This window comes from Metabacillus herbersteinensis (genome assembly GCF_042433335.1).
Taxonomy (GTDB): Bacteria; Bacillota; Bacilli; order Bacillales; family Bacillaceae; genus Metabacillus; species Metabacillus herbersteinensis.
Map to the genome: position 1 here is coordinate 345849 of NZ_JBHLVO010000002.1, position 57671 is coordinate 403519.

General features: G+C 37.9%; 47 protein-coding genes (1 of these 47 only partly in view). 29 read left to right on the plus strand and 18 right to left on the minus strand.

Going from position 1 to position 57671, the window contains the following annotated elements; genetic code table 11:
* Window positions 1-520 precede the first annotated feature (520 nt).
* From ACFFIX_RS04745 to ACFFIX_RS04785, 9 genes are all read left to right on the plus strand, one after another.
* Entirely contained in the window at window positions 521-1996 is a 1476-nt protein-coding gene (locus tag ACFFIX_RS04745; protein ID WP_378931194.1) for a protein adenylyltransferase SelO, read from the plus strand.
* Window positions 1997-2444: 448 nt separating this feature from the next.
* Complete coding sequence (locus tag ACFFIX_RS04750; RefSeq protein WP_378931037.1) at window positions 2445-3029, plus strand: GrpB family protein; 585 nt, start codon at window positions 2445-2447, stop codon at window positions 3027-3029.
* 435 nt (window positions 3030-3464) lie between these two features.
* A complete protein-coding gene (locus tag ACFFIX_RS04755; protein WP_378931039.1) occupies window positions 3465-5219 on the plus strand; it encodes an ABC transporter ATP-binding protein in 1755 nt (584 codons plus the stop codon).
* Window positions 5220-5228: 9 nt separating this feature from the next.
* Window positions 5229-7049 (plus strand): ABC transporter ATP-binding protein, encoded by a 1821-nt coding sequence (locus ACFFIX_RS04760; protein WP_378931041.1) that lies wholly within the window; start codon window positions 5229-5231, stop codon window positions 7047-7049.
* Window positions 7050-7499: 450 nt separating this feature from the next.
* Entirely contained in the window at window positions 7500-8810 is a 1311-nt protein-coding gene (locus tag ACFFIX_RS04765; protein ID WP_378931043.1) for a cytochrome P450, read from the plus strand.
* Between the two features lie 240 nt (window positions 8811-9050).
* On the plus strand, window positions 9051-9728 hold the full coding sequence (gene yknW / locus ACFFIX_RS04770; RefSeq protein ID WP_378931045.1) for a YknW family membrane protein: 678 nt from the start codon (window positions 9051-9053) through the stop codon (window positions 9726-9728).
* Complete coding sequence (locus ACFFIX_RS04775) at window positions 9728-10852, plus strand: efflux RND transporter periplasmic adaptor subunit (RefSeq protein ID WP_378931047.1); 1125 nt, start codon at window positions 9728-9730, stop codon at window positions 10850-10852. The genes yknW and ACFFIX_RS04775 overlap by 1 nt, the downstream gene beginning before the upstream one ends.
* Window positions 10849-11550, plus strand: coding sequence for an ABC transporter ATP-binding protein (locus ACFFIX_RS04780; RefSeq protein WP_378931049.1), 702 nt, complete (start codon window positions 10849-10851; stop codon window positions 11548-11550). Before ACFFIX_RS04775 ends, ACFFIX_RS04780 begins: the two co-directional genes overlap by 4 nt.
* Window positions 11537-12730 carry an ABC transporter permease gene (locus ACFFIX_RS04785; protein WP_378931051.1) on the plus strand — a complete coding sequence of 398 codons (1194 nt, stop codon included), beginning with the start codon at window positions 11537-11539 and terminating at the stop codon, window positions 12728-12730. Before ACFFIX_RS04780 ends, ACFFIX_RS04785 begins: the two co-directional genes overlap by 14 nt.
* A 41-nt stretch (window positions 12731-12771) precedes the next feature.
* Here the strand turns inward: ACFFIX_RS04785 and ACFFIX_RS04790 are convergent, their stop codons facing one another.
* Window positions 12772-13545 carry an alpha/beta fold hydrolase gene (locus tag ACFFIX_RS04790; RefSeq protein WP_378931053.1) on the minus strand — a complete coding sequence of 258 codons (774 nt, stop codon included), beginning with the start codon at window positions 13543-13545 and terminating at the stop codon, window positions 12772-12774.
* Between the two features lie 195 nt (window positions 13546-13740).
* On the opposite strand from ACFFIX_RS04790, the gene ACFFIX_RS04795 reads away from it, so the two are divergent.
* Genes ACFFIX_RS04795 through ACFFIX_RS04805 form a run of 3 tightly spaced genes read left to right on the plus strand, consistent with a single transcriptional unit; the run spans window position 13741 to window position 17298 of the window.
* Window positions 13741-14499 carry a DeoR/GlpR family DNA-binding transcription regulator gene (locus tag ACFFIX_RS04795; RefSeq protein ID WP_378931055.1) on the plus strand — a complete coding sequence of 253 codons (759 nt, stop codon included), beginning with the start codon at window positions 13741-13743 and terminating at the stop codon, window positions 14497-14499.
* Window positions 14496-15407: a 1-phosphofructokinase gene (gene pfkB / locus ACFFIX_RS04800; RefSeq protein ID WP_378931057.1), complete on the plus strand. Its 912-nt coding sequence runs from the start codon at window positions 14496-14498 to the stop codon at window positions 15405-15407. The genes ACFFIX_RS04795 and pfkB overlap by 4 nt, the downstream gene beginning before the upstream one ends.
* 25 nt (window positions 15408-15432) lie before the next feature.
* Window positions 15433-17298 (plus strand): PTS fructose transporter subunit IIABC, encoded by a 1866-nt coding sequence (locus ACFFIX_RS04805; protein WP_378931059.1) that lies wholly within the window; start codon window positions 15433-15435, stop codon window positions 17296-17298.
* A 21-nt stretch (window positions 17299-17319) separates the two neighbouring features.
* Here the strand turns inward: ACFFIX_RS04805 and ACFFIX_RS04810 are convergent, their stop codons facing one another.
* Entirely contained in the window at window positions 17320-17772 is a 453-nt protein-coding gene (locus tag ACFFIX_RS04810; RefSeq protein WP_378931061.1) for a GNAT family N-acetyltransferase, read from the minus strand.
* A 147-nt stretch (window positions 17773-17919) separates the two neighbouring features.
* On the opposite strand from ACFFIX_RS04810, the gene lepB reads away from it, so the two are divergent.
* On the plus strand, window positions 17920-18474 hold the full coding sequence (gene lepB, locus ACFFIX_RS04815; protein WP_378931064.1) for a signal peptidase I: 555 nt from the start codon (window positions 17920-17922) through the stop codon (window positions 18472-18474).
* A 168-nt stretch (window positions 18475-18642) separates the two neighbouring features.
* Here lepB and ACFFIX_RS04820 read toward each other — a convergent pair whose 3' ends face one another.
* Complete coding sequence (locus ACFFIX_RS04820) at window positions 18643-18903, minus strand: HPr family phosphocarrier protein (protein ID WP_378931067.1); 261 nt, start codon at window positions 18901-18903, stop codon at window positions 18643-18645.
* Between the two features lie 211 nt (window positions 18904-19114).
* On the opposite strand from ACFFIX_RS04820, the gene ACFFIX_RS04825 reads away from it, so the two are divergent.
* Window positions 19115-20074 (plus strand): DUF4349 domain-containing protein, encoded by a 960-nt coding sequence (locus tag ACFFIX_RS04825; RefSeq protein WP_378931069.1) that lies wholly within the window; start codon window positions 19115-19117, stop codon window positions 20072-20074.
* Window positions 20075-20090: 16 nt separating this feature from the next.
* On the opposite strand, the gene ACFFIX_RS04830 is transcribed toward ACFFIX_RS04825, so the two are convergent.
* Both ACFFIX_RS04830 and ACFFIX_RS04835 read right to left on the minus strand, forming a co-directional pair.
* Window positions 20091-20351, minus strand: a complete 261-nt coding sequence (locus ACFFIX_RS04830; RefSeq protein WP_378931071.1) for a hypothetical protein — start codon at window positions 20349-20351, stop codon at window positions 20091-20093.
* A 116-nt stretch (window positions 20352-20467) separates the two neighbouring features.
* Window positions 20468-21910 (minus strand): carbon starvation CstA family protein, encoded by a 1443-nt coding sequence (locus ACFFIX_RS04835; RefSeq protein ID WP_378931073.1) that lies wholly within the window; start codon window positions 21908-21910, stop codon window positions 20468-20470.
* Between the two features lie 266 nt (window positions 21911-22176).
* Between ACFFIX_RS04835 and ACFFIX_RS04840 the strand changes: the two genes are divergently transcribed.
* The 3 genes from ACFFIX_RS04840 to ACFFIX_RS04850 all read left to right on the plus strand — a co-directional run bounded on the left by ACFFIX_RS04840 (window position 22177) and on the right by ACFFIX_RS04850 (window position 24873).
* The gene (locus ACFFIX_RS04840; protein WP_378931075.1) at window positions 22177-22488 is read left to right on the plus strand and encodes a hypothetical protein; all 312 of its coding nucleotides are present in this window, start codon (window positions 22177-22179) and stop codon (window positions 22486-22488) included.
* Window positions 22489-22581: 93 nt separating this feature from the next.
* Complete coding sequence (locus tag ACFFIX_RS04845; RefSeq protein WP_378931077.1) at window positions 22582-24201, plus strand: ABC-F family ATP-binding cassette domain-containing protein; 1620 nt, start codon at window positions 22582-22584, stop codon at window positions 24199-24201.
* 108 nt (window positions 24202-24309) lie between these two features.
* Window positions 24310-24873 carry an OmpA family protein gene (locus tag ACFFIX_RS04850; protein WP_378931079.1) on the plus strand — a complete coding sequence of 188 codons (564 nt, stop codon included), beginning with the start codon at window positions 24310-24312 and terminating at the stop codon, window positions 24871-24873.
* A gap of 70 nt (window positions 24874-24943) precedes the next feature.
* Here ACFFIX_RS04850 and ACFFIX_RS04855 read toward each other — a convergent pair whose 3' ends face one another.
* From ACFFIX_RS04855 to ACFFIX_RS04865, 3 genes are all read right to left on the minus strand, one after another.
* A complete protein-coding gene (locus tag ACFFIX_RS04855) occupies window positions 24944-25681 on the minus strand; it encodes a LytR/AlgR family response regulator transcription factor (protein ID WP_378931081.1) in 738 nt (245 codons plus the stop codon).
* On the minus strand, window positions 25674-27416 hold the full coding sequence (locus ACFFIX_RS04860; protein WP_378931084.1) for a LytS/YhcK type 5TM receptor domain-containing protein: 1743 nt from the start codon (window positions 27414-27416) through the stop codon (window positions 25674-25676). Before ACFFIX_RS04860 ends, ACFFIX_RS04855 begins: the two co-directional genes overlap by 8 nt.
* A gap of 173 nt (window positions 27417-27589) precedes the next feature.
* Window positions 27590-29968 (minus strand): penicillin acylase family protein, encoded by a 2379-nt coding sequence (locus ACFFIX_RS04865; RefSeq protein WP_378931197.1) that lies wholly within the window; start codon window positions 29966-29968, stop codon window positions 27590-27592.
* Between the two features lie 330 nt (window positions 29969-30298).
* Here ACFFIX_RS04865 and ACFFIX_RS04870 point away from each other — a divergent pair, with 330 nt between their 5' ends.
* A complete protein-coding gene (locus ACFFIX_RS04870) occupies window positions 30299-31861 on the plus strand; it encodes an acyl-CoA carboxylase subunit beta (RefSeq protein WP_378931086.1) in 1563 nt (520 codons plus the stop codon).
* 44 nt (window positions 31862-31905) lie between these two features.
* On the opposite strand, the gene ACFFIX_RS04875 is transcribed toward ACFFIX_RS04870, so the two are convergent.
* The 3 genes from ACFFIX_RS04875 to ACFFIX_RS04885 form a co-directional block, all read right to left on the minus strand.
* Window positions 31906-32412 carry an LURP-one-related family protein gene (locus tag ACFFIX_RS04875; RefSeq protein ID WP_378931088.1) on the minus strand — a complete coding sequence of 169 codons (507 nt, stop codon included), beginning with the start codon at window positions 32410-32412 and terminating at the stop codon, window positions 31906-31908.
* A gap of 119 nt (window positions 32413-32531) precedes the next feature.
* Window positions 32532-33401, minus strand: a complete 870-nt coding sequence (locus ACFFIX_RS04880; RefSeq protein ID WP_378931091.1) for a glycine betaine ABC transporter substrate-binding protein — start codon at window positions 33399-33401, stop codon at window positions 32532-32534.
* Between the two features lie 179 nt (window positions 33402-33580).
* Complete coding sequence (locus ACFFIX_RS04885; RefSeq protein WP_378931093.1) at window positions 33581-34444, minus strand: glycine betaine ABC transporter substrate-binding protein; 864 nt, start codon at window positions 34442-34444, stop codon at window positions 33581-33583.
* Between the two features lie 331 nt (window positions 34445-34775).
* Here ACFFIX_RS04885 and proV point away from each other — a divergent pair, with 331 nt between their 5' ends.
* The 3 genes from proV to ACFFIX_RS04900 all read left to right on the plus strand — a co-directional run bounded on the left by proV (window position 34776) and on the right by ACFFIX_RS04900 (window position 38400).
* Entirely contained in the window at window positions 34776-35981 is a 1206-nt protein-coding gene (gene proV, locus ACFFIX_RS04890; RefSeq protein ID WP_378931096.1) for a glycine betaine/L-proline ABC transporter ATP-binding protein ProV, read from the plus strand.
* Entirely contained in the window at window positions 35974-36816 is an 843-nt protein-coding gene (locus ACFFIX_RS04895) for an ABC transporter permease (protein WP_378931098.1), read from the plus strand. Before proV ends, ACFFIX_RS04895 begins: the two co-directional genes overlap by 8 nt.
* Before the next feature lie 666 nt (window positions 36817-37482).
* Complete coding sequence (locus ACFFIX_RS04900) at window positions 37483-38400, plus strand: ketopantoate reductase family protein (protein WP_378931100.1); 918 nt, start codon at window positions 37483-37485, stop codon at window positions 38398-38400.
* Window positions 38401-38550: 150 nt separating this feature from the next.
* Here ACFFIX_RS04900 and ACFFIX_RS04905 read toward each other — a convergent pair whose 3' ends face one another.
* Window positions 38551-39468 carry a CobW family GTP-binding protein gene (locus tag ACFFIX_RS04905; protein ID WP_378931102.1) on the minus strand — a complete coding sequence of 306 codons (918 nt, stop codon included), beginning with the start codon at window positions 39466-39468 and terminating at the stop codon, window positions 38551-38553.
* 207 nt (window positions 39469-39675) lie between these two features.
* Complete coding sequence (locus tag ACFFIX_RS04910) at window positions 39676-40908, minus strand: aminopeptidase (protein WP_378931104.1); 1233 nt, start codon at window positions 40906-40908, stop codon at window positions 39676-39678.
* Window positions 40909-41068: 160 nt separating this feature from the next.
* Between ACFFIX_RS04910 and ACFFIX_RS04915 the strand changes: the two genes are divergently transcribed.
* Entirely contained in the window at window positions 41069-42235 is a 1167-nt protein-coding gene (locus tag ACFFIX_RS04915; RefSeq protein WP_378931107.1) for an acyl-CoA dehydrogenase family protein, read from the plus strand.
* A 328-nt stretch (window positions 42236-42563) separates the two neighbouring features.
* On the plus strand, window positions 42564-44291 hold the full coding sequence (gene abc-f, locus ACFFIX_RS04920) for a ribosomal protection-like ABC-F family protein (RefSeq protein ID WP_378931109.1): 1728 nt from the start codon (window positions 42564-42566) through the stop codon (window positions 44289-44291).
* Between the two features lie 75 nt (window positions 44292-44366).
* Here abc-f and ACFFIX_RS04925 read toward each other — a convergent pair whose 3' ends face one another.
* Complete coding sequence (locus ACFFIX_RS04925; protein ID WP_378931111.1) at window positions 44367-44498, minus strand: protein YkpC; 132 nt, start codon at window positions 44496-44498, stop codon at window positions 44367-44369.
* Between the two features lie 233 nt (window positions 44499-44731).
* Window positions 44732-45739, minus strand: coding sequence for a rod-share determining protein MreBH (gene mreBH / locus ACFFIX_RS04930; protein ID WP_378931113.1), 1008 nt, complete (start codon window positions 45737-45739; stop codon window positions 44732-44734).
* A 467-nt stretch (window positions 45740-46206) separates the two neighbouring features.
* Here mreBH and recQ point away from each other — a divergent pair, with 467 nt between their 5' ends.
* Entirely contained in the window at window positions 46207-48345 is a 2139-nt protein-coding gene (gene recQ, locus ACFFIX_RS04935) for a DNA helicase RecQ (RefSeq protein WP_378931115.1), read from the plus strand.
* A gap of 213 nt (window positions 48346-48558) precedes the next feature.
* Here the strand turns inward: recQ and ACFFIX_RS04940 are convergent, their stop codons facing one another.
* Entirely contained in the window at window positions 48559-49644 is a 1086-nt protein-coding gene (locus ACFFIX_RS04940) for an AbrB family protein (RefSeq protein WP_378931117.1), read from the minus strand.
* Between the two features lie 156 nt (window positions 49645-49800).
* Here ACFFIX_RS04940 and ACFFIX_RS04945 point away from each other — a divergent pair, with 156 nt between their 5' ends.
* The 5 genes from ACFFIX_RS04945 to ACFFIX_RS04965 all read left to right on the plus strand — a co-directional run bounded on the left by ACFFIX_RS04945 (window position 49801) and on the right by ACFFIX_RS04965 (window position 55658).
* On the plus strand, window positions 49801-50652 hold the full coding sequence (locus tag ACFFIX_RS04945; protein ID WP_378931199.1) for a gamma-glutamylcyclotransferase family protein: 852 nt from the start codon (window positions 49801-49803) through the stop codon (window positions 50650-50652).
* Window positions 50653-50784: 132 nt separating this feature from the next.
* Window positions 50785-52032 (plus strand): hemolysin family protein, encoded by a 1248-nt coding sequence (locus ACFFIX_RS04950; protein WP_378931201.1) that lies wholly within the window; start codon window positions 50785-50787, stop codon window positions 52030-52032.
* A gap of 436 nt (window positions 52033-52468) precedes the next feature.
* Window positions 52469-53800 carry a cytochrome ubiquinol oxidase subunit I gene (locus ACFFIX_RS04955; RefSeq protein WP_378931119.1) on the plus strand — a complete coding sequence of 444 codons (1332 nt, stop codon included), beginning with the start codon at window positions 52469-52471 and terminating at the stop codon, window positions 53798-53800.
* An 18-nt stretch (window positions 53801-53818) separates the two neighbouring features.
* Window positions 53819-54832: a cytochrome d ubiquinol oxidase subunit II gene (locus ACFFIX_RS04960; protein WP_378931122.1), complete on the plus strand. Its 1014-nt coding sequence runs from the start codon at window positions 53819-53821 to the stop codon at window positions 54830-54832.
* Between the two features lie 163 nt (window positions 54833-54995).
* Entirely contained in the window at window positions 54996-55658 is a 663-nt protein-coding gene (locus ACFFIX_RS04965; RefSeq protein WP_378931124.1) for a potassium channel family protein, read from the plus strand.
* A 212-nt stretch (window positions 55659-55870) separates the two neighbouring features.
* On the opposite strand, the gene rnjA is transcribed toward ACFFIX_RS04965, so the two are convergent.
* Both rnjA and ACFFIX_RS04975 read right to left on the minus strand, forming a co-directional pair.
* The gene (rnjA, locus tag ACFFIX_RS04970; RefSeq protein WP_378931203.1) at window positions 55871-57538 is read right to left on the minus strand and encodes a ribonuclease J1; all 1668 of its coding nucleotides are present in this window, start codon (window positions 57536-57538) and stop codon (window positions 55871-55873) included.
* A gap of 6 nt (window positions 57539-57544) precedes the next feature.
* A protein-coding gene (locus ACFFIX_RS04975) for a DNA-dependent RNA polymerase subunit epsilon (RefSeq protein ID WP_378931126.1) crosses the window boundary here: on the minus strand, window positions 57545-57671 show its 3' portion. The gene runs 83 nt beyond the window's last position; the window shows 127 of its 210 coding nt (coding positions 84-210); its start codon lies off the right edge, out of view; its stop codon occupies window positions 57545-57547.

Sequence of the window (57671 nt, forward strand, 5' to 3'; positions counted from 1 at the left end):
TATGATTACAATAATAGAATGATAGAATAGCATTAATGAACGGTAATCAACTTTAATTGGATCATTAAAAAGACATTTTAATAGTAGGAAATAAGAGGACCTGTAAACTAGTGTTCTTTCTTCATGCCATCAGAATTTATATGAATTTTAAACTCAGTATGCGTTTCTGAATCCAGCTCCGACGCACTTATTCATACAAAGACACAACGTACATCAGACATAAAACTGATATACTGCGATTTAAGAATAATTTAGAAAGGTCGACTATAATAGATAGATGGGTAAAAGAGGGGAATGAAAAATAAGAAAAGCGCAAAACAAAAACTAAGTACAAAAAACTTATACTTTCTTATCTTTTTAAAATGAAATGTGTAAGAATTATCTAAAAGGAAAAGATAAACTAAGTAAGTAAGTAAGTAAGTAAGTACTCGTATTATTAGTCATAGAATGCCTATGATTTTTGTTTTATGTAAAAGAAAAAACTAGGATACAAAAAGACAAAAGAAGAAAAGGAGATATGATGACAAAGAGAGAAGAAATAATAGAAACAGGATGGAACTTAGACAACAGTTATGCCCGTCTGCCGAAATCATTTTTTACTAGCCTCAACCCAACCCCTGTACGTTCACCGAAGTTGATCATTCTCAATTTTCCGTTGGCAAAATCCCTGGGGTTGAACGTCCAGTCGCTGCAAAGCGAAGATGGTGTAGCGGTGCTTGCTGGCAACCGGATTCCTGAAGGCGCTTTGCCGCTTGCTCAAGCTTACGCAGGGCATCAATTCGGACATTTCAACATGTTAGGGGACGGCCGAGCGGTGCTGCTAGGCGAACAGATAACGCCCCTAGGTGAGCGGGGTGATATTCAGCTCAAGGGTCCAGGTAGAACGCCATACTCCCGTGGGGGCGACGGTCGAGCATCACTTGGGCCGATGCTGCGCGAATACATCATCAGCGAAGCAATGCATGCGCTTGGAATTCCCACCACACGTAGTCTAGCAGTGGTGACAACAGGTGAATCGGTAATCCGCGAGACTGACCTACCTGGTGCAATTCTGACCCGTGTGGCTGCTAGTCATCTGCGGGTCGGAACCTTTCAATACGTTTCTCAATGGGGCACAGTTGAGAATCTCCAGGTCCTTGCTGACTATACAATAGAGCGTCATTACCCAGACGTTGACGCTGATGAGAGCCGATATCTTTCGCTACTTCAGGAAGTGATCAAGCGTCAGGCTGCGTTGATTGCCAAATGGCAACTGGTTGGCTTTATTCACGGGGTGATGAACACCGACAACATGACTATTAGTGGAGAAACCATTGACTATGGTCCTTGTGCCTTCATGGATACCTATGACCCGGCAACGGTATTCAGTTCCATTGACACCCAAGGCCGCTATGCCTATGGCAATCAGCCGCCTATTGCCGGGTGGAATCTTGCGCGATTTGCTGAAACCCTATTGCCACTGCTGCATGACGATCAGGAGCAGGCTGTTAAACTCGCCCAGAATGCGATTTCAGATTTTACTGAGTTGTATCACAGTAATTGGCTCGCAGGAATGAGAGCAAAACTAGGAATATTTAACGAAGAGGTACAGGATGAATCTCTTATTGAAAACCTTCTCAGTATGATGCAGAAGTATCGTGTGGACTATACCAATACCTTCCGCGCATTAACTTTTGAAAGACATGAGGATACGGTCCTGTTTGGGACCCCAGAATTTAGTCAGTGGCATGAGCTGTGGCAAGCGAGACTAGGCAGGCAGCAGGAATCGAAAGACTCTTCGCATCAGTTAATGCAAAGCAGTAATCCTGCGCTAATCCCTCGGAACCACCAGGTAGAAGCCGCACTAGAAGCAGCAGTGAAACAGGGAGACTACAGCGTGATGGAGCGGCTTCTTAATGTTCTATCAAGCCCCTACGCGCACTCCCCCGAACAGGCTGATTACTCTACGCTGCCTGCGCAATCAACCCGTCCTTACCGAACTTTTTGCGGTACATGATTTAGAAGTAGTAGGGAGGGCACTTTCTACGTATCCACCTTTTAGACTAACTTTAATAAAAAGCCGTTTTTGGATAGTAGAATGAATTAAGTTGATGAATTTGGAGGGATTTCTCTAATACACATGTCAAATTAGTACTAATACAGAAAATTAACGGACTACCTTACTTTTTAATCATACTTTTTAAAAATAACGTGTCTTGAAAAGGCTAATTGTTAAGAAGTTTTTACTTAATGTGAAAAGCGGATTCCTCGGTATAGTAGGAATTCGCTTTTTTTACTTCCTATGCTCCAGAAGTACATTCAAAATACTTTACCAGCAGATCTAGAGTGGACAAAGAAAATATGAGGGGAATATAATCAGGTTAAAAGAGATAAAGAAATTTCAATTTAAATGGCTTGAATTTGCTAGAGACGATTCTTTGAAACTGTAGAAGGGAAGAGATCAGATGGAAATTTTATTAACTGCACATAACCCTGACTGGAAAATACAATTTCAACAAGAAAAATTATCCTTATTAGATGCCTTAAAGAATTTGAGCCCCGAAATAGAGCATGTTGGAAGCACGTCTGTTGAAAACTTAGCAGCTAAACCAATTATCGACATTATGATCGGTGTACACACTGAACATGAGTTAGAATCAGTTGTAGAATTATTAAAACCTCAGCCATATGTTTATAAAGAAATTTACAATGAAGAACTGCCGTTTCGGCGTTTTTTTGTTGGTCTAAAAGAGGAGTACATTCATCAATTTCCGAAAGAAATGACCAAACTGAACAACGTTGAAATACCTCACGAATACAGAACATCACACCTCCATGTTGTACCGATTCAAAGTCAATGGTGGGAGGATCATCTTCTGTTTCGAGATCATCTCCGTGAAAATCCAGAAGATCGTCTTGAATATGAAAAAGTAAAAAAACAACTTTCCACAGAAACTTGGGAAAACGGAAATGAATATGCTGAAGCGAAAACAGGATGCATACAAACAATATTAAAAAAAGCCAAAGAAAATAAGCGAACTCATACCTAAAGAAAGTGTAGTAGATGAAAAGTGAATTATAGATATTGGCATACAGAGAACCACCTAAAGAACTTCACGCCATTTTTGAAGCACAATGATTAAATAAAAAACTGAAAATATGGTTACATGAAAAGCTTAGTGACTGCTAAGCTTTTTCTGATGGAATTTTTGCTTTACTAGCAATTTTCAGGATAAATAAAACACTTATAAAGAATATTTTTTCTATCTCACAAATAGGATAATCATTGGTGAAACATATCCGTCTCAGCCTGTAGTCTCATAAACCTCATCCTATGGAAGTAGGTGAAATTAATTAATTAGTAGTAAATTTTTAAAAATTGCGATAAATGACTAGAATTTTATTTCGAAACTCGATATATTAGTAACTACCTTGTAAATATTTTCATGTCACATCAAGGTAAAGGGGTAAAAGGAGGGGAAAATGTGGAGACATTTAAAAAACTGAAAGATTTTTATTGGCCATATAAAAATGAGTTTTTATGGTCATTGTTATTCATGCTCGTTGTAACGGCCATTACGGTTACGTATCCAGTCGTTTTACAGATTACAATTGATGATATTATCTTGGATGAGCAATTCGAATATGTACCCTGGGTGGCGTTAGGGTTTATCGCGATTATGACCATTAAAGGGTTTACCACTTATTTTCAACAGTACTTAGGTGATATGTTTGGGATTAAGTCTGTTTATCGCCTCAGAAACGAATTATATGAAAAATTACAGCGCCTCCCATTCCGCTATTATGATAATGCGAAAACAGGAGATTTAATGTCAAGATTAACGGCAGATGTAGAAGGATTTCGTTTTTTCTTATCGTTTGGAATCGCAGAACTTATTCGCTTCTTTTTACTAATTGCGATCAGTCTTTGCGTTATGTTCTACTACTCTGTGCCCTTAACATTTGTCACGATTGCTGCACTGCCTTTCCTAGCGATTGTTGTGTACCGCTTCGACAAACGAGTCCATCCAGCTTTCCGTGGAATTCGCAAGTCCTTTGGAAAACTAAACACAAATGTTCAAGAAAACATAAGCGGAATTCATACAGTGAAATCACTATCACGTGAAGGGTTTGAAATTTCTAAATTTAATGCTTCGAATGATGACTATAAGCAAAGATATTTAGAAACTTCGGATGTATGGGCAAAGTTCTTTCCGCTCATGGAATTCATCGGAAATATATGTGTGGTTGCACTGCTTTCCTATGGTGGCTTTCTGGTTATGAATGGAGATGTACAGCCAGGGGAACTTGTCGCATTCTTCAGCTTAGTTTGGTACATTATGTGGCCAATCATGAACTTAGGATTTGTGATTAACTTATTTTCTCAAGCTAAAGCTTCAGGGGAACGATTACTTGAAATACTAGAGGCTGATGAAGAAATTACAGATGCAAATCAAACAGTTTCGATAAGTAAGCTGAACGGACATGTCACGTTTAAAGACGTTTCGCTGAAGTACAATGAAGAAGACTCAACGGCGCTAGAGGATATTTCTTTTGATGCACCAACTGGAAAAACAATCGGGTTAATTGGTGCAACTGGCTCAGGTAAAACAAGTCTAACACAGTTAATGACAAGGTTTTATGAGCCAACAAAGGGTGAGGTTTTAATTGATGGTCGCAAAATTGAGGACTATTCACTGAAAACGTTACGATTAAGTATCGGAGTTGTTTTACAGGAGTCCTTTTTATTTTCAACGACGATTAAGTCTAATATATCATATGGGCGACCTGAGGCAACGATGGAAGAAATCATTGATGCAGCAAAAAGAGCACAAGCACATGAATTTATTATCGAGCTACCAGATGGGTACGACACGATGCTTGGTGAGCGTGGAATGGGGCTATCTGGTGGGCAAAAGCAGCGAATTGCAATTGCACGTGCGATTTGTGTAAACCCTAGCATTTTAATTCTCGATGACTCAACGAGTGCTGTGGATATGGATACGGAGTTCCATATTCAAAAAGATCTAAAAGAAGTGATGAAGGGTCGAACGACGTTTATTATTGCACACCGCATTTCTTCTTTAAAGCACGCCGATGAAATCATCGTTCTTGAGAACGGAAAAGTAGTTGAACGAGGAACACATGATGAATTAGTACTAAAAGAGGGACCTTATAAACGAATTTATGACATACAATACAAAGATCATCAAGCAGTATTGCAGTCAAGTGCGGGGTAGGTGAAAAGGATGAAAGAAAGTCAAAAGAAAAATCTGATTCGAAGTAGGTTTTACTATTCAGCGGATCAAGTCATCGAAAAGCCTTTTAACTGGCGACAAATGGGCCGATTATTTAGTTACTTAAAGCCATATTCAAAAACGCTGTTGCCACTTTCTTTTTTAACGGTGATTATTGGAACGATCGTTAGACTCGTCGTGCCAATCTTAATTGGTGTATACACATTGGATTATGCCATTGCAAACAAAGATATGGATCTATTAACGATCTTAGTCTTGTCAATTGCAGGGTTATATTTTTTATCCTACCTGGCAAACACCTTTCGAATTCGCTGGATGAATATGTTAGGACAGAATGTTATTTATGACTTAAGACAGCATTTGTTCACACATGTACAATCATTGTCACATCGTTTTTTTGATCAACGTTCGGCAGGATCAATCCTTGTGAGGATAATGAACGATATTAACTCGCTACAAGAGCTCTTTACGAGCGGTGTTATTAATCTATTAATGGATTTTTTACTGTTAATCGGAGTTTTCATTATTCTATTCACTCTAAGTCCAGAATTAACGATTGCGATCATGGTTATCTTGCCAGTGATGTTTTTTATTTCAACAAGTCTACGGAAAAAAATTCGCCGTTCTTGGCAAATGGTTCGCTTAAAGCAATCAAAACTCAATTCTCACTTAAACGAGTCGATTCAAGGAATTCGCGTGACACAATCGTTTACGCAGGAGAAGGAAAACATTGACTTTTTTGATGGAGTGAACACGGAGACCTTTGAAAGCTGGCGCGATGCTACCCAAAAGAATGCAATGTTTAGACCTTTCGTTGAAATGACAAATGCGGTTGGAACAGCAATTCTGATTTGGTATGGAGCAAGTTTAATTGCAAACGATACGATAACAATCGGTGTATTCGTTTCATTTGCCTTTTATTTAGGAATGTTCTGGGAGCCGATTTCCAGGCTAGGTCAAGTGTACAACCAATTGTTGATGGGAATGGCTTCATCAGAACGAATTTTTGAATTCTTAGATGAAAAGCCGATCGTATCGCAAGCAGAAAATGCCGTTATACTTGATGATATGAAAGGGAAGATTGATTTTGAGAATGTAGAGTTTTCATATGATACAACTCGCATTGCTTTAAACGGTGTATCATTTGGAATTGAAGCAGGTCAAACTGTGGCTCTTGTTGGTCATACGGGTTCTGGGAAAACAACTATTGCGAACTTGATCAGTCGATTTTACGATGCGACAGGCGGAGTCGTGAAAATCGATCATCATCCGATTAAGGACCTTTCAATCGAAAGCTTGCGTGCACAAATTAGTGTAGTACTGCAAGATACGTTTATTTTTTCAGGAACAATTATGGAAAATATCCGTTTCGGACGACCGGATGCAACGAACGATGAAATCATCTCTGCTGCCAAAGCAGTTGGTGCTCATGAGTTTATTTTAGAGCTTTCAAATGGGTATGAAACAGAAGTAGAAGAACGTGGAAACATTTTATCAGTTGGAGAACGTCAATTATTGTCTTTCGCAAGGGCGTTGCTAGCCAATCCAAGAATTCTCATTTTAGATGAAGCAACCGCAAGTATTGATACAGAGTCTGAAATGAAAATTCAACAGGCCTTAAAAGAGCTGTTGAAAGGTCGAACAGCAATCATGATTGCTCACCGTCTTTCAACGATTCGAGAGGCCGATAAAATTATCGTTCTCGACCACGGTAATATTATGGAACAGGGAAATCACGCCGAGCTTATGGAGAGCAAAGGGATTTATTATGAGCTGGTAAAAGCACAGTTTAGAATGCTGGATGTAGGTTAAATAGTAGATGCCGGTCTCTCAATGGGATCGGTTATTTTTGATTAGAGATCATTCTAATGATTAGAATTTTGCTGATTTTTGTCGACTGGCTTATAGAACGCTCGAATTGGCTTATAGAATAGTAAATTCAGCTTATAGAAGTGAAAATTTGGCACATAGAAATGTAAAGATCGCTTATAGAAGTGGCGGAGTCGCTCATATGATTTGCGAATTTGCTACTAGAAAGTGAGTATCGGTAAATTAGATTGGAGATGATCAGCTAAACGAGCACTTTTTCATAAAAAATAAACGATTCGTCTATAATACCCCAGACTTTTACCTATATTTTGTGAAAAACGTCGAGATTAATAAGATTATAAACTGTTTAATCGCTGTTAGCCGATTAATACTCGAGGAAAGAGGAAACGATGGTATAAGATAAGAGGTAACTGAGAAATACGGGGGAGTTTTATGACACGAATAACCGCAATCGATGGCTCGAGAATTTCAAATTTTTTATGGTTTCAGCGAGATCCTTTAAGTTTTCTTCTGCATGCCTCTAAACTCGGAGACATGGTTTCAATTGAAGCAAGTAAAAAATATCCAACCTATGTCGTAAGTGCACCAGATTTAATTAAAGAAATTCTAGTGACAAAAGATAAGTATTTTGAAAAGGGCAGGGCAGCTTCAATTCTTTCTCGAACTGTAGGGAATGGACTGCTAACGTCTGAAGGTGAAACACACCGCAGGCAGCAGAAAATGATACGACCTGCATTTTATAAAGAGCATCTCCTACACTATGCAAATAAAATTGTCCAAAAAGCGAATGCAACTGATTTTCAGGTTGAAAAAGAATTTAATATGAGTCAACGGATGATGGAGCTTACACTAGAAATCATCACGGTTACGATGTTTGGAAAAGAAGTTGGGGAGAAAAAAGCTGAAATTGCCGAGTCAGTTGATACCATCATTTATCAAGCAGCAAAAACTCTCTTTTCACCTTTGCCAATTCCATTCAAGTTTCCCACACCTGGAAATCGCAAACATCATCAATCCAATGAAAAGATAAATGAGTTTATCTATCAACTTATATCCGATCAAAAGAAAACAGGTGCAACAAAGGATACGTTACTTCATATGCTTCTTGCTACTACATATGAAAACGGGGAATCGCTCCCAGAGGAGGAAATTCGTGATCAATTAGTAACAATGCTACTAGCTGGGCATGAAACAACAGCCACTGCTTTAACATGGGCGTGGTATTTGTTAGCAAAGCATCCTGAGATTGAAGAGAAATTTCATGAAGAGTTAACGAATAAGCTCGGAGGTAGACAGCCAACATTTGAGGATGTTCGGGACCTTCCATACACTGAAACAATTTTTCAAGAAACGATTCGCCTCTATCCACCTGCATGGATCATTTTAAGAGAAAGTTTGTCAGAGGTTGAGGTTGGAGGGGATACGTATCCGCGGAAAACGACGTTTATGATTAGCCCTTTTGCGATCCACCGAAAGCCGCCTTATTTTGACGAAGCCGAAAAGTTCTTGCCAGAACGTTTTATGGATCATCCCTCCCCACCTACTTTTTCCTATTTTCCATTTAGTGGAGGACCCCGTGCTTGTATTGGGAGTAACTTCGCAATGATGGAAGCTATTCTGATCCTTGCTACAATTGGACAGAAATACCGATTTAGATTGGTTGAACCTCAAGATATCGAGCTTGTCCCCCTTGTTTCATTGAGAGTGAAGGGGGGATTGAATATGGTTGCAAACAGCAGATAACGATGTGGTTATCTGTTTTTTTCATTGTTTAGCGTACTATGTCAAATACTATTTCTTGGATTTTGTGCATGCCGAACACTTTTTTTATCTCATAGCTTTCTAATTAAATTTATAGATAGATCTAGTCGATAAACATTATGAGGGGAAATTATTTCTAATTAAAAATTAGCATTTTATGAAACTATTTTAAATACAATTCGTAATACTGGTATTACATATAAAAATTGGAGGTATTTGGTTATGAAAAATACAAACCATACAACAGAAACAACAGCAAAACCATCTTTAATCGGGATGTTTTTAAGCCCAACCTTACAGTTTGACAGAATGAGAGAAAGGCCGACCATTTGGTTGCCATTGATTATTGTTACCGTAATAGGAGTAATCACTGGTTTATTAGTTGCAACAGGTATGGGTGATGCGGCATTAGAGGACCTAGGATTATCTGGGGCAGAGGCACAGACGGCACAAATGTTTACTATGCTACTTGCAGGAATCGGTAGTTTGATCTTCATACCCGTCGGCTTTCTCATCTATTCGTTAATACTGCTTGCAATTATAAAAATTGCAGGATCTGAAGCGACGTTTAAGCAACTGTTTTCTCTTACGATTTTCACAACATTTATCACAACAATTGGCCAACTTTTAAATGCAATTATTAATTTGTCTTTGGGAAGTGATTCTGTTTACTTCGTTACTGGCCTTAATAGCTTAGTAGGAGCAGAAGGTGCACTTGGTGGCTTTTTAAACACGATTGAGGTTTTCAGTATTTGGGGCTATGTCTTAATCGGCATGGGGCTTCACAAAGTTGCACAACTATCAAAACCAGCCTCAATTATAATTGCTATTATCTTCTTTGTTTTGGCATGTATTATGGCAGCAGCAGGTGGAGCACTTGAAGGGATGTCACAATTCTAATGAAAAAAAAGATTTGGATTTCAATAACAGTCGTTAGTATCCTCACGATTTTCATCGGAGCTAACGTCTTCAAAGCAATGAGCAAAGAAGAACTAACAGTCAAAACAGTAAGTATTGAAGAGCGAGAGATCACCGGAAATGTCATGGTGCCTGGAACTCTTGAATTAGCTAATCAGGAATTTGTCTACCATGAACCTGAAAAAGGGACAATTGCGGAACTGCTTGTCGAAAAAGGGGACTCTATTAAAGAGGGCACTCCGCTGATCCGTTATGAAAACGAGCAAATGGTACTCGAAAAAGAACAAAATGCCTTATCAATAGAATCTAGTTATCTGAGAATCAACCAAGTTAAAAATCAACTAGCAGACATGGAAGATAAAGAAGATGATTTAGAAGAGCAGGTCGGGAAAAAAGAAGCGGCTAAAACAATTGATGCAGAAAGAGATCAGCTAAAGGTTGAACAAAAAATGGCCGATATCGAACTGAGACAACTACTACTTCAAAAGGAAACAATTGAAAAGCAATTAGCAAATCTTGAAGTGAAAAGTGAAACAGCTGGAACGGTTTTAGCCGTTAACGAGGAAGCTGCTACAAATATAAACCAGGCGGGAAGTCCACTTCTACATATCGGAAATGTGGATCAGCTATTAGTCGAAGCTGTCATATCTGAATACGATTCTTTAAAGGTAAAAGAAGCACAAACTGTTGTTCTTCGTTCCGACGTTGTACCTGATAAAGAGTGGAAAGGGAAGATAACGATGGTTGGACTTCTTCCACAACAGGATCAGGCAGCAATGGGCGTGGAAGATACAGCCATAGAATATCCAATTGAGGTAGCAATTGACGGAAAAGGTATTGAAGCTAAACCTGGATTTAAGTTAATTATGGAGATTGAAAGAGATAAAAGAACTGTTCCAACAATACCTGTTGGCGCCGTAAAACAAGATGGTGAAGAATACTTTGTCTTTACTGTAGAAGATGGAAAAGCGTCTCGAAAGGTCGTTAAAGTTGGCGTAACAAGTGATGAATTAATGGAAGTGAATGAGGGGCTTAAAAAGGAAGATACGGTGATTACAAATCCAACAAACGACCTTCAGGATGGGACGGAAGTGACCGTGAAATGATTCAGCTTACCGGGATTACCAAAAGCTACAAAATCGGTCAAGAAACACTCGACGTCTTGAAGGACATTACACTAGAAATTCAGCAAGGTGAGTTTGTTGCCATTATGGGCCCATCAGGTTCCGGGAAGTCAACATTAATGAATTTAATTGGCTGTTTAGATAGTCCGACAATAGGGTCATATTTGCTTGGATCCGAAGATGTATCAATGTACAAAGATGATGAGCTTGCAAAGGTGCGGAATCTTTCGATAGGTTTTGTTTTTCAACAGTTTCAACTCCTTCCAAGACTGAGTGCATTGAGAAATGTCGAGCTCCCAATGGTTTATGCAGGAGTCGGAAAAAAAGAGCGAGAAGAACGAGCAAAACAAGCCCTGGAGAAAGTAGGGCTTGGTGATCGGATGAATCATCTTCCTAATGAACTTTCTGGAGGACAAAAGCAGCGTGTAGCGATAGCACGATCTATTGTAAATAATCCAAAATTGATTCTTGCAGATGAACCAACTGGTGCGTTAGACACAAAAACGAGTGTTTCGATTATGGAACAATTCACGTCTTTAAATAAAGAAGGAACAACCGTTATTTTAGTTACACACGAACCCGAAGTTGCTGAGTACGCAAAACGTATCATCATGGTTCGAGATGGACTAATCATGTCGGGTCAAGATGGGCGGAGGGAAGAGCAACATGAGCACCTTTGAAAATTTGCGCATGGCACTTACATCTGTTCTGGCCCATAAAATGCGCTCCATCTTAACGATGCTTGGGATTATCATTGGTGTTGCTTCGGTCATAGTCGTTGTAGCTATCGGTCAAGGTGGCGAACAGTTGCTAAAAACATCCATTACAGGACCAGGGAACACGATTGAAGTATATTACGAACCAAGTGAAGAAGAATTAAGCTCGAATCCTAATGCCTATATGAACGCCACCTTCACCGGGGATGATATTCGTGCATTAAGTGAAATTCCCGAGGTGGAAAAGGTTGTAGCAACAAGCTCTGAGTATATGGCAACACGCTATAAAGAAGAATCATTGGATACAAGTATCACTGGAATTAATCAAGCGTATGTTGAGGTGAATAAGTTAGCAATTGATTCCGGAAGAAGTTTTATGGAAGCGGATTTCATAAGTGGTAATCGTGTTGGATTAATAAGTTTTGAAATGAAAGAAGAAATGTTTAAAGAACAAAGCCCTATAGGTGAGGTCGTTTGGGTTGGAGGACAGCCAATAGAAATTATCGGAGTTCTCGAAAAACCATCAGGCTTGTTTGCATTCGGTACGATGGAAGTATATCTACCCTGGAACACGTACCGAGCAACCTTTGGGAAAAACGACTACAACCAAGTTACACTTCAAGCAACTAGTGCTGACGAAATGAAGGAAGCTGGGGATAAAGCGACAGCATCATTAAACACGTTACATAATACAGATGATTCCTATCAAGTTTTTAATTTTGAAGAAATGGCAGAAGGAATTGGACAAATCACAACAATTATGACGCTGATTATCAGTTCAATTGCAGGTATTTCTCTTATCGTTGGCGGAATTGGTGTTATGAATATTATGCTTGTATCTGTAACAGAGCGAACAAGAGAAATCGGAATTCGTAAAGCACTAGGGGCAACAAAACGTCAAATTTTAACACAGTTTCTCATTGAATCAGTGACACTGACATTAATTGGAGGAATTATTGGGATCATCCTAGGAGCTGTGGCAGCGACAGTTGTATCGTTCTTTGCAGGCTGGCCATCGCTAGTTTCATGGCAAGTTGTCATAGGTGGATTGCTATTCTCGATGATCATTGGCATCGTTTTTGGTATGCTTCCTGCTAATAAAGCTGCACGATTAAATCCGATTGACTCATTACGTTACGAGTAAATTTGAATATTAGGGACTAAACCATAGAAACGGTTTGGTCCCTATTTTAAGCTCTTTACAAATTTATCGATTGCTGCATTTAATTGAATCGCTTTTTTTGTAGGCACCCGATGACCAATTTTTGGTATATACATCACATTCGTTTGCTTGATTTTGTCTTTGAACAAGTTTTGATAATCGTGTATGAAGAAGTCCCGTTTTCCATAAACAAGTAACAATGGAAGGTGAGAGATGGTAGATAATCGATCTGAAGAACGGTAAGCTAGCCCCTCCTTATACATCTGGAAAACACTATAGGGATCCGACTTGTTCACATAGTTCTGAATTTCCAATTGAAATTCCTTCGTATTTCCATGTGCTTTCCCTAAGACCTTTGCTAAAAGTGGCAACCCTCCAAGTCCTACTACATAAATTCCGGTTAAATACTCATAACGCAGATAAGGTGTACACACTTCTGAAAAACCGCCAATTAAAATGAGTCCATAAACCCGTTCAGGATAACAAATGGCAAACTCCTGTGCGATTGAACCTCCGTTCGAGTAACCGCATATGACTGCTTTTTCAATTGAAAGGGCATCCATCAATTGCTTCAAATCTTCTGCAAGAAGTGAAATCGTTATTTTTTCATCTTGAGGCGGAGTTCTACCGTTCCCTCTCATATCATAGGTGATCACTTGATAATCACTTTTTAGCGTTTGTTGATATCTAAACGTCACACTGCCCATCCCTGGAGGATGAATAAATACAATAGGTTGGCCAGTTCCTTCTTGTTCAAAAAAAGTAATTAAACCGTTTTCCACCATTAATAAAGGCAAATTGTTCACTCCCGACAAAAGTTATTGCCTTTAGTCTTCCTAATAATGAACAAAAATACACACACAATATGCTTCACTTTGAAAGGTTTTGAAATAGATTGATAGTTTTTGATTGATTTTGAATGAAAGTTGTATTACAATAAACTTATTCGCACAAATTGTATGCGTTTTCACCAAGTAGGAGGTGGTTAGCACATGTTAACTCCTGAACGACATTCACTTATTCTTCAACTATTGAAAGAAAAAAATACCGTTAAAATTCAGGAGCTTGTTGAGCAGACGAATACTTCTGAGTCAACGATTCGTCGTGATTTAACACAGCTGGAAGAAGATAAATTTTTAAAAAGAGTTCATGGCGGTGCTGCACGACTACAAGGAAAGTTGCAAGAACCAGACTTAGTTGAAAAGTCAGCCAAAAACCTCCATGAAAAAGCAGATATCGCTAAATATGCTGCATCTTTGATTGAAGAGGGTGACTGCATTTTTTTAGATGCTGGAACGACAACAGTACAGATGATTGATTACCTTAGCGAAGATCAAAATATCGTCGTTGTAACAAATGGTCTCACCAATATTGATCCACTGATGAAAAAAGGCATTAAAACATATTTGATTGGGGGCTATCTAAAGCCTGGAACAGGTGCAATGATTGGACGCGGAGCATTAAATGGTCTTGAAAATTATCGATTTGACAAATGCTTTCTAGGCGTAAATGGCATCCATTCAGAGCTAGGATATACAACTCCAGATCCTGACGAGGCATTTATTAAGCAATCTGCCCTTCAATTAGCAAGGGAATGTTTCGTATTAGCCGATGATTCAAAGCTAGGCGAAATCTCTTTTGCTAAAATAGCCAATTTGTCAGCTGCAACGATTATTACAAATAATGTCGAAGAAGAAACACTTTTAATCTATCAAGAAAATACAGCAATAAAGGTTGTGAAGGAACAATGATTTACACGGTTACATTAAATCCATCGGTTGATTACATCGTAGAAGTTGAACAGTTTGAGCTAGGAAGTCTTAATCGGACGAAAGCCGATACCAAATATCCTGGCGGAAAAGGAATTAATGTTTCACGTGTATTAAAGCGGCTTGGAATTGAATCTCAAGTACTTGGATTTATCGGTGGTTTTACAGGTGATTTCGTTGAAAAATTTTTATTAAACGAAAAGATTGCTGTTGATTTCGTAGAAGTAGACGCTGACACACGAATAAATATTAAATTAAAAACAGGTGCCGAAACAGAAATTAACGGAATTGGACCGAGTATCTCAGAGGCCCAGCTTGCTCATTTTTATAAAAAAATTGAAAGATTAAGGCAGGGTGACTTTATCGTATTAGCTGGAAGCATCCCTGGCACACTTCCATCCTCTATTTATGTGGACCTTGCAAAGAACTGCATGGAAAAAGGTATTCGAGTAATCGCAGATGTTTCGGGCGACGCGTTAACAAAAGTGTTATCAACTAATCCATTCCTTGTAAAGCCTAATCATCATGAGCTTGGAGAGGTGTTTGGAGTTGAGATCGATTCAGTGGAAGATGCTCACTATTATGGGAAAAAACTAATAGATTGCGGCGTTCAAAACGTAATTGTCTCTCTAGCAGAAAAAGGTGCCCTTTTTATTAATAAAGAGGCCTCTTACCTTGCTAGTGTTCCAAAAGGTACAGTGAAAAACTCTGTCGGCGCTGGGGATTCAGTTGTTGCTGGTTTTATAAGTGCCTACAGTACAGGAAAGTCTTTAATGGACTCATTTCAAATAGGTGTTGCATCGGGAAGTGCAACTGCATTTTCGATGGAATTATGCAAAAAAGAAGAAGTTACAAAATTACTGCCTCAAGTAGAGATTAAAGAAATTTAGAGGATGTTTAAAGGGGGAGAAGAAGTTGAAGATTACTGAACTATTAACAAAGGATACAATTAAGCTTGATGTACACTCAACCACTAAGAATGATGTTATTACTGAGCTTGTTACCGTATTAGATCGAAGCGGTAAGCTAACAGATAAAGTGGCTTTTGAAAAGGCAGTATTAGCTCGTGAAGAACAAAGCACAACAGGGATTGGAGAAGGAATTGCAATACCACATGCGAAAACTTCAGCAGTAAAAACACCTGCAATTGCCTTTGGACGATCAAAAAGTGGCATTGATTATCAGTCACTTGATGGAGCGGTAAGTCATTTATTTTTCATGATTGCTGCAAGTGAGGGTGCAAACAATACCCATTTAGAAGCGTTAGCAAGACTCTCTTCTCTATTAATGAAGGAAGAAGTTCGCAAAAAATTGCTAGAAGCAAATTCTGAAGATGCAATTTTAGCCATTATTGATCAATATGACCAAGCGGATGAAGATGAAGAAGTGGTTGTTGCAACTAAAGGAAAGATTCTAGCAGTAACTGCTTGTCCAACTGGAATCGCCCATACGTATATGGCGGCTGATGCGCTAAAAGAAAAGGCAAAAGACTTGCAAATTTCCATAAAGGTAGAAACAAATGGATCTGGAGGAGTCAAAAACCTTCTTACTCAAGCCGAAATCGATGAGGCAACAGCTATCATTGTTGCTGCTGATAAGCAAGTAGATATGGAACGTTTTAAAGGCAAGCATGTGATTGAAGTTCCTGTTGCAGATGGAATTCGTCGTCCACAGGAGTTGTTGGAGCGTGCCGTAAAACAAGACGCTCCTGTTTACAAAGGATCGGGTGAAAAAAGAAATGACGACAAGGAACAAAGTGGTGGTCGCCGTGGTTTTTATAAACATCTAATGAATGGTGTTTCGAACATGCTGCCATTTGTTGTTGGTGGAGGTATCTTAATTGCCATCTCGTTCATGTTCGGCATTAACGCAGCAAATCCAGATCATGAGAGCTATAATCGCTTTGCAGAAGCATTAAACACAATTGGCGGAGGAAACGCGTTCGGTTTAATGATTCCTGTGCTTGCAGGGTTTATCGCAATGAGTATTGCCGATCGTCCAGGTTTAGCACCAGGGATGGTCGGAGGATTTATGGCAGCCCAAGGTGGCGCTGGCTTCCTTGGAGGGTTAATTGCTGGATTTTTAGCAGGTTATATCGTTGTTTTCTTGAAAAAAATGCTAGCTGGTATGCCAGAGTCACTTGAAGGAATCAAGCCAGTCCTGTTGTATCCATTGCTTGGAATCTTCTCTGTAGGAATGATTATGTTCTTCGTTGTAAATCAACCAGCAAGTGCCTTAAATACTGCGATTAGTAATTTATTAAGTGGATTAGGAACTGGAAACTTAGTATTACTTGGAATTATATTAGGTGGAATGATGGCCATTGATATGGGGGGCCCAATCAACAAAGCAGCCTTCACGTTTGGAATTGCGATGATTGATGCTGGAAACTTTGCACCACACGCAGCAGTTATGGCTGGAGGGATGGTTCCTCCACTAGGAATTGCCCTTGCAACATCAATTTTCAGAAGTAAATTTACGAAGCGTGAGCGTGATGCAGGTATTACTTGTTATATCATGGGTGCATCCTTTATTACAGAAGGTGCAATCCCGTTTGCGGCATCGGATCCAGTTCGTGTTATCCCATCGGTTATTACAGGTTCTGTAATCGCGGGGGGACTGGCTATGTTCTTTGGAAATGGGTTACGTGCCCCACATGGTGGAGCATTTGTTATCCCATTCGTTGAAGGAAATCCAGTTCTTTACTTAGTAGCGATTTTGATTGGAGCGATCGTAACAGCGTTAATGTTAGGATTCTGGAAGAAAACAATAAGTGAATAGAAGAAAAAGGGCTGACAGCTGTTAGCCCTTTTTCCGTTTTAAGTTTGTGATTGAAATGTCCTCTGCAATAGCTAGGGTTCCTGTCTGAACAAAACCAGCTTTATTATAGAGGGATAATGCGGGTTTATTTAGCGATCCAGTAGAAACTGTAATGGTGGTTATTTTTTCAGTCGATAAAATAAACGCTAACAAACTTTGAGCAACTCCTTTTCGAAAATGGCGAGGATGGACGATTAACCGACAGATATCTATCGTATCGTCTACCTGTTGAAAAGCGATTGCTCCAACTAGTTCATGTTCAAGATAGTATCCAAAAAAAGTTTCTCTACAACTTTGAAGTGAGATTAACGTGTCCTTTAACGGTGGTATATCATAAAAGTCAATAATAGCTGCTTCTACTAAATAGGAAAGCTTTTGCATCTTCAATAAATTTTCAGCTTCGACTGTGTCTAAAAGATTAATTTGCTGTATCATAATACATATCCCCTTTGTTAAAATGTACTACGTTTAACGGGAATGTTAAAGGGTTTTTGTAATTTATAGCCAATTAATAAAGAGAGATTTATTTTTGTGTACATAAGGTGGAGAGTATCTGTTAGATGAACTATAGGAGGCGCATCAATGGCAAAAACCGAAACAACAAAGTCGAAGGTATTTGATTGGACAAAGTCAATTTTACTAGCAGTTGGATTGGCTATTATTATCCGAGTCTTTTTATTTGAACCTTACTTGGTAGAAGGTTCTTCAATGGATCCCACTCTAAAGGATGGGGACCGTTTATTTGTAAATAAAACATTAAAACTGTTTGGTGACGTTGAAAGAGGAGACATTGTTATCGTTGATGGTGATGAAGAAGACATTCGTTATGTGAAAAGAGTTATAGGGGAACCTGGCGATCTAGTAGAAGCGAAGCAAGGTCAAGTATTCGTTAATGGTGAAAAAATAGATGAGCCTTACCTTAATTCTAATTTCGATAAAGCAGAGAACATGGGAACGCCGCTTACAAATGATTTTGAACCCGTTGAAGTTCCAATAGGAGAGCTATTTGTCATGGGGGATAACCGATTAAATAGCATGGATAGCAGAAATGGTTTAGGATTAATTGACCAAGAGAGAATTCTAGGGAAAACGGAGTTTGTGTTTTTTCCATTCGGAGATATTAGGAAAACAGATTAACACCTTTTAAGCAGTTAAGTGGGTGACTCCTAAGTTATGGAGTCACCCACTTTTCATTTACTTCTTTTAGTGGACAGCTGCAGTTAGATGGCTTCTTTTTACCTAAACTCTTTTTACAGAAATTGCTTTTAATAGGGGGCGGTGTGTGAAATGATCACCGCTACATCTTTAGTTGTTAAATGATGCTAAAGTTTTAGTTATTTGTCTGAGAGCTTCTTCTTCATCCTGCCCGGAAGCTTCTAACGTAATTTTTGCCTGGCTCGGAATTCCAAGAGACAAAACTCCCAATATGGACTTTACATTTACCTTGCGTCCATTGTGAGTAAGGAAAATGTCAGAATTGAAACGAGAAGCTACCTGAACCAATTGAGTAACAGGAATAGCGAGTAAACCCGCTTTACTGTTAAGTTCCAATGTTTGTTGAATCATGTAGGGACCTCCTTATTAACCATTTGTTTAGTTAAGGAATTTAAAATAAGATTCCTTCTGTCTTATGTATGAATCTATGTGAAGAAAAATGATCCTTTTATCTTTAAACAATCTATCCATTGCGTAGGGGCTGTTAAAATCCCTTCTTTTTTTGTAACATTTCTGTAACATCTTCGACTACCTTTATAAAGAATAAAAGGGTGTGTCTAAAATGAAGAGGTTACTACAGATTTTTGGGGTATTGCTGGTATGTTCAATCGTAACTGCTTGCAGTGGAGGTCAGTCAGAATCAGAGAGTTCTTCAATAGAAAGTGCTGACATGGCAGTAGATAGCGGTGGAGGCGAAGAGGCTAAAACAGAAATGAGTTCAGAAAATTCAGCTGTCGATACAAGTAAAGTGGTTGAAAAATCAGCTGAAAGTCAGCAAATATCAACACAGTCCCAATCTGCCGATACTCGCAAAGTTATTTACAATGCTAATTTAAGTGTAGAAGTGGAGAATTATCAAGAAACATCGAACGAGATCACGCAGCAGATTCAATCAAAAGGTGGATATATCGTCCAATCAAATACGTTTAGAAGTTCTGAAGAGGGTCCGTTAGAGGGAACATTGGTTGTACGCATCCCTCAAGCAGAATTCAATGCATTTCTAGAATCCGTTGAAAAAGGAAGCATGAAGGTTCATGAACGTTCGATTTCCGGCCAGGATGTAACAGAGGAATTCGTTGATTTAGAATCACGGCTAAAATCAAAAGAAGTAGTTGAAAAACGACTGATTACATTTATGGAGAAAGCAGAAAAAACGGAGGATTTACTAAAGATTTCAGAAGATCTTTCAAAGGTCCAAGAAGAAATTGAACAAATTAGAGGAAGAATGAACTTTTTACAAAATCAATCTAATTTAGCTACGGTAACCATTCACGTTTTTGAAAATAAAGTAAATGTCCCGCAATTACAAAAAGACGAATTAAATACATGGGAAAAAACGAAAAAGCAATTCATGGAAAGCGTGAACTTTGTGGTGAGTGCGTTTTCGACAATTATCATCTTCTTTGTGGGCAGTTTACCAATTCTCCTAATACTAGGTGGTGTAGGTCTGTTTTTATATCTAGTTATTAAGAGAATGAATAAACGAAATAACCTAAAGCCGCCTACTGATATGGGCGAATAAGGAAAAAGTAGGTACCTTATATAACAAGAAGATTTAGTAAAAACATTGTGATAAAAACAGTAACTATAACTGTGATAACTCCAGCAAATATAGACACCTTTTTTTCTATCATGTTGTATTTCGTTAACACCTTTTTTGTTGCATAGGAAGAAATAAAATAGAGAACAATTACACCAATTAGAAATGGTAAGCCATTTGCTTGGAAACCAAGATAGGCAAAATAAAGACCTGTAAGGAAAATCAGTAAAGAGTATTCGACGAGTGTTTGAAGTTTCATGAAAATTTCCTCCGAAATGTTTGTCCCACCTATCCTACCATAATAGTGGAGAGTTAGAGAAAACTCAATAAATATAAAAAAGGCAATCGACTTTTCGATTGCCTTTCCTTTTTAAATTAAGCAGCCAGTGTCGGTTCATCATCCAACTGTAGCTGATCTTTTCTTCTTTTTACAGCTGCTTTAAAGAATAATGCAATAATCGAGATTGTGATAATGGTTGAAAGAATATACGAAATGTTCATCGGTAACCCAAAACCAATAGCTGCATTTAGAATATAAGTTGTTGTGGCCATTGTCATGAAAACACCTGGAATTACAGCTATCCAATAGTTCTTCTTAGCAATAAATAGATACATCGCCGCTACCCATAGCGCTATAACTGCGGTTGATTGGTTTGCCCATGAGAAGTAGCGCCATAATAAGGTAAAGTCAACTCTTGTGAGAACAATTGAAATGGCAAACAGTGGAAGGGCAATCCATAGACGAGTCGTGAATTTCTTTTGAGAAATATTAAGGTAGTCTGCGATAATCATACGAGCACTTCTAAATGCTGTATCACCAGATGTAATTGGTAAAACGATTACACCAAGGATCGCCAACGTTCCACCGACTGCTCCTAACATTGCGACAGATACTTCACTAACAACTGCGGCAGGACCACCATTTGCTAGTACTTCGTTCAATCCGCCATAGCCGTCAAATAAGCTCATTGCTGCTGCAGCCCATATCATTGCGATAATACCTTCTGCAATCATCATTCCGTAAAAAATATAGCGTCCTTGTGATTCATTTTTAGTAGTACGTGAAATAATAGGTGTTTGAGTCGCGTGAAACCCAGAAAGTGCCCCACATGAAATTGTTAAGAATAATAGTGGGAAAATTGGAGCCTTATCAGGATGCATATTTGCAAACGTTAATTCTGGAATTGGTGCGCCAGTCACGACAAGTGAAACTCCAACACCAACCGCACTAATTACAAGCAATGCCCCGAAGAAAGGATAGAGACGTCCAATAATTTTATCAATCGGAAGCAGTGTTGCAAGAATATAGTATAAAAAGATGGCCGCGATGATTAATCCAAATGAAACCCAACTAGGAGTAATGCTTGCTAACAAATCCGCTGGTGCCGTAACGAAAACTGTTCCAACTAGCAATAAAAGTAAAATAGCAAATGCGTTGACAACATGTTTCATTACTTTTCCAAGAAACTTACCAGCAAGCTCAGGTAAATGCGCTCCACGATTACGAATCGAGATCATACCAGTTAAATAATCATGAACAGCCCCTGCAAAAATACAGCCAACGACAATCCAGATGAATGCTGCAGGTCCATAAAGAGCACCCATAATTGGCCCGAAAATTGGCCCAACCCCTGCTATATTTAAAAGCTGTATAAGAGAGTTACGCTGTTTCCCCATTGGTAAATAATCAACATTATCACGCTTTGTAATAGCTGGCGTTTGGCGTTGCTCTTTCACACCAAATACCTTTTCAACAAAACGTCCGTAAACAAAGTAACCTAAAATGAGTAAAAGAACCCCACCTATAAAAGTATACATGAAATTTCCTCCTTATCTTGTATCCGCTTTCATCAATGATAACAAGAATAGGATTAGAAATGATTATTTTCGTTTATCATGTCAAAAACTGAAGGTAAGATGCGTAAAACCGTTTTCAACGTGCAAGAAGTGGTTAGGAAAAGAACTTAATAGGATAGACGTTATCGAAAATGACTGTTAAAATGTGCAAGTTAGAACAATAGAATTTGAATTACTATATGAATTTTAATGATTAAATAAAGTTCAACTAAGGAGCACTAAACAAAATGGAAAAAATTTATTATGACTTTTGGTACTTAAAGTCTGAAGAAGTGGACTTAGATGGAACAGAGTCAAGTCGAATTGGCTATGAACTAGCTATTGGAGTTTTTGCAGATTCTGAGCACTATAAACAACTAGATGATTTGAGAATTTCAGGACTAACAAAAGTAGAAATGCTTAGCTTCTCGATTCATGATCAGGCGATATTGCTTCATAAACTTCAAGAAGAGGGATTAATGAACATAGTCGAGGATATTAAAGAAGTTGGCTACTACCGAATAATGGCGGATAAGCAAATAGCCGTTTCTAAAAGTTAAGTCGTAAAAGTAACTATGGACACAACTAGATATGATTTAATGCGAAAAAATGGTATAATAGAATGAAATGTTTAACTATTGGAGGATTTAACTATGATTGCGGTAAGTAATGTCGGCTTACGATTTGGAGATCGTAAGTTGTTTGATGAAGTAAATATAAAGTTTACACCGGGTAACTGTTATGGGTTAATCGGTGCTAATGGCGCTGGAAAATCAACTTTCCTAAAAATATTGTCTGGAGAAATTGAAGCTCAAACAGGAGATGTCATCATAACACCTGGTGAACGTTTAGCTGTTTTAAAGCAAAATCAATTTGAGTATGAAGAACATGAAGTGATGAAGGTCGTGATCATGGGTCACAAACGCCTTTACGAAGTGGCGAATGAGAAAGATGCTATCTATATGAAGGAAAACTTCTCTGATGAAGATGGAATGCGTGCTGCTGAGCTTGAAGGTGAATTTGCAGAATTGAATGGTTGGGAAGCTGAAAGTGAAGTAGCAATCCTGCTAAAGGGATTAGGTGTTTCTGAAGAACTTCACAACAAAAAAATGTCTGAACTTGTTGGTTCTGACAAAGTGAAAGTCCTTTTGGCACAGGCTTTATTCGGTAAACCAGATATTCTGTTACTAGATGAGCCTACAAATAACTTAGACATTAAGGCGATTCAATGGTTAGAGGAATTCTTAATCAACTTTGAAAATACAGTCATCGTAGTATCCCATGACCGTCATTTCTTAAATAAAGTTTGTACACATGTGGCAGATTTAGACTTTGCTAAAATTCAAATTTACGTTGGTAACTATGATTTTTGGTATGAGTCCAGTCAACTTGCTCTAAAATTGCAGCAAGGTGAAAATAAGAAAAAAGAAGAAAAAGTCAAAGAGCTTCAAAACTTTATTGCGCGTTTTAGTGCAAATGCATCTAAATCGAAGCAAGCAACTTCTCGTAAAAAGTCGTTAGAAAAGATCTCACTTGATGACATTAAACCATCCTCTCGTCGATATCCATATGTGAATTTCACACCAGAGCGTGAAATAGGAAATGATGTCTTGCGTGTTGAAGGACTGACTAAAACAATTGACGGTGTAAAAGTTCTAGATGATGTAAACTTTATCTTGAATAAAGAGGACAAAATTGCACTTGTTGGTCGTGACGAAATTGCAAACACGACGCTGTTTAAAATCTTAACTGGTGAGATGGAAGCCGACAGTGGTTCATTTAGATGGGGAGTTACAACAGCACAAGCCTACTTCCCTCGAGATAATAGTAGCTACTTTGAAGGTTCTGAGCCATCGCTCGTTGATTGGTTGCGTCAATATTCTCCGAACGATCAAAGCGAAAGCTTCCTTCGTGGTTTCTTAGGACGCATGCTTTTCTCAGGTGAAGAAGTTCAAAAGAAACCAAGTGTTCTCTCTGGAGGAGAAAAAGTTCGTTGTATGCTCTCAAAAATGATGTTAAGTGGATCAAACGTACTTTTATTAGACGATCCAACGAACCATTTAGATCTAGAATCGATTACAGCACTAAACAACGGGTTAACTAATTTTAAAGGAACAATGATTTTCACTTCACATGATCATCAATTTGTTGAAACAATTGCCAACAGGATTATTGAAATCACCCCAAATGGTATCATTGATAAACAAATGACCTATGATGAATATTTAGAAAACAGTGACGTTCAAAAGCAAATAGAAGAACTTTACGCATAAACCAAAAAGATCCCTTCAAGTAAACAGAGAAAGTTCCTGTTCATTTGGAGGGATTTGTTCAATTTTAACGAACTACATACTAACATCTGATCGAAAGAGGGAGAAGAAATGCGATCCTATCCACCTATTTTATTAGCTAGTTTTATCTTGGTAGCTTTAACTGCCTGTAATACCGGACTAACTCAAGAAACATCCAACCACCCTCAAGAAGAAGCAGTCATAGATGAGGAAGAATCAGGTTTAGCGAGTGAAGACACCCTGACGGATAACGATTCTACTTCTATTAGCTTTGAACACGGTGCCATTAATGTTACTGAAGAAGAAGATAAAACGACCATTTCAATTTTGGACGGGCTGATTTTTAATTACAATGAAAGTGACTTGACTGAAGACGCACTTATACATATCGAGGAAGTTGAAAAACAATTATCTAAATTAAAAGATGTAAAAGTGAGCATTGAAGGTCATACAGATAATCAAGCCGAGCCAGAATTTAATCTTAAACTCTCAAAAGAACGTGCAAAAGTAGTCTATGAGGTATTTGAAAAAAGAGGGATTTTAGCGCATCTTGAGATCGTAGCAGAGGGCTACGGCGATACGATGCCAACGGTTCCAAATTCTAATCTTGAGAATCAACAATTCAATCGACGTATTGATATCGTAGTCGATTGAATTTCTAGCTGATTTCAGGAGGAGGAGTTTTAGGTTAAACTCCTCTACAATCAGTTTGTCGCTAAGAAAACTACAGCTCCAGTTTTGTTCTTAGTGCTTTTACATAATTCCGACTTACAGATAATTTTTCTTTATGACCTTTAAGTTCGAGATGATAGGCACCGTTAAACCATGGGATTAATCTTAAAACATAATTCAGATTAACAAGATAGCTTTTATGAATGCGAAAAAATGAGAAATCCTTTAGACGTGCCTCTAAATCTTTTAGAGGTGTTTTTACTTCATACTCCTCGTCTTTGCCAACAATCCGTGTTACCCGCTCATCACGATACAAATAGAGAATTTCTTCAGGTTGGATATAGACAATTCCTTCTTCGCTTTCGATTGCAAGTTTGCTAACAGGCCTTTCTAATGAAATTGGACCTTCAGGGGGAGCTATCTTTTCTAAAAGCCGCTGAACTGTTTCATTTAATTGTTCCTCATCAAAGGGCTTTACTAAATAATCAACAGCATCGAATCGAAAGGCTTCAACAGCGAAGTCAGGGTAGGCGGTTGCAAACACAATTAGTGGGACATGTTTTAATTGTTTCAACGATTTTGCCGTCTCCATCCCATTTAACTTTGGCATCTCAACATCTAAGAAAACGACATCAGGCTGCTGGTGAAGACATTTAATAACAGCTGATTCACCAGAGTCAGCTTCGTCAATAACATCAATTTCTTCATAGTGAGATAAAAGATGCTTTAGTTCATCGCGGCTATATCGTTCATCATCGACAATCATTGCTTTGATTTTTTTACTACTCATCCATATCCTCGCTCTCTTTCAATACAAAGGAAACCGATGTTCCTTCATTTACACTTGAACGAATTCTTAGTGCGGATTCCTCACCTAGCATCATCACTAAGCGACGGTTTACATTGTAAAGTCCAAAGCCTGTTCCTTCTTCAGACGAGACAATTTCATGTGTAATTTGTGATAATCGATCAAGTGCAATTCCATTCCCATTATCCTCAACCATGATAACAGAACTTCCTCGAACTTTTTTTAGCGTAATTTTAATTTTACAATTTGTTTCTTTATCCTTTATTCCATGCTTTACAGCGTTTTCTACAAGTGGTTGAAGAGTTAGAGGTGGTATTTTTTTCAGTAATAGGTTTTTGTCAATTTCATATTCAACAGCAAGTTTATCAACAAAACGAGCTTCTTCAATCGACAGATAAGCTCTAACATGCTGAAGTTCTTCTTCAAGAGTTGTCCAGGTTTTCGTTGTGCCACTTAGGTTTTGCCGGAAAAAATGTGATAGAGATAGGAGAAGCTTTCTAGCTAGAGCAGGTTGTGTCCGGATCAGAGAGACAATAATGTTTAACGAATTAAACAAGAAATGAGGACTAACCTGTGCTTGCAATGCTTTAATCTCCGCTTCTTTCGCCAATTGGTATGCATGATCTGTTTCTGCTATCTCTAGTTGGTTGCTTAGTAAAGAGCTTAATCCTGAGATGAGTTCTAGAACAACATTTGAAATCTCTTTTTCCGATCGAAAATAAAACTTTAAAGTACCGATTGTCTCGTCCCTTCTTTTTAACGGTGCGATGACTGCAGCGCCTAGAGGACAGTTAGGAAGAATACATTGGATATCCTCTGGTTTTGCAATAACCAATCTTCCTTCATCTAGTACTTTTCTTGTCACACTTGTTTGAATAGCTCGGTTCGCTTGATGGTGATCATCGGCTAACCCTACAAAAGCGAGGATTTTCTCCTGATCTGTCATGGAAATGGCACTAGCATCTACTTCTTTATGAATGAGTTCACAAACTGCTTGAGCAGATTGTCGAGATAATCCTTTTCGAAGGTAAGCGAGAGTACTTTCAGCAAGTCGAAGCGCTTTCTGAGCTTGCAAAGCACCAACCTTTTCTTCCTCATTAAGCACATTACGAATGATTAATAGAAAAATTGCCGAACCCAGTCCATTCGCAACGATCATTGGAACACCAATCTCCTCAACTAATGAAACTGCCTTATCGAATGGCTTAGAAACGATGAGAATGACAAGCATTTGAATGGATTCAGCCAATGCTCCTACAAAAAAAGCAGTTGAGAGGTTTAAACGTGCTCGTTTTCGATAGAAAAAGCCAGCAATCACTCCGGCGAGGACTGCAGAAACTCCACAGGATAAAGCAGTGAACCCTCCAAGTGAAAAGCGGTGAATTCCTGCAATAAGCCCAGCACCAATCCCAACCTTGTAACCACCTAACAAACCAGCGATAATAATTCCTATGACACGGGAGTTTGCGATCGCTTCGTCTGTAGATAACGCATAGGCCCATCGGTCATAATTTAAAGAATTCGTATCAAATGTAATTCCGGAATATGTACCTATGATTCCAAAGGAACCAAAAAATAGAATCGCCATATATTGTTGCTTTCGACTAATTTCATAGCGGTCAATCATGTGTCTGAAAAAGCGAAAACGCGTCATCAAGAATGCAACTGTTACAATAATTCCCAGACGCTCAAGCATGGTGAGTAATAAAACAAACATATCTTTATCTCCTAGCTTTTCATTTGGTTCTAATTTAGCATATCACGTCGCTTCTCTAATAAATAGGCGTACTCATAAGAGCCGCGCCTTCCCAAACGCCACTTTGGTTGAAAATGAAGGAGGGGAAGGGGTTTTCACTTCTATTTTGAGTTATCCCCTATGAAGGAAAACGATTATTTAGTGGGAACTAGAGTTAGTGTATCCCCTTCTATATCTGTCAATTTAGTTGCATGATAGGTTCCATTTGCCCAGTCCTTCATCTGATCATGATACCATTTGCTTTTAACATGACCTGATTGACCTGGACCAACTAAATGGTAGCCTGTTTCAATATCAGCTAAATCAATCGCAAAGCGCCATGAACCGCCATGTGTGACAAGACCAGTCTCAGAATTCCATCCAGCAGCTTGAACGGTTACCCGACTTCCTCCGATAGGTATCGGTGTTTCAGGGTTGAACAAGTACTTTAAAACACTAACGGTAGATAATGGATGTGTAAATGAGATACGATGTTCATTTCCCCATTTCCAGTGGCCCATATTTTTCCCATATTCAGTTTCCAATTCTGAGACGGATCTTTTTAATGCAGTAGTCATAACCTTACTTAATCCACCTTGCTCAGTTATCCAAACTCCGGGCTTACCTTTATCTGCCTCTCGAAGTAATTGATCAACAATTTGGTTCTTACCTTCAAAAAGCTCAGCTAACTCTTCAGAAATTTCATCTTCAAAAAGAACTTCATTGATTTCATTCATCACATGATGGAAGAGAAGGGGAGCACTAGAATCTTTGTTATCCATGAAATCCCACTTTGAAAGCAGGGCTAACGCTTTTTTTTCTTTTAGGGTTAGTGACGATTCATCAATACTTTGAGATAAAAGCGGAACGAATTCTTCTCCTTGTAAATTAACTTGATCCATTTGTAGTTCTTGCATATCTTTCACCGTTAAATTGTCCTTACTCTCTAATACGTCTTTAATACGCTCAGCACGGTATGGCTGTGCCCATGTATTTGTAATATGGTAGGGATAGCTTTCATCAATTACTTGGTTATTCGCAGTTGAAATAAAACCTTCTTCGGGATTTATAATCGTAGGCAATTCGTCAAAAGGAATGTAATCCTTCCATTCATATTCACCTGTCCACCCAGGTACAGGTAGCTGTCCGTCTCCTTTAGAGCGGATTGGAATTTTCCCATTCGCACGATAGGCAATTGTTCCATCTTTAGAAGCAAACACAAAGTTCTGGGCAGGAGTATGGAATGAATTTAAAGCCTCTTTGAACTCATCCCAATTTTCGGCTTGATTCATTTGTAGAACGGCTTCTAGTTCATTTGATGGTTGCAATGCTGTCCATTGAAGAGCCAAAGCGGTTTCATTTTCAGTATCTTTTGCAAATTCAGAGATGATTGGACCATGCCTTGTGACAGTCACTTCATAATCAATGGATTTCCTATCTTTAACTTTTATTTCTTCTTCAAATACCTCTGCATCTTCCCACTTTTCTTTATAGAGGAATTGATGTGGATTTTCTTGATTTCTTTTTTCAATATAAAGATCCTGTACATCGGGCCCAACATTCGTCACACCCCAAGCAATTTGCTCATTATGACCTAAGATAATCCCTGGTATCCCAGCAAAAATAACACCACTTACATTGACTTCAGGGGACTGAAGGTGGGATTGATACCAAATTGAAGGCGTTGCAAGTGAGAGATGTGGGTCATCAGCTAGAAGTGGTTCTCCTGATTTCGTCTTCGATCCACTTACCACCCAATTGTTGCTACCATTAAATTCATCAGGGATAACTGAATTTGCAAAGCTTTCTTCAATTGAAAGATTTGTATCCTTTATTGCTGCAACGATATCCGGTCCATCTTTAGGATAAGAAGGAAAGAGTTCAAGTGCTTTATTTTCCGGTAACGCTTTCATTATCTGGTAGCGAAATGCTTGACCTTCCCAATGTCCACCCAAATCAAACGCCATATATTTTCCAATTGTTAAAGAATCAATAACAGACCATTCACGAGGTACATAGCCTAATAGTGTGAATTCAACAGGTAGCTTGTTTTCTTTTATGGCCTCTTCCATAAATAAATTTACTCCATCAGCATACCACTCTAAAACTTCTTGAGCCTCTTCAGAATAGCTAGTGTAAGAAGCTTCTGCAGCTCGTCTCAGACCAAATGTCCGGAAAAATTTATCACGATCAAGAGCAGCTTCACCAATGACTTCACTTAATTCTCCAGATGCTTGCCGTCTACTTAAATCCATTTGAAATAATCGATCTTGAGCGGTTACATATCCTTGAGCAATGTACAAGGCTTGCAGATTTTCCGCTTTGATGTGAGGAACTCCATGATTATCACGAGTAATTGAAACTGGAGAAGTTAATCCTTGTAATGAAATAGTGCCACTAGTAACCGGTAAGCTCTTGTTTAAATAAAGTTGAATTCCTGTGTATGTAATTCCTGCTAGTAGAAAGAATACTAGCCCGATAATGGTGAAGAATTTAACCCACCGCTTTGTTTTTCGTTTTTCTTGTAAAATAATTTCCTGCAATATATCCACCCCTTAGGATTCTTTTTTCTTACTATAATAGATAATATATCCTGAAATAAACAGAAAAATCTGTCGAATTAATATTTTTTAGTAAATGTCATTTAACTTTTTCGGAAAGTTTTGTAGAATAGAGTTATAGGTAACATACTAACCGGTTAGTTAAATGAACTAAGGTCCTAGTAAAAAAAGAAGATGGCGGATTATAGAGATCCTAGATTTATAGAATTCCGAAAGAAACATGCCTAGAAAAAGTGCTTAGAAGACTTTGAAAGAATACGTTAAGGAAAAATTAAATTGGATTCAATTAAGGAGGAAACGATAGTGGAAAATCAAACACACAATGCTTTACAAGAATCTCTTGATGATTTACGAGCAAGAAAAGAACACGCTTTGTTAAACGGCGGACAAGAAAAAATCAACCGCATTCATGAGCAAGGTGCTCTTACAGCGAGAGAACGAATTGAAAAGCTTGTTGACTTTGATAGTTTCCTAGAAGTAGGGATGCTCAATACTTCTGAATTTGCAGGTGCAGAACATCAAAGTGCAGGGGATGGAATCATTGCAGGTTTAGCAAAAGTGAACGGTAGACCAGTTGTTGTGCAAGCGGGGGATAAAACCGTTTTTGCTGGAACGGAGGGGAGTGTGCATTTAAGGAAAGGAAAAGAAATTCATGCATATGCCCTCAAAAGAGGACTGCCGATGTTCAATTTGAATGAAGGTGGAGGACTTCGGATGCCAGATGGAATGGGGTCTGATGGAATTAGTGACAAGCTATTCCCTAGTGAAATGCTTACCCATTCGAGAGAGGTGCCGACGATTAGTGCCATTTTAGGTGATAGCTTTGGAGGACCGACATGGATGGCCGTATCTTCTGATTTTGTCACACAGTTAAAAGGTACATGTATGGCTGTTGCAGGTCCAAGAATGTTAGAAATGGCAACTGGCCAGCGTATATCAAATGAAGAACTAGGTGGTTGGGAGGTTCATGCAAAACAAACAGGTCAAATTGATGGAATAGGAGATACAGAGGAAAAGTGTATTGAACAGATGAAAAACTTTTTTCTCTATATGCCACTCAATTCTACAGAAGAGCCTCCTTACCGAGAGACTAAAGATGATCCTTATCGTCACTTGGATTCTGTTTTGCAAACTTTACCACAGCAAAAAAATCGCGTCTATAATATGAATCAAATTATCTCTCAACTAGTTGATGATTCTATCTTCTTTGAATATAAGTCCTTTTACGGTGAAGCACTTATTACTGGTTTCGCACATATGAACGGAAGAGTTGTTGGTATTGTCGCTAGTCAGCCAAAACATTATGCTGGTGCTGCAGGTGTAAAAGAATGTGAGAAAGCGACAGATTTTATTTGTTTATGTGATTCCTTTCATATCCCGATGATTTTTTTACATGACACACCTGGATTTAGAGTAAGCAATGAAGCCGAAAAATTAAAGATGCCAACGAAAATCATGGTCTGGAACCAAGCACTCGCACATTCCACAGTACCGAAAATCTCGATTGTAATTAGAAAAAGTGTAGGTGCTGCCTATGGAAATATGTGTGGTCCTACAATGGGAGCTGATTTTGTTTTTGCTTGGCCAACTGCAGAAATAAACTTCACAGGTCCAGAAGTGGGAATAAATGTCGTATATGGTCGCCAAATTCAGGAAGCTGAAGATCCACAAGCAGCAAGGAAGACGCTACTTGAAAAATGGGCCTTTGATAGCTCACCATATAAAGCAGCTTCAAAGCATTTAATCGATGATGTGATTGACCCCGCTCACACAAGAAAAATGATTAATAAAGCTTTAGAATATGCTTGCTTGAAAAATGGTTCAAAAAGCGAGCGCAGATTGGCTAATTGGCCGACAGGGTTTTAAGGCAGAAGATTGAGAAGGAGAGAAGCTAGCTTCCTTCTGCTCATTTAACTGCTGCTTGTAGCTGCAGCAGATTGCGCTTTTTGAATGGAATTGATCCCCATCACAACTGCAATTAGTTCATTTGTTGATAAGCTACTCGATTTATTTGTTAACTGAAAAGCCGGTGAAGCAAAAAAACCATTTGTCTTTTGGAATGTTGCCACTAGTTCCTCGTTTTTATCAAAGATTTCATACTCTTTAGAAAATGCAGGGGATTCAATTCGGTACGTTCCGCGTCCATGTGTTTTGTACTCGAATTTTTTGGTGAAAAAAGATAGTTTATTTTTAAGGATTCCAAGCTCAAGCTCTTGATCATCGATAACTACCCAATGTCTAGAGAAAAACGTAAACTTCCCTGAAACGGCTAAAGCTCCTGTTTGATCAAAAATAGCAATGCTTGAAGAGAAAGCACCTTTATGATCGAGCTCTCCAATTTTTTCTTTGTTCCCGTTGAATATCTCAGTTATCCCAGTCGAAAAAAAGGTATCTTTGAAATAAACAGTTTCTGTCAAGTTTATTCCTCCCTTTTGATTAGTGTTAAATATACTACGGACGGAACAGTGTAAAAGTTTCATATTTGCAACTAAAATAAGTGAAAGACCACCATTTAAAAATCACGGTGGTCTTTCACTTATTTTATCATCCAACTATCAACTAACTCTCGGTTTTCATCAATCCACTTCTTTGCACCGTCTTCTGGATTAGAGGCTTCGTCTACATATTTAATTAATGAGCTAAGTTGATCATCATTCATTTCCCATGTATTCATCCAATCAACAATTTCTTGGTGATCACTTGCAAAATCTTTTCGTGTCATAAATTGAATGTTATCAGGGTCTCCATACATTTTGTTGGGATCTTCAAGGTATTTTAGATCCATTTCAGCAAAAATCCAGTGTGGATTCCAAAGAGTAACAACGATAGGTTCTTGTTTTTCATATGCCTTTTTTAATTCGACTAGCATTGCTGACTCAGATGCTTCTACTAACGTGTAGTCACTTAAATTGTATTGTTTAACGACATCTTCTGTGAGTTGCATTAAGCTCGAGCCAGGATCGATCCCGACAATTTCACTGCCCAGCTCGTCTTTAGAAGAAGGGAGATCTTCAATTGAATTGATATCCTTCATATAAGCTGGTACAACGAGACCAAGCCTTGTCCCTTCATACCATTTGTCACCAAAGTCAATTTCGTCTTTGTATTTTTCATATAAAACTTTATCTGTTTGAGGCAACCAAACTTGTGCACTTAAATCAACATCACCTTGTGAAAGTCCAGTCCACATCGCTGCTTTGTCTAACTCTTTCAAATTGACGGTGTAGCCCTTTTCTTCAAGGAGTACCTTCCATAGATTTGCTACAGAGATGTTATCAATCCAATTGACCATACCCATCTCAATTTCTTTATTAGATTCACCTTCATTATTCGCGGCATTTCCACAGGCACTTATCATTAGGGAAAAAATAAGTACAATACTTACCATTATGTAACGTTTCTTCATTTCTTTCTCCTTCCAAATCGTAATCTCAATCAAATTACCCCAATATTATGAGTTTGAAACTTAGTTTACTCGTTTTATAATGTCCTGTATTAGCATTCATTTAGTTTTCACGTCTGACACTATCCTTAACACTTGTTGCGTCAAAAAAAATGCCGCCACTTGAGTGACGGCATTAATCCTTACTCTTTCATCCAGCTATCAACTAATTCGCGATTTTCATCAATCCACTTTTTTGCTCCTTCTTCAGGTGAGGATTCATTAATCGTAGACATTAAAGCGCCAAGTTGATCATCATTCATTTCCCATGCATCCATCCATTTAACTATTTCTGGATGATCATCCTCAAAGCCTTTACGTGTCATATAGAAAATGTCGTCTTTTTCTCCAAATGTTCCTTTAGTGTCTTCTAGATACTTCATGTCATATTCTGCAAAAACCCAATGAGGATTCCAAAGCGTGACGGCAATTGGTTCTTCTTTTTCGTAAGCTTTTTTCAATTCGCTGAGCATAGCTGGCTCAGAGGACTGTACAAGATCCAACTCAATACTATATTCTTCTACTGCTTTATTAGCTAGTGTCATTAAGCTTGATCCTGACTCAATCCCAACGATTCTTCCTCCAAAAGTATCTTTATTACTGTTTAAATCGTCAATCGTATTAACATCTTCCATATAACTTGGTACGGCAATTCCAAGTCCTGTTCCTTCATACCAGCTATCTTTCTTTACAATGTCGTCTTTATATTTTTCATAAAGTGGCTCGTCAGTCGTTGGTAACCAAATTTCAGGTGAAATATCTAAATCACCTTGTGCTATACCTGTCCATACAGCCGCTTTCTCTAATTCTTGTAATTCAACGTTATAACCGTCTTCCTCTAATAACACTTTCCACATATTTGAGACTGCTACATTCTCAGCCCAGTTATTAATTCCGAATTTTAACGTACCTTTTTCACTTTCTCCATCTGTTGCACCTTCTCCACCACAGGCACTAATTAATAGTACTGAGATAATGACGGTGACCATCATAAAATGTTTCTTCATATAAAAATTCCCCTCCTATGTATACTTACACTTTTTATAGACAGTGCAATATATAGTTACCCTAGATAAAGAAATGTTAAACATGAATTTTCTATTTTTTATTTAAACTTAATCAAAGTAATCGTTCTGCATTTATTTTAATAAAGATTTATTCAAAGAAAATGTTTAGGAATGCTGGATTACGGGAAAAAGAACTTTAGGCTTATTTTTGGAATTATTTCCTTCCATGTAATTGGGGAGAGGTACTGTTTTTTCATTACATAGTAGATTGAAGTATTGTTAGAAGTAGTCTTACTTAAACAAACATAGAAAGTTTCAGAGAGGTGTTAGAATGGATGCAGTAAAAATTAGAGTAGAAAATGTATCAAAGGTTTTTGGGAAAAATCCACAAAAAGCGATTGATATGTTAGGAAAAGGGAAAACCAAATCACAAATCCTTGAGGAAACCAACATGACGGTCGGGGTAAATTCAGCAAGCTTTGAAGTGAAGTCCGGTGAAATTTTTGTCATCATGGGTTTATCAGGAAGTGGGAAATCAACTCTTGTTCGATTGTTAAATCGATTAATAGACCCAACAAGTGGACACATTTTTCTTGATGGGGAAGATGTTACGACGATGAAACAAGATAAATTACGCGAAATGCGACGAAAGAAAATGAGCATGGTCTTTCAACGCTTTGCATTATTTCCTCACCGTACAGTATTAGAAAATACAGAATATGGATTAGAAGTGCAAGGTTATTCAAAGGAAGATCGACAAAAAAAAGCAACAGTTTCACTTGAACTTGTAGGGTTAAAAGGCTATGAAAATAGCTATCCAAGTGAACTGAGCGGTGGGATGCAGCAGCGTGTAGGCTTGGCAAGAGCTCTTGCGAATGACCCCGATATCCTGTTAATGGATGAAGCGTTTAGTGCACTTGATCCTCTTATCCGAAAAGACATGCAGGATGAATTGCTTGAACTTCAAACGAAAATGGAAAAAACAATCATATTCATTACACATGATTTAGACGAAGCATTGCGCATTGGCGACCGAATTGCACTTATGAAAGATGGAAGCATCGTACAGATTGGTACGCCTGAAGAAATTATGACGAACCCAGCAAATGAATATGTAGAACGTTTTGTTGAGGATGTAAATATGTCTAAGGTTATTACTGCTGAGAGTGTTATGATTCGTGCTGAATCGATACAAGTTGACCGTGGTCCTCGTGTAGCACTTAAGCTTATGCAGGATGCAGGATTCTCAAGTGTTTATGTTGTTGATAAAAAGAAGACGTTTCTAGGAGTTGTCACAGCAGATGATGTCACAACTGCAATTAAACAGGAAAGACCAATTTCAGAAATTATGACTACAGATGTTCCGAGTGTATCAACAGATACAACATTAGAAAACTTGTATGACAAAATGGCGATTAGTCGCTTTCCTCTCCCAGTCGTGGACGAGGGTAATCGATTAAAAGGGATCGTCAAGCGCGAAAGAGTTATTCAAGCACTTGCAGGCATCGAGAATAAAGAGGTGATTACCAATGACTAATATTCCTAAAATTCCGTTGGGAGAATGGGTAGATACATTTGTAGCCTATTTAACCGAAACGTTTGAAGGGCTCTTTGAATTAATATCATCATGGATCGATGGAATTGTTACGTTCATCGTAACTATATTTACTTTTTTACCTGCAATTGGATTAATTGCAATTATTGCGGCTTTGGCTTGGATTGTTAGTAAAAAATGGACGTTTGCGATTTTCACTTTAATTGGTCTATTATTTATTCATAATATTGGATATTGGGAACAAACAATCGATACACTAGCACTTGTTTTAACCTCTGTGTTTATTTCGGTTATTATCGGGGTTCCACTTGGAATATGGGCCTCACAGAGCGAGCGAGCATCAAGAGTTATTACGCCAATTTTAGACTTTATGCAAACAATGCCAGCGTTCGTTTACTTAATTCCTGCAATCTTTTTCTTTGGAATTGGTGTAGTACCTGGAGTTATATCTTCCGTTATTTTTGCAATGCCTCCAACAATTCGCTTAACGAATCTAGGCATACGCCAGGTTCCGGAGGATCTTGTAGAAGCAGCAAATGCGTTTGGATCGACTACTAAGCAGAAACTATTCAAAGTCCAGCTACCATTAGCAACAAAAACAATTTTAGCAGGTATTAATCAAAGTATCATGCTAGCACTATCTATGGTTGTAATCGCCTCATTGGTCGGAGCACCTGGTTTAGGAGTAGATGTTTTCCGCGCCGTTTCGCGACTAGAAGTAGGGATTGGATTTGAAGCCGGTATTTCAATTGTTATTTTAGCCATTATTCTGGATCGAATGACTCAATACCTTGGGTCGAGACGTCAGAATAGTTAAGTAGGAATAGAAGGAGTACTCAGATTGTTGGGTGCTCTTTTTTTGTGTTTATTTAGTAACAATTGGTAACAGATACCTTCTATTTCGTGTTGATCCTTGTTGGTCTAGGTTCATTGATTTTAGGATTTTTGCAGAAATGGAGGATGAGGGTAGCATTAGAAAGTCACGGAGTTATATATTGGTAATATATGGACTGATCAACAGAGCATAGTCATTAAGTGTGTCAAGATGTGCTAGTTTGGAGGAACAGTTGCAGTTTGTACAAATCCAGGTTCCTTTTTGTCTCAACATACAAATAAGATTGCAGCTTGGACAATGAACTCCTTTCACCAAATCCGAAGCATCGATTCCCAATTGCGTAAGAACATCCACATAAGCGGGGCAATCTTTTCTAATTAGTGAGCCTAATGCTTCCAATTTTAAAAAAGCAATTTTGTGAAAGAAAGTCGAAATCAAGCTGAATTTTGTCGAGATCAATCCGCTCTCTGTCGAAATCAGACTGAATTTTGTCGAAATCAATCCAATCCCTGTCGAAATCGTACCAATCTTAGATCTCTCACTAATTTAGGTAATAAACCACCACTCCTCCAACTGTGAGCGCATTACATGACAAACTGTGAGCGCTTTCTTATACTAGACTTATAAGAAAAAGGGGGACAACTAAACATGCGCATATTAATCGTTGGTGCAGGAGCAGTTGGTGGATATTTTGGTGGTCGACTGCTTGAAAAGGGTGTAGATGTAACCTATCTAGTAAGAGAAAAGCGCAAGCAACTACTAAGTGAAACAGGGTTGCAGATTGAAAGTGTTCATGGTGATCTCACTCTCGAGCCCAAAACAATTACATCTGAAACTAGTGGAGAGCCTTTTGACCTTATTTTAGTAGGGATGAAATCCTATCATTTTGAACAAGCCATTCAAGATATCAAGCCATATGTTGGCCCAGAAACTATGATCATCCCCTTGTTAAATGGAATCCAGCATCTTGATCGCTTGATAGAAACTTTCTCTGAAAAAAAAGTTCTCGGCGGCTTATGTTTTATAGAATCAACGGTAGGTTCAGAGGGGAAAATCATTCAAACTAGCCCGGTCCATGAACTTGTATACGGGGAGTTATCCGGTGAAAAAACAGAACGCATAAGTAAAGTTGAACAGCTTCTTTCAGGAACCAAAGCATCGATTAGAAGAAGTGACAAAATCCTCACAGACATGTGGCATAAGTATATGTTCATTACAGGATTATCAGGGGTAACCACGCTATTCCGTTCGCCAATTGGACCGATCAGGGACACAGATGGTGGGAGAGAAGTGATTCGTCAGTTGTTTTATGAAATTGGGCAAATTATGCGTGCTGAAGGGGCACCAATCCGAGACGGTGTAGAAGAGAGCCAAATTAAGAAAATAAGCGAAATGTCACCTAGTATGAAATCGTCTATGCAAAGAGACATGGAAAAGGGGGACGCTGTAGAAGGAGACCATCTTCAAGGTTACCTGTTACAGTTAGCTGAGAAACACTCCATAAACGCACCAACTTTAGAAATGGTGTATAGTAACTTGAAAGTTTACGAACAACAAAATAGTTAAAAAAAACGCGACGTCCTGTCGCATTGACTGCACTAGCACGTCCTATGCGCGGGAGCTGGACTTGCGAAACGCAGACTTAGTATCAATGCTTTCTTAAATGTTAAAAAAACGACGCTAGGAAAGAACTAGCGTCGTTTTTTCCTGTTTTAACTAAATAGCTTCAAGCTTCTCTAGCTCTCGTTTTAACCACTCATGATCTAAGTTCTCTCCGATAAATACCAATGTATTCTTCATATTCATTGGTTCTTTCATATAAAGTGGCATGCCATAGGAATATTGAAAAAGATAGGTGTCCTTACCATGATCAAATTTCAGATAGCCTTTAATGCGATAAATGGTATCAGGCATTGCTTTAAGGAAGTCCTCAAAGGAATCTAAGTTAATGGGCCTCGAAAAAGAGTGTACATACGTTTTTACGTGTAACTGTGTGTGAACATTCACTTCTTCATGCGCATTTTTTGGAGTGAAGACTTGTTCTTGAATTTGCTTTAACTGAATTCTCGCAAACTGTGTTAGCAAGATTTTCCCTTGTTGGTTTAAGTTTTGAATTTCGAGGACGAGGCTAGCCTGTTCTGAATCTGTAAGCTGATCACTTTTATTTAATAACACCACATCCGCGTGCTTTACTTGTTCTTGTAAAAGTCTTTGCAATTGAATGCTCAACCCATCTCGATCTCTCCACCGCAACACATCCACTAATGTAACAATGGACCGAACGACGAGCTTGTCGGCAAATAAAGGGGACATGCATGAGTCTAGAACTTCTACAGGATGTGCAACACCGGTAGTCTCAATATAAATCGCATCTAACTCATGCTGTTGTAGTAACCCTTGTAAATGTGCTTCAAGCTGACCTTGAATGGTGCAGCAAACACAGCCATTTAGCAATTCCTTTAAAGGTGTATCCTCCGAAACGGCTTGTGAGTCAATTGAAACCTTACCAAGCTCATTCATGACAACCGCAATTTTTCGCTGCTGGTCACGCTCTTGTTCTAGTATATTTTTGAGGAGAGTTGTTTTACCTGCTCCGAGAAAACCAGATAATATGTACACTTCAACTTGTTTCATTTCTGAGCCCCTTTCAGTTATTCCATCGTAAGTAATCCGTTTTAATCTGTCAATAATTTTAAGAGTCCAAAGTTAATAGAGAAACCAATAGTATAGTAACGGTTTGTGAAAACTTGTGAAGGGAGAAATACGCAGTATAAAACACAAAAGGCATGAAAAAAGAGGGAATTCAAACTCATTTTTCATGCCTTATTAATTAGTATTTAATTAGATCGCCCATGTTCCTTTACGGAAAATCGGTTCTGATTTGCCATCCTCTGTAATTCCGTCGATGTCCATATCAGCAGATCCGATCATAAAGTCAACGTGCGTAATACTAGAGTTAACCCCAACTGTTTCTAGCTCTTCGCGAGACATTTTCTTTCCGCCCTCAACGCAAAATGCATAGCCATTTCCGATTGCAAAATGATTTGAAGCATTTTCATCAAACAAAGTGTTATAGAATAGAACACCTGATTGAGAGATAGGTGAATCATGAGCGACTAATGCCATTTCTCCTAAAAAATGAGAGCCTTCATCCGTGTCGATGAGTTGTTTTAACACTTCTTCTCCTGCTTCTGCTTTCATGTCGACAATGCGACCATCTTTAAATGTTAAGCTAAAATTGTCAATCAAATTGCCAGCATAACTTAATGGCTTTGTACTTGCAACAACGCCGTTAACTCCATTTCGAGAGGGCACTGTGAACACTTCTTCAGTTGGCATATTCGCCATAAAGAAGTTTCCTTTTTCATTTTCACTACCAGCACCAACCCATAAATGTGTTTCTGGAAGTTCAACTGTTAAATCAGTACCCGGGGCTATGTAGTGTAGTTTTTTGTACTTTTTGTCATTTAAATATTCTACTTTACTATGTAAACTTTTATCATGTTGCTCCCATGCGGCTACTGGATTTTCTTGATCGACGCGTGTTGCTTTAAAAATTGCTTCCCAAAGTGCGTTTACTTGTTGTTCTGCTGCAACTTCTGGGAATACCTTTTCAGCCCATTCCTTTGAAGCAGCAGCAATAACTGTCCAACTCGCTTTATCTGCTTGAAGATAATTACGGTATTTTGTTAACGCTGTACCCGATGCTTTACTTGAAGCTGCCATTCTTGTTGGATCAATGCCTCTAAGTAAGTCAGGATCACTTGAGATGACTGACATAAATGCTGCATCTGTTTCAGCCAAAGTTTCTAATCCTCTTGCTTTCCATTCTGGGAAATCGCTCAAAGATTCTTCAGACGCAAGTTCAAAGCGTGTACGTGTCACTACATCGTCATGCCATTCTACATATACATTGCGTGCACCAGCTTCGTATGCTTTTTTAACGACAAGTCTCACAAATTCAGCAGAAGATGTTGCCGCATTTACGACGAGATTTTGACCTTGTTGAATATTTACTCCAACGCGGACCGCTAAATCAGCGTACTTTTCTAGATTTTGTTGAAACGTTGACATATGTATTTACCCCCTACAAAATAATCGTACCTTTTCTATTTTATCAGAATGAATTGATGGAAGAAAATATTTCCTTTCTTAAAAAAGTAAAGAGCAGTGTCTTTCGCTTTTCAAACAAATGAAAAAACAGATACAATAGAAGCAGAAAGAGGTGTATCGTATGAAAATAATTGATCAACCTTTTGTGAAAACGAACAAACAACATCAGCTCTATAATAGTGCAGCAGAGTTAGCTGAGATTTTTCAGACCAGAGCAGAATATTATGATGAACATGCGTCATTTCCATTTGAGAACTTTGAGATGTTAAAAAAGAAGGGCTATCTTAGTCTTACGATTCCTAAAGAATATGGCGGGGATGAGATATCACTGTATGAATTTTTACTACTTCAAGAAAAAATAGCCCAAGGAGACGCAGCAACTGCATTATGCTTAGGCTGGCACTTAGGAATACTCATGAACCTTCGAGATACGAAAAAATGGTCGGAAGAGACTTTCGAACGAGTGTGCAAGGAAATCTTCACAGATAAGAAGTTATTAAATAGTGCAGCTACAGAACCAAACTCTGGAAGTCCTGCAAGGGGTGGGAAGCCAGAGACAACTGCTTCCTTAAAGGATGAAAAATGGGTCATAAATGGTAAGAAGATATTTACTTCGTTAGCTCCAGCTCTAGATTATTTTATTATCCCAGCTACGATTAGTGAAACCGGTGAGATCGGTGATTTTCTAGTACCAAGATATTCTGATGGCATATCTATTCAACCAACATGGAATACACTTGGCATGCGTGCGACGAGAAGTGATGATTTAATTTTAAATTCTGTAGAGGTAGATAAAGCAGCTTTGGTTGAAATAAAACCTTCCTTAAAAAAGCCTCCAGTTCAAGGCTGGCTTTTACACATTCCGGCTTGCTATATGGGAGTTGCAATAGCTGCCCGGAATGATGCAATTACTTTTGCAAAAACCTATCAACCCACGAGCCTAACTCATCCAATTTCAGAAGTGCCAGAAGTAAGAAGGAAAATTGCTGAAATTGACTTGAAACTAATGACAGCAAGAACACTAATGTACCATACAGCAGAAAGATGGGATCAAACACGTGAGCAACGTGACAATCTTGGAGCGGAACTTGCAACAGTTAAAACGGTTGTAACCAATACGGCAGTGGAGGTAGTTGATCTTGCGATGAGAATTGTAGGCGGCCAAAGCCTATTTAAATCTAACGCCATGCAACGATATTACCGAGATGTTCGTGCTGGCCTTCATAATCCTCCATCAGATGATACCACCTTTAAAATTCTTTCAGACCGAGCTTTATCAGAGTATTGACATGATCTTAGCTTCCAACATATACTTAACCTAACAAATATGAAGGGAATGATACTGGGCCGATGAAGTAAAATCTATTTTCTACCGTTTAATGTGAATAAAACAAAAAACGATACTTAGAGAATAGGATACGTCTGCCCATATTAAATTTCCTTACCGGAAAAGTATGCTTTTGAATATAAGCATCGAATCATGCTTATAGACAAACGATGTACAAAAATTGACTCGCGTTTGATTTTGGTCATAAGCACCTGTGTGTTTTTGTGATCTTCTTTCGTGCATCAAATTAAGGCAGATCCGCTCTAGGTTTAATAGGGAGGATTTTTTTATGACTTCTAATCAACTTCAACATTGTTTACTATCTGTAAGAGAGCTTGAAAAGAGTTTTGGAGTGCAAAAGATTTTAGCAAAACTAAATTTTGATATAAAAAATGGCGACCGTATCGGTTTAGTGGGACCAAACGGTGCTGGGAAATCAACTTTAGCCAATTTGTTATCTGGGAAATTAGAGATGGACAACGGAACAATTAATTATCCTAATGGATATGTAAATACCGAATATTTATTGCAGACAGTTGACTACGAAACACATGATTATAATCGTGTAATTAGAGATTCGAAGGATAAATCATTTTTAGAATTATCAAGTCAACTTGGATTAAAAAAGATTTTAAACTGGGGCCAGCAAAGAATCGATAACATGAGTGGAGGAGAAAAATTAAAACTTTCACTGGCAAAAGTGTGGGCGGCAAATCCAGAATTTCTTATATTAGATGAGCCAACCAATCATTTAGATTTAGAAGGCGTTAAGTGGCTTGTGAATGAACTAAAAATGTTTAATGGTGCAGTTTTGATTATCTCTCATGATCGATTTTTTCTCGATTCAACGGTTGATCAAATTTTTGAATTGGATAAAGAGGTTCTTACGACTTATCAAGGAACTTATACAGATTATCGAACGGAGAAAAGACGGCAACACGAGGAGCAATTGCATCGTTTTTCAATACAGCAAAAAGAGAAAAAAAGAATTGAAACGATGCTATCCAAGTTGGAAAATTGGTCTGAAAAAGCCCATAGAAACTCAACCAAACAAGATGGCTATAAGGAATATTACCGAGTAAAGGCAAAGAAAATGGACATTCAGGTCAAATCAAGGAAAAACCGATTGCAAAAAGAATTAGTACAAAATAAAGCTGAAAATCCAAAAGTTGAAGGTAAAATTAACTTTGAATTTGAGGAAGCAAACAAACGAGGAAAGCGAATTATTGAAGCAAGAAACCTCTCCAAGACTATTCAGAATAGAACTTTGTTTGAAAACAGTTATTTTTATCTTACGAGTGGAGAGAGAATTGGGGTAGTTGGGCCAAATGGTTGCGGTAAATCAACGTTACTAAAAATGCTAAGGGGAGAAGAAACCCTATCTCAGGGAGAGTTGTGGAAAAGTGATTCTGTTCAGATTGGCTATTTAAGTCAAGATGTTAATGATTTAAATCCAAACCAAACACCACTTCAAGCTCTCGATCTCACAACAAAAGAAGAAATTGTAAAAGCGAAGAAGCTTTTAGCGAATATGGGTTTATATGGGCATGTCCTTCAACAAAAGATTGAAACATTAAGTCTCGGACAACGAACTCGACTTAAACTAACAGGATTGTTGATGACTCAACATGATGTACTAATCCTAGACGAACCAACCAATCACCTTGATTTACCTAGCAGAGAAATGCTAGAAGAAACGTTAGCCGATTATAATGGTACGCTAATTCTTGTGACACATGATTATTATTTTTTGAAAAAATTATGTGACAAGCTCCTCGTTTTTGAACACAACACTATTAAACGAGTGGAAATGGGGATCGAAGAACTTCTGGAAAAAACAGAGAATCGTCGTCAACCTCAACAGGAGAATGAACATGAGTTAATGTTGATCGAAACTCGTTTAACAGCAATCTTAGGCGAGCTAAGTTTAGTTGCATATGGTGATGAAAAATACAAATTGCTAGATTTAGAGTATCAAAAGCTTACGAAAAGGAAGAAAGACATAAAAAAAAGTTAAGAATAGAAAGGAGCTTGAAAGAGAGATTCCCACTTTCAAGCTCTTTTCCTACTCATCTAGGTACAGGCTATGTTTTCATTTTCCTTCAACAGTTACATAATCTTTAGTTGAAGAGGGTGGCATATTAGCAAATGTCACGCTCATTCCTCCTAAAATTATACTAGCCAGAGTTAAACTAATAATCATTCGTCTACTTAAATCTTTCACGGTAAAGCCTCCTTGTTTTTATGTAAATGGAGTAAATATTTTCCCTTCTTTTTGTGAGGGTAGATCCTTCTTTGATGGTGTTATTTATTTATTTATCAAGCAAATTTAATGTATTCAAAATGTTAGAACGTGATGACAAATTTAATGTTAAGTTATTGTAAATTTTTTAAAAATGAGGTACTAAAAACAGGCAACTATCTTAAAGATAGCGCCTGCTTTTTGTTTAAACTAATTTACTTAGCTGCTTTTTGTAGCTGATGAATAACTGTAAGAGAACGACCCGTACCAATTGCGACAGATTCTAATGGACTTGGAGCTATATGAACAGGAACGACAATTTCTTCTGTTAGCCACTCTTGGATCCCTTTCATAAGTGCACCTCCGCCAGTTAAAATAACACCTCTGTCAACGATATCGCCACTTAACTCTGGTGGACAATCTTCCAAAGTGGCTCGGATTGCTTCTAAAATATGAAGCAGTGATTCTCTCATGGCTTTTTGCATCTCTAAGGATGATAGTGTAATCGTTTTTGGAAGTCCTGTAACTAAATCTCGGCCACGAATATCCGTTTTAATCTCTTCGTGTTCGACTAAAGCGTAGCCTATTTCCATTTTGATTTGTTCTGCCGTCCGTTCACCAATAAGTAGATTATAATTTTTTCTCACGTATTGAATGATATCCTCGTCAAGTTGATCACCTGCAATTCGAATGGAATGGCAAGAAACTACACCGCCGAACGAGATAATTGCTACTTCGGTTGTACCGCCGCCAATGTCAACAATGACGTTAGCTATCGGCTCATCCACTGGTAAGTCTGCTCCAATCGCAGCAGCAACAGGTTCTTCAATTAAATGAACATGCTTGGCTCCAGAGTTCTTCACTGCATCGTGAACCGCACGTCTTTCAACGGTTGTTGCACCAGATGGTGTACAAACAACAACAGTAGGCTTCCGAATTGAAAATCCGAGCTTTTTTGAAGCCTTTTTCATCACTTGTTTGAGCAGTTCAGTCGTAATGTCATAGTCTGCAATCACCCCGTCTTTTAACGGTCGAACAGCGATGATTGTACCTGGTGTTTTCCCAATCATACTTTTAGCCTCTGATCCGACAGCTAGGACTTTTTTTGTTACTGTATCAATCGCCACAACAGACGGTTCATTTATCACAATGCCTTTATTTTTGCTATAAACTAAAATATTTGCAGTGCCTAAGTCAATTCCAATTTCAGTGTTTGAAAACATATTAATTCACCCAATCCTTCTAAAGTTAGAGTCTCCTATAATCGTTCTACAAAGAATGTCGATTTTTGGGGGTAATGTAAGAAGTGAAAAGAATTGGTAATCTAATTGTAATATAGTAGAAATGAAATTGTTGAATATTTTTACTATCATGGGCAACTCTTCTGTTTTGATGCATTTTCTAGGACTAAAATATGAGGATTTTTACGAGGGAAATATGATAATAGGTCCTTTTTCGCTTATAAGAATAGGAGCAGTTTGGATTCACAAATAAGACTGGATTAAAAAGAAATATGTAATGAAAAAAGGGTCTGACTGGTGAAAATAGTCAGATCCTTTTTCATTATTAATCAAACATTAAACAAAATTCAATTTTAAAAAGTTCAACCAAAAAAAGTAGGTAACATGTTAAACTAGGAGTATAAAGAACCAAAGAAAAAAGCATATTTACATTAAGTAAGGGTGATCATATGATACAAAAAGCAGAACAAATATTAAATCAATACTTTGGATATTCAAGCTTCCGTAAAGGACAGGCAGCAATTATTGAAAATGTATTAAGCGAAAATAACACATTAGCTATTATGCCTACGGGTGGCGGTAAGTCACTGTGCTATCAAGTACCAGCTTTAATGGTTGAAGGATTGACACTTGTTATTTCTCCGCTAATTTCATTAATGAAAGATCAAGTTGATGCCCTCACTAGTTTAGGTATACCTTCAACATTTATAAATAGCAGCCTACCCGCAAATGAAATCCATACTCGTCTTTCTGAAGTAAAAAGCGGGGCATGTAAAATTTTATACGTTGCTCCTGAACGCTTAGACTCGCCACAATTTCGAAATATCTTGGACTCAGTGAAAGTTTCCATTCTAGCCGTAGATGAAGCGCATTGTATTTCACAATGGGGACATGATTTTCGCCCGAGCTATCGACATATTCACCAATTAATTAGGGACATATCACCGAGACCAGTTGTCATGGCATTAACAGCAACCGCGACAAAAGAAGTAACGAAAGACATCTCTAGCTTACTTGATATTGAAGAACAGCATACTTTTTTAACCGGCTTTAGTCGTGAGAATTTAACCTTTTCTATTCTTAAAGGTGAAAATAAACGCGATTATATCTTGCGTTATATTAAGGAAAACCCTAACCAAGCCGGTATCATCTATGCTGCGACAAGAAAAGAAGTAAACGAGCTACACCAATTCTTAAGCAAACAGCAAGTGAAAGTGGGAAAATACCATGCAGGTTTGACTGAAGAAGAACGGAATACAGTTCAAGAGCAATTTCAATTTGATAATTTATCCGTAATGGTCGCAACAAATGCGTTTGGGATGGGTATTAATAAATCCAATGTACGATACGTGATTCATCACAATATTCCGAGAAATATTGAAGCGTATTACCAAGAAGCAGGCCGAGCAGGCCGTGATGGGGAACCGAGTGAATGTTCATTACTTTTTGCATCACAAGACATTCAGCTACAAAAGTTTTTAATTGAACAAACGGTTTTAAGCGAGGAAAAAAAGCATCATGAATATGTGAAGTTGCAGCAAATAACGGATTTTTGCCATACAGAAAAATGTCTGCAGACTTACATCCTTGAATACTTCGGTCAAACAGAAGGACTAGAAGATTGTGGACGTTGCATGAACTGTACAGATTCTCGCGAAAAGATAGATGTAACAACAGAAGCGCTGATGACGTTTTCTTGTATAAAACGAATGAATGAACGATTTGGAAAAACCTTTGTTGCTCAAGTTTTAAAGGGTTCCAAAAATAAACGAATCCAGGAATTTGGATTTGAGAATCTTACCACTTATGGATTAATGAAACAGCTAACCGAAAAGCAAATTGTAAGCTACATTGATTATTTCATAGCAGAGGGATATCTTTCCTTAACAAATGCTCAATACCCTGTTTTAGAACTATCTCCTAAAGCGGTAGAAGTCCTTTTAGGTAAAGAAAAAGTGTTCAAAAAGGAACTTAAAGTCATTAAGAAAATAGTGGAAGATAATGATCTATTTGAAATTTTGAAGGTGTTAAGAAAAGAGATCGCCACGAGAGATCGAGTTCCACCTTATATTATTTTTTCAGATAGTACTTTAAGAGACATGAGTGGCATATTTCCAACGACCGAAGAAGCATTCTTAAATGTAAAAGGAGTAGCACAAACAAAGCTGGAACGTTACGGTGAAGAGTTTATTGAAGTAATCAAGAAGTATGTCGAAGAAAATGGTGTAGCATTCATCAGTCAGAAGGAAGTAAGTCAGACTGGGTCTTCTGACAATTCGACTGATAAACCTAGCCACCTCTTAACGTATGATCTGTTTAATGAAGGCCTTGATGTAGCAGAGATCGCTAAGAAGAGGGAAATGACTAATATAACGGTGCAGAACCACATCATTCGCTGTGCTACAGAGGGAAATAATATAGATTGGTCGCGAATTATTCCACAACAATATGAATCAATTATAATCGAAAAAATTTCCGAGTTAGGGGCTGAAACGTTAAAGCCATTAAAAGAAGCCTTACCAGGGGAAGTGGAGTACTTCGCGATAAAAGCTGTAATCTGCAAACAACAATTATCACTATATGCTTAGAAAAAAAAGAAAGAAGACCAAGGGCTCTGTTTTCTAATTCTGCAATGAAATAAAGCACTTCAACATTATTGGAGTGCTTGTTTACTTTTTTTATAATATTAGAAGAACTTTTATAATTATAGACTTAGTATGCGTTTCTGAATCCAGCTCCAGCGCCTAGCCCCTCGAGGTCATAAGTCACTCTGAAATTGAAGGCAAAGAGCGCCTTCTATTTCAAAGCTCCTTATGCTTGTCGGGGCTGACCAAGGCGCTTGCGCTTTTTTTACCGAACCACCACTTTAGCAGAGCAGGCACAACAATGATAATGAACAATAATCTAATAAACTGAAGTGAACTTACGATCGCAGGATCAGCTTTAACGGCTGTTGCTGTAAGGACCATTTCAACAAGGCCGCCTGGTGCCAAACTTAACATAGCTGTAGGTAAGTCTAAAACTGTTTGTGCAGATAATAGGTACCCTAACCCAAAGGACACAAGAATTAAGATTATCGTACTACCAAAGTAAAACCCACAGTACTTTCCACCTTTTACGATATCTTGTATGGTTATTTTACTTCCTAAACTGATACCAATTGTAAGCTGAGCGAAAATTAATAATAGAACTGGTATGCCAGGCAAAGAGACTTCAAGAACATTCAATACGCCTGTTGTTAATAAAGGAGCAATAACAAAAGCAGCCGGTAACTTTTTTCGTAATAACCAACCAACAAATCCACAAAGAATAAACCAACCATAGCTAAAAACAGATGAAACTTCTTCTGCGCTTACTGTCTCGAAAGGACCGCCTCTCATATCTGTAGGAAAAAGATGTAAAACAGAGAAGGGAACAAGAAAGACAACTGTTAGTAAGCGGACGGTTTGAAAGATCGTAACAAGCGCTGTATTTGCATTCAAAGACTCACTTGCTGCCACCATTTCAGACAATCCTCCTGGGATGGAAGCAAAAACACTTGTCACAACATCTACATTAGTAAATTTACTTATGATTATACTGTTTGCAATGCTTATTGCGACTAATATACATGTTGTAAGTAAAAAGGGAAATAGATAAGGTCCGACAGTTAAAAACGTTTCCTTTGTGAAAGAAAGTCCAAAATAAATCCCCAAGATAATAAACGAACTATTTTTTAATAAGTTCGGGCAGTAAACGTCTCGATATGTACTTGATTTCCATAAAATAAGAGTGGTCATCGGTCCTAAAATCCACGGAAGTGGCCAATTTAAAAATAAAAAAATGAGTCCACCAAGCAATCCGATCGAGTAGGTTTCTATAATTTTAATAGGCTTAGTAACACTCATCACATTACTCCTTAAAACCGTAATTCTCATTTATTTTACCACATATGAAGTGTTTTTTCCGTGGCTAAGCAGTGAGAAAGGAAATGTGAGATTTTAAGAGAGTAATTGTTACCTAGTACTATAAAATGATAATGGGAGTGTGTAGTTTTGGAAACAATGAATCTATTTGTATATGATTCGACACGAAGGCATATGAGTCTTAATCAATACTTAGAAGGAGCCAAGCTACTCGCAGAACAAGCTTCGACAGAAGGAGAATTGCTGTGTACATCAAGTGATTTTCCGGCCTTGATAGTAGGAGAAGGGCTTGTATACGGGGAACTTTATGAAGTAGATGACATGATTCTTAAAAAGCTTGAATGGATAGAGCATTATAAGGATGGCGATCACATTGTGAAAAAAATTGTAAAAGTGAGCAGTGATCAACGCGTATACGACGCTTGGTGTTATGTTTCGAAAAAAGAAAAAGAGCAAGCTGATGTCTTCATTAAAAGTGGGGATTGGAAGGAATACTGTTATCAAAGAAACCTACCTGAAAACACTTCTTATTTCGCATATGGATCTTGTATGGACAATATACGATTTAAATTAGCAAGTGTTGATCATCATTTCACAGATATAATTGGAACGGGAATACTCCCAAATTATTCACTTCGTTTTACGTTTCAATTTGAAGACGGAGGTCGCGCTGACATTGTAGAGGATGGTGGAACAACAGAAGGAATTTTATATAGTATATCAAAAGAAGGTCTAACTTATTTGTATATGCGTGAAGGAGTATTGATTGATTATTATCGGCCAACTTTTGTTGATATCCTGATAAATGGAGAGGTCCATAAAGATTGTTTAACCTTTGTTGTTAAAACAAAAAAGACAGAATGTGCTCCTCCTGCTCATTATTTACTCGAGATTATTAGAGGTGCGACAGGTCGTTTGAGTGAAGGTTATGTGAAATCGATTGAGAAACATGCTACTACTCTTCAAACAATTGATGATCTTGAAGAATGATAAAGTTCATTTTCTATGGAATAGAATAATAGTAAAATGATTGCTTGAAAATACCTCTTTATCCTGAACTTGTTTATAATAGAGTGTATAAAACTTTATGGAGAGTGATGGTTTTTGGATGTACCTTTGAGTATGATTTTGTTATTTATTTTGTTATTAGCCTTGTCAGCATTCTTTTCTTCTGCTGAAACAGCCTTTTCAACTGTCAATAAAATTCGTTTGAAAAACTCCGCTGATGAAGGCAAAGGTGGAGCAAAAAAGGCATTATACATAATTAATCATTTTGACCAAGCACTATCAACAATCCTAGTTGGGAATAATTTAGTTAACATAGGGGCGGCAACACTATCTTCTACTATTGCCATTGATATCTTTGGGCCAAGTGTCGGAGTTTTTGTAAGTACATTTGTAGTGACAATTTTAGTGTTAATATTTGGAGAAATTCCCCCTAAATCAATAGCAAAAGAATACGCTGACAGCTTTTCATTAAAAATTTCAGGTATACTACTATTTTTAATTCGTCTTATGTCTCCAATTACCTGGTTTTTTATCCGGTTAAGAAAAGGTGCTGCAAAATTAATGGGTAACAAGGATCAAGAACCTTCATTTACTGAGGGTGAAATTAAAGCAATGTTGAACAAAAGTGAGGAAGAAGGAGTTCTAAACAAAAATGAAAATGAACTCATTCATCGTTCTCTTGATTTCGATGACATCATTGTAGCTGAAATTATTAAACCACGTATTGATATCATTTCAATTGAAGTTAACCAACCTATTGAAGAAATTAAAGACATACTCTTTAAGGAACGTTTTTCAAGGATTCCGGTATATGAGGACCATATTGACAATATGATTGGAATTCTCTCTGAAAGAGATTTTCTAACAGCGTTGGTTCAAAATGAAGAGCAGATTAATATCAGAGAATTGTTGCGGGACCCAATGTTTGTTGTGGAGTCAATGAAAATATCCGCAATCCTTCCAGAACTACAAAAGCATAAAGTTCATATGGCAATTGTCATTGATGAATTTGGAGGTACCTCTGGTTTAATTACACTTGAAGATATATTAGAAGAAATTGTCGGAGATATATGGGACGAGCATGATGTGAGTGTAAAAGAAATGAAGCAACTTGATGAGGTGACGTATCTCTTTAATGCTGATTATTCATTAGATGACTTTGTACGGGTTACAGATGTCGAGCTACCTGATACAAGTTACCACACGTTAGGTGGCTGGATTGTAAATCAGTTCCAGCGAATTCCAACTATGGGTGAGACGTTTGAATATGAACATCTTACCCTAACCATTGAAGAAGCTGAAGAACGAAGAATTCGCAAAGTAAAGGTTTTTCTTAATAAAAAAACTGAAAAACAGAATTAAACGATGTGCAATTGTTTTTTAGCAAAAGCTCAACTTCGCGTATCAGGTGACTTAGACAATTATGTTAAGTTACCTTTTTGCGTTTCTGAGGGCTGCATGATGCAGATCAGAAAGGCGCCTTGGATAGACATTATGAACTTTGACTGCTCGAGGTCATAAGTCAATTCTAAATTGAAGGAAAAGAACGCCTTCTACCCTAGAATCGTCTTATGCTATGCCTGAGGATGAACAAGGCGCTTGCGCTTTTTTAAAAGCTGAGGTTATTTTACTAGTATTTCAGGGTATTTACAGGAGGGGGGAGGTGATGTTCACAAAAGTATGTGAAATTCGTCACAAATTGTTCATGTTCAACACATCACAAAGGTATTTAAAGGTTTTACAATAATAGTATAGTGAAAAGTACATTAGACGCTTTTAACAAAGGAGTTGTGTGTGAATGTCTGAATTAGATAGTGTTACCTTAAGTAGGATGCTTACTTCAATGACGTTAGCATTTCATATTATTTTCGCAACGATCGGTGTTGGGGTTCCAATCCTTATTTCGATAGCTGAATTTATAGGAATTAAGAAAAATGATCCGCATTATTTGCTTTTAGCAAAACGATGGACCCGTGGATTTGTGGTTACAGTTGCAGTTGGTGTCGTCACAGGTACTTGTATAGGACTGCAGCTTTCATTGCTTTGGCCGAGTTTTATGGAGATTGCAGGACAAGTCATTAGTTTGCCACTTTTCCTGGAGACATTCGCTTTTTTCTTTGAAGCTATCTTTCTTGGTATCTATTTATATACGTGGGACCGCTTTAAGAAACCAATTTATCATTGGTTATTAACGATTCCGATTGTGATTGGTTCGACTCTGTCAGCAGTGTTTATTACGACCGTAAATGCGTTTATGAATACTCCACAAGGTTTTACATTAATGGGTAAAACAATCACGGCAATTGACCCAATTGCGGCAATTTTAAATCCGGCAACACCTTCGAAGGTCTTTCACGTTGTAGCGTCTTCGTACATGACATCAGCATTTATACTTGCAGCTATTACTGCATTTATGATCATTAAAGGACAACGAGGAGATTATCACAAGAAAGCGCTAAAATTAACAATGACGTGTGCACTAATCTTTACCTTTGCAACTGCACTGGCAGGAGATTTATCAGCTAAGTTTCTTGCAGAACATCAACCTGAAAAGCTTGCAGCAGGTGAGTGGCACTTTGAAACCGAAAGAGGTGCTGAATTAATTCTATACGGTACATTGAATGAACAAGGTGAGGTTGAAAATGCAATTAGAATTCCAAAGATGTTAAGCTTCTTATCTTACAGTGACTTTAATGCAGAGGTAACGGGATTAAATGAAACGCCAGAGGATGAGCGCCCTCCGTTATGGGTTCATTATATGTTTGATACGATGATTACAATTGGGATGTACGGAATTGGTGTTTCGATTTTATTCATGGCTTTATGGATGTTTAAGAAATTTAATCCTTTCAATAAAGGGATGCTTTGGCTTATTGTTGCGGCAGGACCATTGTCAATGATTGCAATAGAAGCGGGATGGATTTTCGCTGAAGTCGGCCGCCAACCATGGATAATGAGAGGCTTTATGAAAGTTGCAGAGGGTGCTACAACCTCTGATCATGTGGGGAAAATGTTCATCATGTTCTTCGCCCTTTACGCCATACTTGGAACGCTTTGTGTCACAGTTCTAAGAAAAATGTTTAAAAACAAACCAGTGGAAGCAGAGCTAGAGTACCAATCGAAACTTTAAGATGAAAGGGTGGAGGTTATGGATATACCTTTAATTGGAATAACCGTTCTTTGGTTATTCCTTTACGGATATTTAATAGTGGCATCGATCGATTTTGGTGCTGGTTTCTTCGCCTTCTATGGTGAATTAACGAAACGAGATCATATTATTAACAACGTAATAAGTAGGTATTTATCACCTGTTTGGGAAGTAACAAATGTCTTCTTTGTTTTCTTTTTTGTTGGAATTGTTGGCTTTTTCCCACAAACTGCCTATTACTACGGCACAGCATTACTTATTCCAGGCAGCATTGCTTTAGTTTTGATTGCGATTCGGGGATCCTTTTATGCTTTTGGAAACTATGGTGCGAAAAAGAGCTTCTTTTACACGTTTTTATATGGTGCAACAGGTTTGTTAATTCCAGCCGCTTTATCCACTACTCTTACGATTTCTGAAGGTGGATTTCTAGAAGAACGCGATGGAACGGTTGTTTTCCTTGCAAACGAATTGTTTACGAACTTTTACTCATGGAGTGTTGTTTTACTAGCCATTGTTTCGGTTTTGTTTATTAGTGCTACATTTCTTACCTACTATGCAGACCGAGCCGGTGATGAACCAGCGCTTGATATCTTACGGAAATTTGCTTTGTTTTGGTCGCCACCGACAATTTTAGCAAGCTTACTCGTTTTTATTTCACTGCAACAGCACAATGAAAGACATTTTAATAATGCCATTGATATTTGGTGGATGTTTGCTTTGTCTTTACTATTCTTTCTAATTGCAACCTGGTTGATAATTAGGAAGAAAAATTACGGCACTGCGTTTATTTTAGTTATGCTTCAGTTCTTCTTTGCATTTTTCGGCTATGGAGCTTCTCATTTACCTTATATATTAGATCCATTTATCACAATCTATTCGGGCTCTACTAATGAAACGATGGGAATAGCCTTAATCATCGCGTTTATAGCCGGACTTTTGCTACTAATTCCATCTTTGATTTTGCTTTTACGATTATTCTTATTTAACGCTGATTATGTTAAGGGAGAAAAATAATAAAAAAGTGTACGCAGTTATTAAAATGAATGCCACCTAATTCAATTTGTGAATTAGGTGGTTTTTAAATCCCCCGAAAAAACCAAGCATTTCTGTAATAATGTCAAAAAATATGATAGTATTCTAAACAAACAGGTCTTGCAATTACATGGAGGAGTTACATATGAAAAAAGAATTCGCTGTAATCGGTCTAGGACGTTTTGGTGGTAGTATTTGTCGAGCACTTAGTGATGAAGGTATGGAAGTAATGGCCATTGATAGCGATGAGGAAAAGGTTAACGAATATGCTACGATTGCTTCACATGCGGTTGTAGGCGATACAACAGATGAAACTGTGTTAAAAAGTCTCGGAATTCGCAATTTTGATCATGTAATTGTCGCAATAGGTGATAATATTCAAGCAAGTATTTTAACAACGCTTATTTTAAAGGAACTTGGTGTCAAAAATATTACCGTAAAAGCTCAAAATGACAAACACGAAAAAGTTTTATCCAAAATAGGTGCCGATCGCATTGTTCATCCAGAACGAGATATGGGGAGACGAATTGCACATAACATTATTTCGAACAACGTTTTGGATTATCTAGAGCTTTCCGATGAACATAGTATTGTTGAAATCGTTGCAAGCGATCGATTGATTGGAAACACGATTATAGACTTAGATATTCGTGCTAAATATGGAATTAACATTGTGGCAATGAAGAGGGGAAGAGAAATCATTGTATCTCCTCAGGCAGATGAGCAAATTCAAAAAGGTGACATCTTAATTGTAATTGGTGCAGACACAGATATTAACCGATTTGAAAAAAGACTATTAAATTCCTAATTAAGAAGCCGGGCAAGTAATTTGTCTGGTTTTTTGTATTAGAAAGGCGAAAAACGAATAATTAGTGGCCGTTTCGATATCAAGTTTAGAAAACAACGATTTACTAACGTTGTTGAGAGATAGTTGTGGCGACTTTACGATATATCGGCCACTTACAAAGAATTAGAAAACGGCAGACACCTTGCATAGGTGTCTGCCGTTTTGGTTGATAATTAAACTTCCATAATAATCGGTAAGATCATTGGACGTCGCTTTGTTTTTTTATATAAAAACGGTGCAAGTGTGTCGGTAATTTCATTTTTAATTTCAGACCATTGACTAGTTCGTCGTTCCATGATCTTCGTTAAGTGCTTGTTAATGAGAGATTGAGCATCGTTTATTAAATCACCTGATTCCCTCATGTAGACGAACCCACGTGAAATGATATCTGGACCTGCAGAAATCTTGAATTCCTTCATATTGATGCTTACGACAACGATCACAAGACCTTCTTCTGAAAGAATACGACGATCGCGCAATACGATATTTCCTATATCACCAATGCCGCTACCGTCTATATAAACTGACCCAGACGGTATCTTACCAGAAATTCCAGTTTCATTTTCACTTATAGCTAGAACTTCTCCATTATCCATAAGGAAGATATTTTCTTCCTCAACACCACAATCGATTGCCAGTTTAGCGTGCATTTTTTGCATGCGGTACTCACCGTGAATTGGCATGAAGTATTTAGGCTTCATTAATCGAAGCATTAATTTCTGTTCTTCTTGTCCACCGTGACCAGATGTATGAATATCGCTTAAAGAGCCATGAATAACTTCAGCACCAGCGCGGAAGAGAGAATTAATGGTACGACTTACACTAATTGTGTTTCCTGGGATTGGTGATGACGAAAAGACAACTGTATCTCCAGGAATAATTTGAATTTGACGATGTGTTCCATTCGCAATACGAGAGAGAGCGGCCATTGGTTCGCCTTGGCTACCCGTACAGAGAATCGTTACACGATCAGCAGGAAGTCGATTTATTTCATGTGCATCAATAAATGTATCCTTAGGACAGCTTATATACCCAAGGTCTTGTCCAATTGTGATTGCCGAATCCATGCTTCGTCCGAATACAGCAACTTTACGATTGTGCTGCACAGATGCTTCAACAACTTGTTGAAGACGGTGAATATTTGAAGCAAACGTGGCAAAAATAACTCGGCCATCAACCTTACGGAAAATTTCTTGAATGCTTTCTCCAACACGTCTTTCAGACATTGTAAAGTTAGGGATTTCACTGTTCGTACTATCGGAGAGTAAGCACAGAACCCCTTCAGCCCCAATTTCAGCCATTTTTGTTAAGTTAGCTGGTTCTCCAACTGGAGTAAAATCAAACTTGAAATCACCTGTGTGTACGATGTTTCCAGGTGGCGTTTTAACAACAACACCATAGGCATCTGGAATACTGTGAGTAGTTCTATAAAATGTAACCGCTGTTTTACGGAATTTTATTACATCTTCTTCTTTATATTCATGAAGCTGTGCTGTCCGAAGCAAGCCATGTTCTTCAAGTTTGTTACGCAATAGTCCAAGTGCTAATTTACCACCATAAACTGGAATATTTATTTGTCGAAGTAAGTAAGGAATACCACCAATATGGTCTTCATGACCATGTGTAATAAATAAGCCTTTAATCTTGTCTACATTTTTAACGAGATATGTGTAATCAGGGATAACATAGTCAATTCCTAATAGCTCGTCCTCAGGAAACTTAATTCCCGCATCAATTAGGATGATTTCATCTTGAAATTGCACACCGTACGTATTTTTTCCGATTTCCCCTAGTCCACCTAAGGCGAAAACGGCTACTTGATCATTTTTAACAAATTTCATCACTCATCAAATCTCCAATACTTTATAATTTACACTTTGTTTCTCATATTCTAAGTACGCTCCCTGTAAGGGGTTAATATATTCAATGTTATAAGGGCGATCTTTTAGTTTTAAACGTACTTCTCCTTCAGTG

Excerpts from the sequence above, each read along its gene's own strand:
- ACFFIX_RS04745 (WP_378931194.1), top strand. The coding sequence starts at position 521 with ATGACAAAGAGAGAAGAAATAATAGAAACAGGATGGAACTTAGACAAC.
- ACFFIX_RS04750 (WP_378931037.1), top strand. The coding sequence starts at position 2,445 with ATGGAAATTTTATTAACTGCACATAACCCTGACTGGAAAATACAATTT.
- ACFFIX_RS04760 (WP_378931041.1), top strand. The coding sequence starts at position 5,229 with ATGAAAGAAAGTCAAAAGAAAAATCTGATTCGAAGTAGGTTTTACTAT.
- ACFFIX_RS04765 (WP_378931043.1), top strand. The coding sequence starts at position 7,500 with ATGACACGAATAACCGCAATCGATGGCTCGAGAATTTCAAATTTTTTA.
- yknW (WP_378931045.1), top strand. The coding sequence starts at position 9,051 with ATGAAAAATACAAACCATACAACAGAAACAACAGCAAAACCATCTTTA.
- ACFFIX_RS04775 (WP_378931047.1), top strand. The coding sequence starts at position 9,728 with ATGAAAAAAAAGATTTGGATTTCAATAACAGTCGTTAGTATCCTCACG.
- ACFFIX_RS04780 (WP_378931049.1), top strand. The coding sequence starts at position 10,849 with ATGATTCAGCTTACCGGGATTACCAAAAGCTACAAAATCGGTCAAGAA.
- ACFFIX_RS04785 (WP_378931051.1), top strand. The coding sequence starts at position 11,537 with ATGAGCACCTTTGAAAATTTGCGCATGGCACTTACATCTGTTCTGGCC.
- ACFFIX_RS04795 (WP_378931055.1), top strand. The coding sequence starts at position 13,741 with ATGTTAACTCCTGAACGACATTCACTTATTCTTCAACTATTGAAAGAA.
- pfkB (WP_378931057.1), top strand. The coding sequence starts at position 14,496 with ATGATTTACACGGTTACATTAAATCCATCGGTTGATTACATCGTAGAA.
- ACFFIX_RS04810 (WP_378931061.1), bottom strand. The coding sequence starts at position 17,772 with ATGATACAGCAAATTAATCTTTTAGACACAGTCGAAGCTGAAAATTTA.
- lepB (WP_378931064.1), top strand. The coding sequence starts at position 17,920 with ATGGCAAAAACCGAAACAACAAAGTCGAAGGTATTTGATTGGACAAAG.
- ACFFIX_RS04820 (WP_378931067.1), bottom strand. The coding sequence starts at position 18,903 with ATGATTCAACAAACATTGGAACTTAACAGTAAAGCGGGTTTACTCGCT.
- ACFFIX_RS04825 (WP_378931069.1), top strand. The coding sequence starts at position 19,115 with ATGAAGAGGTTACTACAGATTTTTGGGGTATTGCTGGTATGTTCAATC.
- ACFFIX_RS04830 (WP_378931071.1), bottom strand. The coding sequence starts at position 20,351 with ATGAAACTTCAAACACTCGTCGAATACTCTTTACTGATTTTCCTTACA.
- ACFFIX_RS04835 (WP_378931073.1), bottom strand. The coding sequence starts at position 21,910 with ATGTATACTTTTATAGGTGGGGTTCTTTTACTCATTTTAGGTTACTTT.
- ACFFIX_RS04840 (WP_378931075.1), top strand. The coding sequence starts at position 22,177 with ATGGAAAAAATTTATTATGACTTTTGGTACTTAAAGTCTGAAGAAGTG.
- ACFFIX_RS04845 (WP_378931077.1), top strand. The coding sequence starts at position 22,582 with ATGATTGCGGTAAGTAATGTCGGCTTACGATTTGGAGATCGTAAGTTG.
- ACFFIX_RS04850 (WP_378931079.1), top strand. The coding sequence starts at position 24,310 with ATGCGATCCTATCCACCTATTTTATTAGCTAGTTTTATCTTGGTAGCT.
- ACFFIX_RS04855 (WP_378931081.1), bottom strand. The coding sequence starts at position 25,681 with ATGAGTAGTAAAAAAATCAAAGCAATGATTGTCGATGATGAACGATAT.
- ACFFIX_RS04860 (WP_378931084.1), bottom strand. The coding sequence starts at position 27,416 with ATGTTTGTTTTATTACTCACCATGCTTGAGCGTCTGGGAATTATTGTA.
- ACFFIX_RS04880 (WP_378931091.1), bottom strand. The coding sequence starts at position 33,401 with ATGAAGAAACGTTACATAATGGTAAGTATTGTACTTATTTTTTCCCTA.
- ACFFIX_RS04885 (WP_378931093.1), bottom strand. The coding sequence starts at position 34,444 with ATGAAGAAACATTTTATGATGGTCACCGTCATTATCTCAGTACTATTA.
- proV (WP_378931096.1), top strand. The coding sequence starts at position 34,776 with ATGGATGCAGTAAAAATTAGAGTAGAAAATGTATCAAAGGTTTTTGGG.
- ACFFIX_RS04895 (WP_378931098.1), top strand. The coding sequence starts at position 35,974 with ATGACTAATATTCCTAAAATTCCGTTGGGAGAATGGGTAGATACATTT.
- ACFFIX_RS04900 (WP_378931100.1), top strand. The coding sequence starts at position 37,483 with ATGCGCATATTAATCGTTGGTGCAGGAGCAGTTGGTGGATATTTTGGT.
- ACFFIX_RS04905 (WP_378931102.1), bottom strand. The coding sequence starts at position 39,468 with ATGAAACAAGTTGAAGTGTACATATTATCTGGTTTTCTCGGAGCAGGT.
- ACFFIX_RS04910 (WP_378931104.1), bottom strand. The coding sequence starts at position 40,908 with ATGTCAACGTTTCAACAAAATCTAGAAAAGTACGCTGATTTAGCGGTC.
- ACFFIX_RS04915 (WP_378931107.1), top strand. The coding sequence starts at position 41,069 with ATGAAAATAATTGATCAACCTTTTGTGAAAACGAACAAACAACATCAG.
- abc-f (WP_378931109.1), top strand. The coding sequence starts at position 42,564 with ATGACTTCTAATCAACTTCAACATTGTTTACTATCTGTAAGAGAGCTT.
- mreBH (WP_378931113.1), bottom strand. The coding sequence starts at position 45,739 with ATGTTTTCAAACACTGAAATTGGAATTGACTTAGGCACTGCAAATATT.
- recQ (WP_378931115.1), top strand. The coding sequence starts at position 46,207 with ATGATACAAAAAGCAGAACAAATATTAAATCAATACTTTGGATATTCA.
- ACFFIX_RS04940 (WP_378931117.1), bottom strand. The coding sequence starts at position 49,644 with ATGAGTGTTACTAAGCCTATTAAAATTATAGAAACCTACTCGATCGGA.
- ACFFIX_RS04945 (WP_378931199.1), top strand. The coding sequence starts at position 49,801 with ATGAATCTATTTGTATATGATTCGACACGAAGGCATATGAGTCTTAAT.
- ACFFIX_RS04950 (WP_378931201.1), top strand. The coding sequence starts at position 50,785 with ATGATTTTGTTATTTATTTTGTTATTAGCCTTGTCAGCATTCTTTTCT.
- ACFFIX_RS04955 (WP_378931119.1), top strand. The coding sequence starts at position 52,469 with ATGTCTGAATTAGATAGTGTTACCTTAAGTAGGATGCTTACTTCAATG.
- ACFFIX_RS04960 (WP_378931122.1), top strand. The coding sequence starts at position 53,819 with ATGGATATACCTTTAATTGGAATAACCGTTCTTTGGTTATTCCTTTAC.
- ACFFIX_RS04965 (WP_378931124.1), top strand. The coding sequence starts at position 54,996 with ATGAAAAAAGAATTCGCTGTAATCGGTCTAGGACGTTTTGGTGGTAGT.
- rnjA (WP_378931203.1), bottom strand. The coding sequence starts at position 57,538 with ATGAAATTTGTTAAAAATGATCAAGTAGCCGTTTTCGCCTTAGGTGGA.